This is a genomic window from Chryseobacterium sp. HNCC26DJ238 (genome assembly GCF_057180465.1).
In genome coordinates, this window is the sequence record NZ_JBXUGI010000013.1 from 57,672 (window position 1) to 115,342 (window position 57,671).

Genomic DNA, 57,671 nt, shown 5'->3' on the forward strand with positions numbered 1-57,671 from the left:
CAGCTGAAGGGGCAAAAACGATCTTTGGTCCGGATCAGAGAAGAGTATTCAATTCCACGGCCTATCCATGGCGCTGTGTCGGAAGAGTTGAGAGTCCTCTTGGAATTGCAAGCGGGGTGATGATTGGTCCGAGACATCTTCTGACCTGTGCTCATATTATCAACTGGAAACCGAATAACCAGACAGGATGGTTAAAGTTTACACCGATGTATTATAACGGAAGTGCACCTTATGGAAGTGCGTGGGGAATACAGACTTATTATAAGCATAAAGTTGCGGGTCCGACGATTGACGGTACAGAAGTGCAGTTTGACTATGTAGTTGTGGTTCTGGACCGCACTATCGGAAACAGTACCGGCTGGCTGGGATCAAAATCTTATTCCGATTCCTGGGACGGGCAGGCATCGTTCACTCATGCCGGTTATCCGGCAGATCTGACAGGTACTCAGAGGCCTACCTACCAGACTGGCATAGCCCTGGACGGTGATTTCTGGAGCGCAGATGACAATGAGAGTATTCAGCATAAAGCAGATATCTGGCCAGGACAGAGCGGTGGTCCTTTTTGGGCATACTGGAACGGTTCGCCTTATGCAGTAGCTACTCAAAGCGCACATAACCCGGATATTAACTTCGCAAGCGGAGGTTCAGATTTAGTAGGTCTCGTGACGAGAGCAAGAAACGAATATCCTTAAACATTATTCTCATTCATCAGTGGAGAGTCCGGTTTTTATAACGGGCTCTTTTTTTTTGTTGAATCGGCCTAAACAAAACAGCACCTTAAAAAAGTGCTGTTCAATAGTTGTATTATTTTCTAAACATCTCGGTGTGCGGAATGTTGTCTTCTAAATACTTTTTTCCGGTGTCTTCAAACCCAAAACCGGAATAAAATCTTAACAGGTAATCCTGTGCGGATATTCTGATCTGCGTTGTGTGAAACCGGTTTTCAATAGTTTCAACAGCGTACTGTATCAGCTGTTTCCCTAAGTTTTTTCCTCTTGCTCTTTCAGTCGTTAAAACTCTTCCGATGGAAGTTTCACCGTATTTTATTGCTTTATTGAAGATTCGGCAATAGGCTAAAACGGCGTTTTCCTGTTCTGCCCAGATGTGAATGGCCTTTTGATCATATCCGTCAAGATCAGGATACGGACAGTTCTGCTCTACAACAAAAACATCTACTCTTGCTTTGATAATCTCATAAAGTTCTGACGTTGTGATTTCGTCAAAGCTCTTTATTTTCCAGATAATATTACTCATTGAAAGTCACGCTGTTATTGGCTAAAAATTCATTGGTTTTATGAATGAAGCTTAAAATTTCATCGGTCCCCGTTTTCTTTTCGGCAGAGGTTACATAAATTTCGGGAAGGTCTTCCCAGGTTTTGTGAAGTTCAGTTTTATAATCTTCGACATTTTTTATGGTAATGTTCGGCTTCAGCTTATCTGCTTTGGTGAAAACAATTGAAAACGGTACTCCGCTTTCCCCACACCACTGGATAAATTCAAGATCGATCTTTTGAGGCGTATGACGGGAGTCGATCAGAACAAAAAGATTGACAAGGTTATTCCTGTTTAGTATATAATTGTTGATAAGCTTTTCAAAATCCCGTCTCATCACTTTTGAAACCTTGGCGTATCCGTATCCCGGTAAATCGGTAAGATACCAGCTTTCATTAATGATAAAATGGTTGATCAGCTGGGTTTTTCCCGGAGTTCCGGAAGTTTTTGCCAGATCCTTCCTGTTCAGCATTGCATTGATTAAGGATGATTTTCCTACGTTTGATCTTCCGATAAAAGCATATTCCGGCATGGTCCCTTCAGGGCATTCCTGCCATTTTCCGCTGCTTTTTACAAACTCCGCTGTTTTTATAACCATTTTCTTTTGATTTTATTTAGAAAAATAAACCATTAAGAAAGTCTTAATGGTTTACTGTTAATTTATATTTTATCCTTGACCCAGTTATACAGAATTTCGTTGAATTCGTCGGGTTTTTCCATCATCGCCGCATGTCCGCACTGATCAATCCAGAACAGGTCTGAATTGGGAATGAATTTGTGCATATCAATGGCAACTTCGGGAGGAGTTACATTATCCTGTTTTCCCCAGATCAGACAGGTTGGCCTTACGATCTTAGGAAGATCATTCAGCATGTTGTGTTTGATTGCACTCCTTGCAAGCATCACCGTTTTGATTCCTTTCATCCTGTCGTTCACCACGCTGAAAACTTCGTCAACCAAAGCTTCTGTAGCAACTGCGGGATCATAAAAAACCTCTTCTGCTTTCTTTCTTATATAGGAACGATCGTTTTTCCTCGGGAAACTGTCCCCGAACGCTCTTTCATATAAACCTGAACTTCCCGTAAGAACTAAATTTTTTACCACGTCAGGTCTTGCCAGCGTCAGAATAAGACCGACATGGCCGCCCATAGAATTTCCTACAATGGTGACTGGTTTTCCGATTTCGCTCTCAATAAATTTAATTACATATTTGGCGATCGTTGTCAGATTGGTATTGAGTACCGGCAAATCATAGATCGGAAGTTGAGGTACGTACACCTTAAATCCTTTCTCTGAAAAAAAATTCACCATCTTGTCAAAATTGCTCAACCCACCCATCAAACCGTGCAAAAGCACCAATGGATGTCCTTCCCCAGCTTCAATGAAGGTATATTTCTTATCTTTTTTTGTACTAAATATCATAAAATCGCTTTAATAAAGCATTGCAAAAATACAAATTATACACCAAAAAATTTTTGATATCTCTAATTTAAAATAAAAATAATATAAACCTACTTTTCTTGTAGGTTTTTTTAAAATTCTTTTTAGTATCCGCCGAATAGTAAGCTGTGTAAGTGTTTTCGTATCAATTGCTTAAACCTGTCTGGAAGGGTTTGATGTAAAACTTATTAACATTGAGTCAAAAAGTGGGAAAAAGTGGGAGCTTTTGGAAAAATTTGTATAATTTTGTCCCAAATGAGAAATTTCATTGGAACATATGAGTGCAAAATAGACGACAAGGGTCGCCTGAAAGTGCCTGCATCGCTGATCAAGCAGATGGAGAACTTTGAGGACAAAACCTTTGTGGTAAAGCGTTCTGTGTTTCAACCGTGTCTCGAAGTTTATCCTATGAAAGCATGGGATAAACTCATGGAAAAAATAAATAAGCTAAACAGATTCATTAAAAAGAATGCTGATTTCATCAGGATGTTTACTGCAGGGGTGAAAACTGTAGAATTAGACAGCGCCGGAAGACTGCAGATTTCAAAAGATCTTACACATTTCGCTGATCTTACGAAAGATATCGTGGTAACAAGTGCGGGTGAACTTTTCGAAATTTGGGATAAAGATGCCTATGAAAAGGTAATCGCAACGAACGAAGAAGATTTTGCAAGTCTGGCAGAAGATGTAATGGGCGCTTTTGACGAAGAATAAAACAACACTAATGAGCATATATCACAATCCCGTTTTATTGAAGCAAAGTGTGGATGATTTGGTGACGAATCCGGACGGAATATTTGTGGACTGCACATTTGGTGGTGGTGGTCATTCAAAAGAAATCTTAGACAGGCTTTCCGATAAAGGAAAGCTCTACGCATTTGACCAGGATCTTGATGCACTTAATAATGCAATCGATGATCCCAGGTTTACCCTGATCAATCAGAATTTCAGATTCCTGGAAAATTTCCTCATGATGCATGGTGCATCAAAGGTGGATGGCGTACTGGCAGACCTTGGAGTGTCATCTCACCAGTTCGATGAGGCGGCAAGAGGTTTTTCAACGAGAAACAATGCTCCGCTCGACATGAGAATGAATGTGATGCAGAGTCTCGATGCCAAAAAAGTGATCAACGAATATGAAGAGGAGGCACTGGCAGATATTTTCTTTTATTACGGTGAGCTGAGAGAAGCAAGAAAACTGGCAAGAGATATTGTGCGTCATAGAAAGATAAATGCGATCAATACAACGGAGGATCTGAAAAAACTTTTCAGCTTTCTTCCGCCGCATAAGGTGAATAAATTCTATGCACAGCTTTTCCAGGCAATAAGGATCGAGGTTAATCAGGAACTGGAAGTTCTTAAGGAAATGCTGGTACAGGCTTATAACGTTTTGAAACCCGGTGGAAGGCTGGTGGTCATTTCTTATCATTCGTTAGAGGACCGTCTCGTCAAGAGATTCCTGAAAAACGGAATGTTTGAAGGAGAGCCGCAACGGGATATCTACGGCAATTATGCAAAAGCATTCGAACTCGTAAAAATCAAAGCGATTATCCCTGATGATCAGGAGATTGAAGAAAACTCAAGAGCCAGAAGTGCTAAAATGAGAACAGGAATTAAATTATAAATAATGAGCAATGGGTAATGAGCAATGTATTAATATTTAAACATTACTGATTACCTGTCACTAATAAATAAATTGGCAAAGAAACCAACATACCGTCCTCAGAAAAGACTCACTTTTATAGATATAATAAAAGGGAATTTCCTCAACCGTGATGAGCTGACAACTCATTATAAATTTTTCCTGTTGATTTTTGTGCTGATGATGGGAATGATTTACTCTAATCACCTGGTGAACAAAAAAATTAAAATTGTAAACGCCTTAAAAGAAGAAACAGAAGAATATAAGTCTCGGAATGCCTACGCACAAAGTAAGCTGATCAAAGTAAAAATGGAATCTGAATTAGGGAAACAGGTTGCAGCAGACTCATTAATGACATTAGAAAGTCACCCTCACAAATTGTTAATAAAACTGGACAATACCGATGCAAAAGCAAAGTGAATACGATAACAAACGTAAGAAGACGTTGAGATGGGGCTACCTCTTTGCTGTGGGAGCTCTGTGCGTGTTTGTGCTATTCATAGGGAGAATCATTCTTCTGCAGAATACCAATGTTCAGGAGATCAAAGATGACTATATCAATAATAATTACCGGAATGCCACTTTAAAAGCAGCGCGTGGAAATCTTTATGCTTCTGACGGATCGATTCTGGCAACCACAGTGATGCGTTACGATGTCTTTCTTGATTTTAAAACAATGAAAGACACAGTGTATACCAACAACATTGGGGCGCTTACCGATTCTCTCAGTAAAATGTTTGGAAAACCGAGAGCTGATTTCAGAAAAAGATTTGACGAGCAGAGAAAAAAGAAAAACCAGTACTATTCCCTGGTAAAGGGATTGGACTTTGATGAATACGACAGGATCAGGAAGTTCCCGATCTTCAGGAGAGGTAAAAACAAAGGAGGCTTTATTGTCGACAGAAATTATAAAAGAGAACTGGCGACTTCCGAAATCGGAGCCGGAACAATAGGAATTGATAATGGAGTGGCCAAAGCAGGTCTTGAAGGGGCATTTTCAAAATATTTAACGGGAATTGACGGCAGCAGATATGAGCAGAGGGTAAATTCTTCCCAATGGAAACCCATCGACTTCTGGAAGGTAAATGAGCCTACGGACGGTCAGGATGTGTACACGACTTTAGATCTTAGAATTCAGGATATTGCACACTCGGCTCTAGAAAAGCAGCTGATCAATTTTGAAGCGAAACACGGCACAGTAATCGTAATGGAAGTGGAAACAGGAAAAGTTCGTGCCCTGGTGAATCTGAGAGAGACCGAACCTGGAGTTTATGAAGATGCGTACAATTATGCCCTCAAAGATAATATTGAGCCGGGTTCTACCTTTAAAACGATTTCACTGCTGGCAGCAATGGATGACGGATTTATCGATGAAAATACGACGGTCAATGTAGGAAACGGAGTATGGACTTACGCCAAACAGAGAATTTCTGACGGTCACGGTGGCGGAACCTACGAGATCAGTGATGTGCTGGCCAAATCAAGCAACGTAGGGACAGCCAAGCTGATCACTAAATATTATGCAGAAAAACCACAGATTTTCCTTGATCACCTGAGACGATGGAAATTGTTTGATAAAATGGATATCGAACTTCCAGGAATCACAAAACCGAGAATTCTAACTCCAAAAAGCAAATCCTGGAATGCAGCGACTTTAGCTTCGATTTCTTACGGATATGCAACGAATATTAATTTACTGCAGCTCACCACATTCTATAACGGAGTTGCCAATAACGGAAAAATGCTGAAACCCCTTTTCATTGATAAGATAATGAAAGACGGGAAAACTATATTTGAAGCGAAGGAAGAGGTGATCGTAAAGAAGATGGCATCAGACAAAGCCATTCAAATGATGACCAGCGCTCTGACAAAAGCTGTGGAAAAAGGAACAGGGAAAAGTATATTTACTCCTAACCTTAAAATGGCAGGAAAGACGGGAACCGCAAGATTTGAATACTGGTTGCCGGGACCGATGAAATACAGAGCTTCATTTGCGGGATTTTATCCGGCAGACAAACCTAAGTATACCTGCTATGTCATGATTAGTGAGCCGAATGTTTCAAAAGGATTTTATGGAGGGACGGTTTCTGCTCCCGTATTTAAAGAGATTGCAGGGAAAACTTTCCTGAAGACTCCTCAGAATGTTGAAAAAGAAATGCTTGTCGACAGAAAGGTCAACCTCAATAAAATGGTAGAACCTAATGTAAAAGTAGCGGTCAACAATAAACAGATGCCGGCTGTAGTCGGGCTGATCGGTAAAAACGTCATCCCTCAGCTGGAAAATTTGGGATATCGCGTAGATTTTAAAGGAGTGGGAAGAATCAAGGAACAGTTTCCACTTGAAGGGACTACGATAAGCAAAAATCAGAGAATTTATCTTTCTCTGCAGAATTAAAAAAATCCCGGAGGAATAAGCCGGGAGAAAACAGAATAAAATCCTGTGAAATTGAATATTCATCAGGAATTAAAATAAACGCATCAAAGACATGCAGTTAGTAGAATTATTAAACAGAATTCCGGTAGTAGAAATTCATGGTGATAACAGCCGTGAAGTTTCTGAATTGGTTTTTGACAGCAGAAAAGTTACAGAAGACTCATTGTATATCGCATTGAGAGGAACGGTTGCGGATGGTCATTCGTTTATCACATCTTCCATAGAAAAAGGGGCAAAAACTATAGTATGTGAAGAACTTCCTGAGCATTTGGAAGAAAGCATTACATATATTAAAGTAAAAGATTCCTCTAGAACCCTGGGACATCTGGCATCTAATTTTTATGGAAATCCTTCTGAAAAATTGAAACTGATCGGTGTTACCGGAACCAATGGAAAAACATCTGTATCGACTTTGCTTTTTGATGTCTTTAAAAATTTAGGCTACGATTCGGCTTTACTGTCGACCGTAGAAATCAGAATTGGGGAAGAAGTTATACCCGCAACACATACCACTCCGGATGTGATTACGGTTAATCAGATTCTGGCCAAAGCGGTTGATCAGGGTTGTGAATTTGCTTTCATGGAAGTCAGTTCACACGGAATTGCCCAAAACAGAATTGAAGGTCTTACTTTCAAAATTGCAGGGTTTACCAATCTTACCCACGATCATCTGGATTATCATAAAACCTTTGATGAATATCTGAAAATCAAGAAAAGATTTTTTGATGAACTGAATGAAAATGCGGTTGCCATCACCAATGTAGATGATAAAAACGGGAATGTGATGCTGCAGAACACCAGGGCTGCTAAAAGATCATATGCCTTAAAAACAATGGCAGATTATCATGGGAGAACTCTCGAAGTTGATTTTAACGGAATGCTGTTAAATTTCAACGGAAAAGAATTCTGGACGACCTTAACAGGGAAATTCAATGTCTACAACCTGCTTCTTGTTTTCGGGATCGTCTCTGAACTGGGTTTCCAACAGGATGAGATCCTTCAGGCAATCAGTACGCTGAAAAGAGTTTCAGGAAGATTTGAAACCTTTAGGTCCGACGGTGGAATTTTCTTCATCGTAGATTACGCCCACACTCCTGACGCCTTGGAAAATGTGTTAGACAGTATCAATGATATCAGAACAAAAAACGAAAGGCTGATTACCGTTTTTGGTTGCGGAGGCGACAGAGACCACTCAAAAAGACCTGAAATGGGGAAGATTGCTAGTAAAAAATCTACTCTTGCGATTATCACTTCAGATAATCCGAGAACGGAAGACCCGAATCAGATCATTAAAGAAATTGAAGCAGGTGTTGAACCACAGAACTTCAGCAAATACACATCAATCCCTGACAGAAGAGAAGCTATCAAAATGGCCATCAAATTCTCGGAGCCGAAAGATATCGTTCTCGTCGCCGGAAAAGGTCACGAAAACTACCAGGAAATCAATGGTATAAAACATCATTTTGACGATAAGAAGGTGATTAATGAGCTGTGGAAGCTGATGAGTAAATAGTATAATTATAAAAGATCATTGATAAATCATAATTGATGGATTTTAATCAAATTTTTGCTGCTAGAACAAAGCACTTGGCAGTATCAATTATAAATGAATTATCAGAATTACCGTATTCGGATAAAGTTTCGGTAATAAGAAAACAAATATTTAGATGTTCAAGTTCGGTCGCTGCGAATTATAGAGCAATGTGCAGAGCAAGATCAAACAAAGAAAAATATGCTAAACTATGTATTGTGGTTGAGGAAGCAGACGAGACAGTATTTTGGTTAGAAGTTATAGAAGAGGTTAAATTATGAAAAACGTAGAAGTATTGGATTCTTTTAAGATAGAAGCTGAGGAAATTTTAAAAGTAACATCAAGCTATAAGAAAAAAATAGGATCAGATTTATAGAATCAATTATCAACTATCAATCATCATTTATGCTATATTATCTATACGAATATTTAACAGGTCAGGGCATTCACATTCCGGGAATGGGATTGATGAGGTACATCTCTTTCCGTGCCGGGATGGCGGTATTACTGTCTTTGACCATCGCCCTTATTTACGGAAAAAGCATCATCAATTATCTGAGAGGAAAACAGATGGGCGAGTTGGTTCGTGATTTAGGGCTGGACGGACAAAAACAGAAGGAAGGTACTCCTACGATGGGAGGCTTCATCATTATCATAGCAACGTTGATACCTGTACTGCTATTTACGAGAATTACCAATATCTATATTGTCCTTCTGATAGTAACGGTGATATGGATGGGATCGATCGGTTTTTTAGATGATTATCTGAAAAAGATCAAGAAAAACAAAGATGGGTTAAGCGGAAAATTCAAGATTGTAGGACAGGTTGGTTTAGGATTAATTATCGGAGTTACCATGTATTTCCACCCTGATATTACTGTTAAAAGAAAATATGCGGATGCAAAAGTAGTCAACCGGAATAATGTAGAACAAAATTTCATGCCTACGGAGAAAATTACCGTTTCTACTGTCCCTTTTGCTAAAAATAACGAGTTTGATTACAGTGGAGTTTTATTTTGGATGAGTGATGAAGATGCTCACGAATGGGCGTGGATTGTTTTTATCCCGATTGTCATTTTCATCGTTACAGCCGTATCAAACGGAGCCAATATCACTGATGGAATTGACGGTCTTGCAGCCGGAACGAGTACCGTTATCTTACTGGCGCTGGCGTTTTTTACCTACGTTTCCGGGAACATCATCTTTGCGGATTATCTCAATATTATGTTCCTTCCCAATATGGGGGAGACAACGATTTTTGTCGTTGCGATGGTGGGAGCAGTCATCGGATTTTTCTGGTACAACACGTATCCCGCGCAGGTATTTATGGGGGATACCGGAAGTTTGATGCTGGGAGGCGTAATTGCTGTCCTGGCAGTTATTTTAAGAAAAGAATTGATGATCCCTGTACTTTGCGGAATTTTCTTAATAGAGAATGTTTCGGTGATGCTTCAGGTAATTGTTTTTAAATACAGAAAAAGAAAATTTGGGCTTGAATATGCCCAGAACAACAGATTGTTTAAAATGTCTCCTCTGCATCATCATTATCAGAAAGACGGTTTTCACGAGAGTAAAATCGTTAACAGGATGATTATTATCGGAGTGATGTTAGCAATTGTATGTCTCATCACATTGAAAATGAGATAGGATTAATTTAAAATTGAAAAATTAAAAGTAGGTAATCATTAATTTTTCAATCATTAAATCAAAACAGAATTATGAAAATAGTTGTTTTAGGAGGAGGGGAAAGCGGTTGTGGTGCTGCTTATCTGGCTAAGAAGAAGGGTCTGGAAGTATTTCTTTCAGATAAAGGAGCTATTAAAGATCACTACAAGCAGTTTCTTACGGAAAACGGAATTGATTTTGAAGAAGGAAACCACGATGAAGCAAGAATCTTAAACGCTGACTGGATTGTAAAAAGCCCGGGAATCCCGAAAAAGGCAGATATGATTCATAAAATTAATATGAAGGGAATAAGAGTTTCTTCGGAAATAGAATTTGCTTCAGAATTTACCAATGCCAAGATCATAGCCATCACCGGAAGCAACGGGAAAACAACGACCACTTCACTCATTTATTATATCCTGAAAAGTGACGGAATGAATGTAGGGCTGGGTGGAAACATCGGGTACAGTTTTGCAAAACAGGTGGCTGATGAAAATCACGAATACTATGTTCTGGAAGTAAGTTCTTTTCAGTTGGATGATATTCAGAATTTCAGACCTTATATTTCATTGTTGCTGAATCTGTCCAAAGATCATTTGGATCAGTATAATTATAATTATGAGGAATATGCTCTTGCTAAATTCAGAATAGCTGAAAATCAGGAGAATGATAATTTTTTCATCTACAATAAAGATGACGAGATGAGTAAAAATATTCTGGAAAAATTTGAAATCAAAGCGAAGATGATCCCTTTTTCTACAGCTGAAAAACTGACTGAAGGAGGATTTATTGATGATGATAAGCTAATCGTTAAACTGGAAGACAAATTTTCAATGAAGCTTGAAGAACTGTCTCTAATGGGAAACCATAATGTTGCCAACAGCTTAGCTGCATCAATCGCAGGTAAAATATTGGAGATCAGCAATGAAAGCATCAGGAATTCTTTGATGACTTTTCAGGCAGTTGAGCACAGGCTTGAGTTTGTATCTGAAATAGATGGGGTAAAATACATCAACGACAGCAAAGCAACAAACGTTAATGCAGCGTATTACGCATTGGAAAGCATGAAAACACCAACGGTATGGATTGTTGGCGGGCAGGACAAAGGAAATGACTACTCTGAAATTGAGAATCTGGTTAAAAGAAAAGTAAAAGCAATTGTTTGCTTAGGAATCGATAACCATAAAATTATAGATTTCTTTAAAGATAAAAAAGAATATATATATGATACTTCCAGTATGGAAGAAGCGGTAAAAATCTCAAAATCTTTAGCTCAGAACGGCGATACAGTTTTACTGTCACCGTGTTGTGCAAGTTTTGATCTATTCAAAAACTATGAAGACCGCGGCAATCAGTTTAAGGAACAGGTTTTAAAAAAATAAAAGACTCCATACTCCCTTTTCTTTGGAGAGGGTCGGGGTGAAGATATTATGAACGAACAATACACAGAAAGCAAATTTGAATATCTGAAGGGTGATAAAGTACTTTGGATGGTCATTATTGTGATCTCCATTTTCTCTATTTTTCCGGTGTATTCGGCAAGTTCAAATCTGGAATACATTGTTAATAACGGAACCACGACAGGACACGTTATGAAGCACATGTTTTTTGTGATCTTAGGATTGGTCATCATGAGGTTTGTCGGAGTGGTCAAATATGAATACATCGGCAAGCTGAGCAGTATCCTGCTTGGTTTAATGATTGTCCTGCTGATCATAACAATGTTTACCGGACAGACGATAGACGGGGCGAGTGCTTCCAGATGGCTGAAGATTCCGGGAACACCGATTTCATTCCAGCCTTCTTCATTTGCCTTTCTGATGCTGATTATTTACCTGTGCAGATATTTAACTAAAAAGATTACCAGGGAAAGAACTGTCGGAGAGAATGTAGGCTTTATTTTCGGGCCGATTTTACTGGTTTTTGTATTGGTTGCAAAAGATAACGGTTCTACGGCATTGATGATCTTAATGGTTTCGGTAATCGTTTTAATCATCGGACAGCTTCACTGGAAGTACATTGCAGGGTTTATTTCATCATCATTTGTGGCAATAGTCCTGTTTTTATTGGTCGCTTTAAATACCAATCTGATTGGTGGGAACCGGGTACATACATGGATGAGCCGTGTAGAAACATTTACCTCAAGCAAAGCGAAAAGTGCAGATGTAGATGATGAAAGTGTAAAGGCCAAAAATTATCAGGTTATGCAGGCAAAAGCTGCGATCGTTCATGGAGGAATTACAGGAATGGGACCGGGTAAAAGTGCTTTGAAACAAATGCTTCCGCAATCGGCATCTGATTTTATTTTCGCAGTTATTGTTGAAGAATATGGTGCAATAGGAGCAGTTTTTCTGATCAGTATGTATCTCATCATGATTATCAGAATAGTGATGATTGCAAGTAAGATGCCCGCATTTTTTGGTTCGTTGCTTGTGCTCAGTCTCGGGGTGATGATTTTTGTACAGCTGGCGGTTAATATTGCCGTTGCCGTTAATCTGATACCGGTGACCGGCCAGCCGCTGCCCCTGATAAGTTACGGTGGGACATCGATGTTGGTGACATATTTACAGTTAGGAATTATTTTAAACATAAGCTCAAGAATCCAGATCTATGATGAGGAAGGAATGGGCAAAAAACAAAGCATCGTCGAAATTAATGATATAGCATAAATATAAAATATAAATGATAATTTATAATTGATTTTCATATCGCTTATCAATCATCATTTATCTATAATAAAAAAATATGAACAAAAAACTAAAAATATTATTGAGCGGTGGCGGAACCGGAGGACACATCTTCCCGGCCATTGCTATTGCAGACGAGATCAGAAAAAGATTTCCTGATGCTGAATTTTTGTTCATTGGTGCCAACGGAAAAATGGAAATGGAAAAAGTTCCGCAGGCAGGATATCATATCGAAGGGATTGACATTGCCGGAATTGACAGAGGAAATATGCTGTCTAATTTGAGCCTGCCTTTCAAAATTTTAAAAAGTTTGTCTAAGTCCAGAAGGATAATCAAAAGTTTTGCTCCTGACTTAGCGATTGGGACTGGTGGTTTTGCAAGCGGACCTGCCTTATATGAAGCAGGCAAATTGGGAATTCCTATTTTTATCCAGGAGCAGAATGCACATGCAGGCGTTACAAATAAAATTTTAAGTAAAAAAGCAAAAGCTGTATTCACAGCCTACCCAAAAGTAGATGGTTTCCCACATGAAAAAATAAAATTTCTCGGAAATCCTATTCGTTCAGCGATCATTTCAGGAATGCAGGAAACTTCTCAGGCAAAAGAAAAAATGGGTTTAGATAAAAATAAACTCACTATTCTGTCAGTCGGAGGTTCTTTAGGTTCAAGAACATTAAACAATGGCTGGAAAGAGAATTTAGATAAATTAAAAGATAAAGATTATCAGTTAATCTGGCAGACAGGAAGGTTGGACTACAGTGAGTTAAGCAATGCATCTCAAATCTCAGATCTCAAATCTCAAATCCAAATCAATGAATTCATCAAAGATATGGAAACTGCCTATTCAGCAGCAGATGTCATTGTTTCCAGGGCAGGGGCGATTGCCATTTCAGAGCTGGCGGTAGCGCAGAAGCCTGTTTTGTTGGTTCCGTTCCCTTTCGCAGCAGAAGATCATCAAACCAAAAATGCGATGAATCTGGTTGAAAAAAATGCAGCACGCATGGTAAGAGATTCTGAAATGCAGGAAAAGTTCTGGAATACATTATCAGAAATCTGTGAAAATGAAAATGTAAGAAAAGAAATGTCTGACAATCTGAAATATTTCGCCAAACCCAATGCGGCAAAAGAGATTGTCGATGAGATTTTTAAAATAATTAAATAAAAAGGCTTCGGCAGGCTCAGCCTTAGTTATTAGGATAATAAAATGAACAGATTAGAAACATATCAGAATTTTTACTTCGTCGGGATCGGAGGTATAGGGATGAGTGCTTTGGCGCGTTATTTCCATGCTTCAGGCAAAAAAGTTTTGGGCTATGATAAAACCAAGACAAAACTGACGGCAGCTTTGATGAGCGAAGGAATTGATATTGTTTTTGAAGATATCACTGATGATAAGATCGCTTCACTGCAAATCGAAAATACGTTGGTCATCTATACTCCGGCAATCAAAAAACTGGGAATTTTAGATTACTTTAATGAGAAGAAGTTTGAAGTGATTAAACGCGCAAAAGTTTTAGGGCTTATAACCGAAAACACAAACTGTATTGCAGTTGCCGGAACTCATGGAAAGACAACTACATCGACTTTGGTTTCACATTTGTGCAAAGAAGCCGATTTGCCTTTTTCATGTTTTTTAGGGGGGATCTCAGAGAATTTTAAATCAAATTTTCTGTATAATGGTACACAGCTTTCTGTGGTGGAAGCCGATGAATATGACAGAAGTTTTCTCAGCCTCTCACCGGACTGGGCGGTAATTACTTCCACTGATGCAGATCATTTGGACATTTATGGAGACAGGAATACGATTGAAGAAGGTTTCAGGCAGTTTGCGGCGTTGGTTCCGGAAGATAAACAGCTTTTTGTAAGAAAAGGTATTGATATCGGAAGATCGCACAAAACCTATGCAGTTAATGAAGAAGCTGATTATTATTCAGATAATCTTCGGATGGATTATGATAAAATCTATTTTGATTTTCATACGCCAACTGAAACCGTCACTGATTTTGTATGGGACATTCCCGGAATTCACAATGTTGAAAATGCAACGGTGGCGTTGGCAATCCTTCATGAGTTAAGAGTTGATTTTGAAACTTTGAAGAAAGCAATTGCCGGCTTTAAAGGAATTAAAAGAAGATATACAAAGCATATTTATCCGGGAGGTAAAATATATATTGATGATTATGCACACCATCCTACAGAAATTAATGCGGTGGTGGGCTCTATCAAAACATTTTACCCGGATAAAAAACTTTTGGTGGTTTTTCAGCCGCATCTGTTCAGCAGAACGAGAGATTTTGCAGATGGATTTGCTGAAAGCTTGAGCAATTCTGAAGAGTTGATTTTGCTCGATATTTATCCTGCAAGAGAACTTCAGGAGAATTTTGAAGGGATTACTTCAGATTGGTTACTGGAGAAGGTGAATCTGGATAAAAAAGAAACTTCAAATCTATCTGAAGCATTTAATAAAATAAAAGAAAAAGAATTTGATATCTTACTGACGATTGGTGCGGGAAATATTGATACCCTGTACGACCCGGTTTGTGAGTGGTTACAAAGTGTTTAATTGAACACAGAGTGCGCAGAGATGCTTTTGAATGCGAATGAGGTTTCACAGAGCCGCTTCGCTTATAAAAGCAGATTTCTGAAAGTGACAGATTGATAAAACGGTTAATACCTCTTATTGGCAAGACAGCTTTGAAATAATAAATAAGAGGTATTATAAAAAATTTGAACTTCATGTTCAAAAATAATAGAATGAAAAACAAATACAGAATTTTAAAAATTGCCGTCACAGTGATCATCCTCGGATTCCTGCTGAGTTTCTCGTTAAAGAAATTCAGTGATCAGAAGATTACGGATAGTAAAATTTCTGTAAAGATGAATGAGAAAACACCGGTTTACTTCATTGATGAAAAAGATATTAAACAACTTGTCATCAAAGAAAATCCATCGGGGAAGGTGGGGAGCTTAAACATTCCTGAACTGGAAAAGATGATCAATGCTCTGCCGGCTGTTGACAGCGCAAATGTTTATTTAAATTTAAACGGAAAATTAAATTTGGATATCAGACAGCGGGTTCCTGTTTTCAGATTAAATTATGATGGAAAGGACTTTTATGTGGATGAAAAAGGAACTGAATTTCCTATTTCAAGAACCTATTCTCATCCATGCATGCTTGTGACGGGTGATGTCAAAAAAGATGAATATGAAAAACTGGCAGAATTGGTTGATAAGATTGACAAAGATGATTTCAGTAAAAAATATTTTATTGGAATTTCAAAATACAAGGACAGCTACAATCTTCTGACCAGTGAAGGCAATTATAAAGTAGAGATTGGAGATTTAGATAATATTGAGCTCAAAGTAAAAGGTTTCAAAACGTTTGTTGAGAAATACCTAGTGTTTCAGGATCCTCAGAAGTATAAAATGATTTCTGTAAAATATCAGAATCAGATTGTTACAACGCTGAATCCTAATTTTAAGGAAAATGACAGTATTCTGAAAGCCGGTCATAAAGATTTAGCTAAGACACCGGCTGTTGCGGCTCCGGTCAGAAAAGCTGAAGTTAACCTGAAACCATTGGTTAAAAAGGCGAATTCAGTTTCGTTAAAGCCAAAAGAAAGTGCAAAACCGAAAGCGGTGATCAAACAGAAGGAGAAGAAGAAAACTTCGGTTCAGACTCCGGCAGTAAAAAAGACCAAAGCAAAAGTCAAAATAGAGTAAAGCTGAAATTTTCAAGGCACAGATTAAAATATATAGGTGATGAACCTTTTAAAATAAATAAGTAATCAATCAAATCGATATAAAAACAATGGAAAATCAAGAGTATTCAGTAGGTCTTGACATCGGGACAACCAAGATTGTCGCCATTGTCGGAAGGAGGAATGCACACGGGAAAATAGAGATTCTCGGTGTTGGTAAGGCCAAAAGTCTTGGAGTTCATAAAGGTATTGTGAATAATATTTCACAGACCATCAACTCTATTAAGGCAGCAGTATCAGAAGCACAGTCGAGTGCAGGCGTTCCGATACACAAAGTTACTGTGGGTATTGCTGGAAAGCACATCCGTTCTCTGCAGCATTCAGATTACATCATGCGTGAGAATCCGGACAGGTTCATCACAGATGATGATATCGAAGCACTGAAAGACCAGGTTAAAAAACTGGTTATGTTACCGGGCGAAGAAATTATTCATGTTCTTCCACAGGAATACAAGGTGGATTCTGAAGGGGAAATTCAGGAACCTGTAGGAATGCACGGAAAACGTCTGGAAGCTAATTTCCATGTGGTCGTTGGCCAGATGGGAAGTATCAGAAACATCGCACGATGTGTGAGAGAAGCAGGTTTGGAAATGGAGGCTCTTACCCTGGAACCTTTAGCATCTTCTGAAGCTGTTTTAACCAAAGAAGAAAAAGAAGCAGGAGTAGCCATTGTAGATATCGGTGGCGGTACTACAGATATTGCTATTTTTAAAGATAATATCATCCGACATACCTGCGTCATCCCTTACGGAGGGGGAATTATTACAGAAGATATCAAAGAAGGCTGTTCAATTATAGAAAAACATGCCGAGCAGCTGAAGGTTAAATTTGGTTCAGCCGTACCTGAACTGGAAAAGGACAGCACATTTGTAACAATTCCGGGACTTCATGGAAGACCTGATAAGGAAATTTCACTTAAAACTTTAGCGCAGATCATCAATGCCAGGGTTGAAGAAATTCTGGAAATGGTGAATACTGAATTAAAGGCATACGGAGCATTTGAACAAAAGAAAAAACTGATAGCAGGAATCGTTCTGACAGGAGGTGGATCTAATCTGAAGCATCTGCGTCAGCTGGCAAATTATACGACGGGATTCGACAGTAGAATTGGTTTCGCAAATGAATACATTGCAAACGATAAAAACCAGTATCTTAAAGGACCGGAATTTGCAACATCAATCGGTTTACTGATGGAAAGTCTGAAAATAAGAGATAAAAAAACGGTTGCTGCAGAAGAAGAAACAGAAATAGAGGTTGAGGCTAAAGTTGAGCAAAACCAACTGCAGACCAATGTTTCTGAATCTCAGGCTCCGGAAGTACAGCAGGCAGAAGAAGAGTTCAAAGCTCCTGTAAAAACAGCAAGACCTCAAAAGCCTACTTTTGGACAGTCTCTGATGGAAAAAGTGAAAAAATTCTTTGAAGAAGTAGAATAATCATAAAGGATAAAAGATTAATGATAAAAGATAATTGGGGGAGCAAACCATCGATTACGAGTCATTCATCAATTATCAATTATCATTCATAATCAATTATTAAAAAAATAAGTATGGAAAATATAGGCACACAGGGATTTTCATTTGATCTGCCAAAAGGAAACTCTTCGATCATCAAGGTTATCGGTGTTGGTGGCGGTGGAAACAACGCACTGAAGCACATGTACGAAAAAGGAATTCACGGAGTAGATTTCGTGATCTGTAATACGGATGCCCAGACTCTGGATAATAATCCGGTTTCAAACAAAGTTCAGTTGGGAATTACCATTACTGAAGGTCTTGGAGCAGGTGCAGATCCTGAAGTAGGTGAAAAAGCGGCAATAGAAAGTATTGAAGACATCAAAGCAGCCATGGGACAAAATACCAAGATGGTATTTATTACTGCGGGAATGGGTGGTGGTACCGGAACCGGTGCAGCACCTGTTATAGCTAAAGTTGCTAAAGATATGGGGATTCTTACCGTTGGGATCGTTACAGTTCCTTTCAGCTTTGAAGGGAAAAGAAGATTGGACCAGGCAGAATTGGGACTGGACAAATTAAGAAATAATGTTGATTCGTTAATTGTAATCAATAATGATAAATTAAGACAGCAATTCGGAAATCTTGGTTTCAAACAGGGCTTCTCTAAAGCTGATGAGGTTTTAACCAACGCCGCAAAAGGTATGGCAGAGGTAATTACCGGTTATTTTGATGTAAATATTGACTTTAGAGATGCTAAATCAGTGCTTCAGAATTCCGGTACGGCATTGATGTCTACCGGTACTGCTTCAGGTGAAAATAAAGCCGAAGAAGCGGTAAGAAAAGCGTTGGATTCTCCGTTGTTGAACGACAACAAAATTACCGGTGCAAGAAACGTGTTATTGTTGATCAGAAGTGGTGTAGAAGAAGCTACAATGGACGAGATAGGAATCATTATGGATTATATCCAAAAAGAGGCAGGCCACACCGCAGATATTATTTTCGGGGTGGGTGCTGATGAAGAATTGGGAGATGCTGTGAGCGTTCTGGTTATTGCTACCGGTTTTTCCAATGACAACCAGAAATTTTCTGGACCTACGGAAAAAATAAGAATAGGTTTAAACGACGCACTGGAAACGCCTAAGTCTTCTCCTTTTAAAACAAGGGATGAAAGAGAATCTTCTCCTGAACAGGGTTATGATTTTGGAGGGAAAAATCTTTTCAGATTAGATGACGAAGACCAGGATACACCACAGTTCAAAAGGTCTGTTTCTGAAAAAAAAATGATTATTGAGGATGAGGAAGTAAAAACTGAAATAAAATTCTCTGACAGAGAGGAAGATAGTACAGACAGTCCTATTCTCAGCTGGAGAAATGACGATTCAGGCAATGATGCTGCTGCCCACTTATTTTCTTTTGATGATGACCCGAATGATCTGGAAATTCAGTCTTTCTCTTTTGATTTTGAAAATAAAAAGGAAGAACAGAAAGAAAATTCTATTAGTAAAAATTATTCAGATGAAAAAGCGGTAGAGTTTAACTTTACGGTCAATGAACCGATTGTTGAGCCTAAATATGATTTTGGACAGCCAAAAAATGAGGTTAAATCTTCCACAGTAATTGAGAAAAAAACTGAAGAGACAATTACTCATAAAGTAGAAACTTTCTATCAGGGTTCGGAGCAGCAAAAAGTTGAGGAAAAACCAACTTTTCAGCACAGATCAGAAGTTGAAACTTCCAGACAGACAGAATCTGAATTTACTTTTGTGAATAAGCCTGCAGATCAGGAAAGAGCTTCAGAAAGAAGAAACAAACTGAAAGAATTCAATTCGCGATATCAGAATTTTGATCATGCTAATGAATTTGAATCTGTTCCTGCTTTCAAAAGAAAAAATATCTCTATCGACGGTTCCAATGCTTCAGAGCAGAATATCAACACGTATCTGTCTGATAACAACGGAAACATGCAGATCAGAGAAAACAGATTTTTAAATAAAGACGTGGATTAAATAATGTAACAATTTTTTAATGTAACAATATAACAATGAAATAATGTACCAATTAAATAATGTAACAATGTACCAATGTAGTACTTTAGTGCATTTAAGTTATTGATACATTTTAGACATTGATATATTGTTACATTTTATACATTGTCAAATTGTTACATTATTGATAAAATTTTAAGAAAATGAGTTTAGAACTAACTATAAGCGAAGCGATAAAAATAGCAATGAGAGCTAAAGACAGAGTTGCTCTGGATTCTCTCCGCGCTGTAAAATCCCAGATATTATTACTTAAAACCGAAGCTTTAGGAGCTGAGGTTTCCTCTGAACAGGAAATTGCAATTTTGCAGAGAATGATCAAGCAGCGTAAAGACTCTTATGAGCAGTTTACCGCTCAGGGAAGAAATGATCTGGCAGAAGTGGAAGAGGCTCAGATGAAAGTCATAGAGAAGTTTTTGCCTGCACAGTTATCTTCTGAAGAGCTGGAAGCTGAAATCAGGAAGATAATTTCTGAAACCGGTGCTGAATCAATCAAAGATTTAGGTAAAGTAATGGGAACTGCTTCAAAAAACTTAGCCGGAAAATCTGACGGTAAAAGTATTTCCGAGATGGCTAAGAAATTACTTTCCTAGTATATAATTGATGAGAAATAAATGTTGTGTAATCATCATATATTCCATTATTCATCTATAGATTATTTATTCAGGATATTCAACCTTTGCATATCGATTTGATTAACGAAGCCCGAAACATTATGGATCGGGCTTCATTTTTAAATAAATATACTTTTAAATTACCCTATTCTAAAAACTGCAGGTAATAGTAAAAGTTGGGGAACTGATTACATATCAAAATGAACTGACATGTCTAAATAAAGTTTTTTCACGGATGTTAGTTTTTAGAATTGATTTCAAAATTAATAAAAATAATTTATAATTTGGCATAAATTGTTATTAATATACAGTTTATTGTATGTTATAAATATGTAATATTAGCTTTTCATTTTGTTTTGCGAATTAATCAATAGTTTTTATAAATTGACCAGTCTTTTAGAATGTCGTAAATTTGTAAATAATTAAAATTATAAAAAATGTATCCATCAGATTTAGTATTGCCGATGAAGGCTGAACTTACAGATAAAGGTTTTCAGGATTTAGCAACTTCTTCGCAGGTAGAAGATGCTTTGAAACAGTCAGGAACAACTCTCTTAGTAATCAATTCTGTTTGCGGATGTGCTGCGGGAGCTGCAAGACCGGGAGTAGTTTATTCTTTGACGGGAGAGAAAAAACCAGATCATCTGACAACTGTTTTTGCAGGTTTTGATAAAGATGCGGTTGACACAGCAAGAAAACATTTAGCACCATTTCCTCCAAGCTCACCTTGTGTAGCTCTTTTTAAAGATGGAGAATTGGTTCATATGTTGGAAAGACATCATATTGAGGGAAATCCTGCAGGAGCAATCGCTGCAAACCTTCAGGCTGCTTACGACGAATATTGTTAATATTGAGTATTTAAATACTTTATATCGAAACCGTTGCAAAATTTGTGACGGTTTTTTTATTTTAAGGCTAAATAAATTCAATTATTATTATATTTGTTGAAATGGCAACGAAAGCACTTTTCAATACTGTAGTCAATTGGTTTATCCGCCAGAGGATAGATCAGATACAGAATTTTATGGATCATCCTATCGAAACACAGAACGGCATCCTGTTCTCCCAGTTGTTCCATGCAGAAGATACGGAGTATGGAAAGCGATATGGTTTTAATACGATCTCAAGCTATCAGGACTTCAAAAATAAAGTACCGGTAGTAACCTATGAGGACTTTGAGCCTTATATTGAAAGGGCAAGACAGGGGCACAAAGACGTCAGCTGGCCCGGGTATATCAAGCATTTTGCAAAGTCTTCCGGAACGACGAATGCCAGAAGCAAATTTATCCCCATTTCAGCAGAAAGCCTGGAATACTGCCACATGAAGGCCGGTAAGGATATGGTCTCAATCTATGCCAACAATCATCCGGAAAATCAACTGTTTACTAATAAGAATTTGCGCCTCGGAGGAAGTTCTGAGCTGTATGCAGATTTCAATACTAAATTTGGCGATCTTTCAGCAATTCTAATCGATAATCTTCCTTTCTGGGTAGAGATTACCACGACACCCAGTAAAAAGGTTTCACTGATGGGAGAGTGGGAAAGTAAACTTAAAGCCATTACTTCTGAAGTGAAAAATGAAGATGTAGGAAGTATTCTTGGTGTTCCAAGTTGGATGATGGTACTTCTGCAGAGGGTTTTGAAAGAAACGGATGTTAAAAATATTTCAGAATTATGGCCTAATCTGGAAGTGTTTTTTCACGGCGGAATCAGTTTCAAACCTTATAAGGATCAGTATAAACAGATTATAGGAAAAAACATCAACTACTACGAGATTTACAATGCCTCTGAAGGGTTCTTTGGCATTCAGGACCGGCCGAACAGTGATGAGATGTTACTGATGCTCGATTACGGTATTTTCTACGAATTTATTCCTATGGACCAGTTTCATTTATCAAACCCGAAGGTTATCAGTTTGGAACATGTTGAAATTGGTAAAAATTATGCGATGGTGATTACCACCAATGGTGGATTGTGGAGATATCTAATAGGTGATACGGTTGTATTTACTTCAATAAGTCCTTTCAGAATAAAAATTACCGGGAGAACGAAGCATTACATCAATGCATTTGGTGAAGAGCTGATGATTACCAATGTAGAATCCGCATTAACGCGCGCTTGCGAAGTGACGAAATCTTCTGTGACAGATTTTACAGGAGCTCCGATATTTATGAAAGAAAATGAGAGCGGTGCACACGAATGGATTTTTGAATTCAGTGAAAAGCCTCAAAACTTAGAAGAATTCACGGATGTTTTTGATCAGCATCTCAAATCTATCAATTCTGATTACGAAGCCAAACGATATAATAATATCACTTTAAAAAAGCCGGTCATCCATATCGCCAGACCTAACCTGTTTTATTGTTGGCTGGAATCCAAGGGAAAGCTTGGCGGACAGAATAAAGTTCCCCGTTTAAGCAATGACAGGGAGTATATCGATCCGCTATTGGAAATGAACCAAATATAAAAAACCGCAGATATTTCTGCGGTTTATGTTGTAAGGGGATCTCTCTAAAAATTAAATAGATCCGGGACAAGCAAAGACAGAGCATCTGCCAAATGCATTTCTGCACATATTCCACGCGCACCCGTCCTCTTCTTCTTTTGGAACATAGCCTCCTTGTACTTTTTTCAGAGTTTCTCTTGTCAGCTTATTAGCTTTTAATGCAATTAACTTTTTCATAATAATTTGTTTTGGTTGATTGTTTTGGAATTCTAATGTACTGCAAATTTTATAAATAATGTTAATTTTTCCCTGAAAAATAATTAAATATTTATCTTTTAAGGTCTTCTTTAAGTTTTTTCGCACCCTCTTCTACCTTCTGGGCTCCTTTAGCTGCTGCATTCTTTACATCTTTTCCTACCTCCTGAGCTCCGGACTTGATATCCTGACCTACTTTATGGGCTTCACTTTTAATATCCTTTCCTGCTTCATTGATTTTTTCGCCGGTCTTATTTACTGTAGTTTTTACATCAGATTTTGCTTTATCTATTTTTGTAGTATCTACAAAGCCTGTCTGACTTTCTGTAGTTGTGACCGTAGTAACAGAGCCGTCAGGATTTTCAACTGTTTCAGTTTTTGATGTCGATTGTGTACAGCTTATCACGAAAGCTGAAACAGCTAATGCTGCTAAGATTTGTTTTTTCATTGTGTATAATTTTAAATTTGTTTACTCTGTTTTGGTTGGTGAACCTGTGGGGCTCTCTGTATTCTTAAGTTTCTTTTCTGCTTCTGCCTTCCGTTTGTTTTCTTTTTCAAGTTCTTCTGTAATCTTTTTCTCCTCTATTTCTAATTTTATAGCTTCTTTCAGAGAATCCTGATAATGTTGGGAAGACATTCTGATTTGACGTACGATGTCTACCGATGTTGCTCCTGCAGAAAAAGAATCAACAGCTGTTGTGTCATAATGAGGCTGTACCGACTGAATATCCTCATTACTTGCAGGGGCGGGCTTTGAACAGGCCATCAAAAAAAAAGAAATAAGGACACCAGTTGCTAATACTTTTTTCATGGAACTAATTTAATAGAAATTCGGCAATTACAGGATAGTGATCCGATAATTTTACAGAATAATCAACTTTATAATTTAGGGGTTTTATACTTTCTGACGTAAAAATATAATCAATTCTCAGAGGGAATTTATAATCGTGAAAACTGGTTGCGCTTCCGTTTCCCGTTTTTACAAAAGCATCATTAAGACCTTTTCCTAAATGATAATATTCCCATGAATTAGGAACAGCATTGAAGTCACCGGCCAAAATCACCGGATAGGGAGACTGATCAATTGCTTTCCTGATTTTTTTTATCTGCTCTTCATGGATTTTAAAGGTGGGAAACAAATGTGAAAAAAGAGTGGTCAGTTTGTTTTCCTCTTTTCCTGCGGAATATTCATCCTTCATCCCCAACATATTTTTATTGAGTTTAAAAGGTTCTAAATAGACATTAACGATCCGGATGATCTTTCCATTTACATCAACATCTGCGTAAAACGAATTGCCTTTTGAATCATCATTGATCAGGTCTGCCTGATGTAAAATTTTATGTCTTGTTTTTAAAATAACAGAAGGATATTTTATCAGGTCTTTTCTTAACGCTGAGACCGTATCCTTTTCCTGTACAAGAATGATGTCTGCATTCTGATCGGTGATGTATTTTTTTACCGTTGGCCAGCCTGAGCTTCCATATTTTACATTAAAGGTCAGAACTTTAATAACATTCTCAGAATTTTGTGGAGTCTGTTGTGGCGTAAAATTAACCCATCGTCTCACCGGATTAAAGAAAATTAATGTTGATAATAAAAAAGCAGCAGCAATTTTCTTATGTTTAAAAAACCAGATGAATGTAAAAACGATGTGAAGAAGAATAAGATATGGAAAACCCAGAGAAAGCAGATTAAGACTGCTGAAACAGGTCGGTGAAATATAGGCGTTGGCAAAAGTACAGAGAAGTAATATAAGTAAAAACAGATGAAAAACTAAAAATACATGTACACGCTTCATGGAAAACTCTGATATGTTTTTTGCTTTGCAAAAATGCTGCCAGGAAATTGATTCAGATCATAAAATTAATAGAGGTTATTGTATATTAAAAGTGGCAACTACGGGAAAATGATCTGAAAGCTTTACTGAGCGGTCTACGTGATAAGTAACAGCTTTTATAGAAGGCGAAGTAAAAATAAAATCGATTCTGATAGGGAATTTATAATCATGGAAACTGGTTCCGCTCCCTCTTCCTGCTTCAAAAAAAGCATCTTTTAAACCATTTCCTAAATAATAATATTCGTAAGAATTTGGAACAGAATTTAAATCTCCGGCTAAAATCACAGGATAAGGGGACTCATCAATATTTTTTCGAATGATCTCGGCCTGTTCCTGGTGCATTTTGAAAGTAGGCATAAGTCGCTTAACGATATCTTTTATTTTTTGCTCATCCTCTTTACTGTTTCCATTGAGTTTGACCATACTTTTTTCAAATTTAAAAGGCTGAAGATATGTATTAATGATACGGTAGGTTCTACCTTTGATTTCAATATCGCTCAATTCACAGTAAGCATTAAATTCCTCATTATACATACCTTCAAACAATTCTTTATGGAATCTTATTTTGTATTTTGAGTACGTGGAAACGATAGGTGAAGAATGGTCTTTTTTAAGATTTTTAAAATGATATTGATAATTGTAATCTTCCTGCAGTAATATAATATCTGCATCTTGCTGATTAATATATCTCTCAATATTTTCAGCGCCGAATTTACCGCCCTTTATATTGAACGTGACAATTTTTAGATTGGCAGTTTCTTTTTTTTCGGCAGAAAAATTAACCCACCTTCTGACAGGATTTAATAGAAATAATCCTAAAAACATAAAAACAAATGCTCTTTTTTTCCATGAAAAAATCCAGAAGAATGTAAGTAAAACATATCCGATGATGAATACTGGAAATCCTAATGACAGAAGGTTAAACCAGGCAAATACTTTGGGAGGAACGTAAGCGTTCAGTAAAGTGCCCAGCAACAGGAATAAGATGCCTATGTGAAAAATGATCAGGATAAAACGAAATATTTTCACGATATACTAATTAAATCTATATAAATGCTTTCTCCAGATTCTTGCTAAAATATAGCCTGTTATAGCTCCACCAACGTGGGCAAGATGAGCAATACCTCCGCCATTTCCTGTAAGACCCAAATAAATTGAACCAATGATAACAACTGGCAGTACATATTTAACTTTAACAGGTATCGGAATAAACATGATCCCTATTTTAGCTTCAGGATATAATGTTGCAAAAGCTGCAATAACTCCAAAGATAGCTCCGGAAGCACCCAGCATAGGTGATCTTAGATCAGTAAAAAGCTTCTCAGATAATTGAAAGCTCTCCGGAGTACTATTATTAAAAAGTATTTTTCCCGTGTAATTTATATCAGCTTGTCTGTATATTTCAGATGGGTCAATTCCTAAATTTTGCAAACTTGTGGCAATTTGCTGAATTTCAATAAAATTCCATAAATTAAAAAGAAAAAAAGCTCCTAAACCGCTCAAAAAGTATAGAATCAAATATTTCTTATCACCCAGAGATTGCTCTAAAATAGGTCCAAAACTATATAAGGTAAACATATTAAAAAGGATGTGCATAATGCCTATTCCGCCCTCAAGTGGAGCGTGCATAAACATATGTGTTACAATCTGCCAAGACTTAAAATTGGGTGATAAAGGATAATATGCAGCTAAAAAATTATATAACTCTTGGTTTTGTAGTGCATAGAGAAAGAAATTACTGATTACATAAACAACCACATTAATAATAATCAGGTTTCTTGTAATCGGTGGTATATTATTAAACATGTACTTAAAATTTATTTTTAAAATCATTAAACGGAACTTCGTAAAAACATCTTTTTCCGTTTGGTAAAAATTCCGGGAATCCTAATGCGGTGAAGTCTTTAATGAGTTGCTCAGCATCCGCTTTGTAGATAAAATCAAACCTTGATTTTGACTGCATTTTTGCCCATTGATTATGATAAAACTGCATAAATTCTTCTTCAGTTTTATATTCAAGAACATCAAAAAGGTTTTCAAGAAACTTCATAACCTGGGTTTCTTTTAATCCTTCAGGCACCGTATCAATTCTTAAGACATTTTCATGAGCAATTTTCATGTCAAACCCCAGTTCCGGCAGAAATTTTTTAATTGATTTATATTTATTCTTTTCAATTTCGTTCATGTGATACTCCAGGGAGAACAGTAGAGCGTGGCTCACACTCCCTTTTTTGATCGATTTGTTATTTTCTGCAACGAGAAGCCGGTGCATTCTTCCCAAATCTAACATTAAAGTCCGGTCTCCTTTATTAAACAGCCAGTATCCGTTGGGTAAGCGCATGATGTCTTCATCAAAATCTTCATCTTCAAAAAGATTGATCTTCGAAGGTTCAGCAGAGATATTCTGATGATACATCTCTGTGAGGTTCTGTATTTCAGTTTTTGTTACTCCCTTTTCTTCTAAAAAAGGATTGTAATCCCGGTCTACAATGATTTCCGGCATTTTAAAACTTCCTCCGGTATTGCTTTTGCTCGGAAAACTTTTCTGCATCATCTCGTCCAGCTGCGGATCTCTTTCAAAATCAAGACTGGGTGCAATATTGTAAATTCCTAAAGACCTTTTAATTGTTGAACGGATCAAAGCAAAAATCAGATGTTCATCTTCAAATTTTACCTCCGTTTTTTGCGGATGAATGTTAACATCTATTTTTTCAGGATCTAATTCCAGATAAAGAAAAAATGTCGGAATATATCCCGGTAAAAGAAGCCCTTCAAAAGCTTCCTGAACGGCTTTGTTAAAATAAGGACTTTTAAAGAATCTTCCGTTTACAAAAAGAAACTGTTCACCACGTGTTTTTTTTGCGCCTTCAGGTTTTGCAACAAACCCATGGAGTTTACACCAGAGAATATCTTCTTTAATAGGAATCAGCTGTGGGTGTAATTTTCTTCCGAAAACATCTACTATTCTTTGCATCTGTGTTCCTTTTCTCAGTCTGAACACAGGATCGTCATCATGGAACATAGAAAATTCTAAATTCTCATGAGCTAAAGCGACACGCTGAAATTCATCAATAACGTGTCTGAATTCTATATTGTTGTTTTTCAGAAACTTTCTTCTTGCCGGAACGTTGTAGAAAAGATTTTTAACTAAAAAGTTCGATCCTTCTGCCGTCTGCACCGGATCCTGAAACTGAAAGATTCCTCCTTCAATGTAAATATTTGTTCCTAAAGGAGATTCAGCCTGCCTGGTTTTCAGTTCTACCTGAGAAACTGCTGCAATAGAAGCTAATGCTTCTCCTCGAAAACCTTTCGTTGCAATTTTAAATATATCATCTGTCGCTCTTATTTTTGACGTAGCATGTCTTTCAAATGCCATTCGGGCATCAGTTTCTGACATCCCTTTGCCATCATCAACAACCTGAATAAGATTTTTGCCTGCATCTCTTATGATCAGTTCAATTTTTGAGGCTCCGGCATCAATGGCATTTTCCAAAAGTTCTTTCACAATGGAAGCAGGACGTTGCACCACTTCACCTGCTGCAATTTGGTTGGCTACATGATCCGGTAAAAGCTGAATAATATCTGACATAGAATAATAATGAACGTACAAAAATAGTCAAAGCAAATAAGAATTAAAATAATTAGGCAATGAATTAAAAATTAACTTATTTCCTGCCATAGTATAGAGGACAAAAAACTTACTCTATAAATTGATTCTGTTATTTTTCTAACGCAAAGTTTTATTTAAATAACGCATCATTAAAGGAGTAAAGAAAGAAATCAATGAAATTGATTTTATTAAGCGAGCTTCATCAGCGGCTTGGCCGCCACTCTTTGCTCCTTAAAACTAAGCAGCTTGCATCATAAAACTTTGCGTTTAAAAAACAGTCCAACAAGTTTCGCAGATCATTAAGACTAACTACCAATTTATTCAGACGAAAACTTTATATAATACGTCAATTTTTGTCGCAACGCCTTTTTATGTTTGCAATCCATATTAAGTTTGGATGAAATATTCCCACAACTCCTGTTTTATCCGGTAAAAAAAAGTTAAAATTAAAGGTAATTGGTTTTGTAAAACAGGCCGTTCGCAAACTCAGGTATATTTAAAGAGGATAAAAAGCCCCTGCTTGCAAAACAGGCAGAGGCTACAAAACTAAGTATATACAATTTGTGTTTTTATATTTTGTACAATGACTTTTATGTCATTTTTTCTTCTAAGACAAGTTTGGATTTTTCTTTCTTGTCTTCTTTAGCTTCGCCCGGTCCATGTATTTTTTCGTACATAAATGCCATAAAGTTGGGTTTGTTATAAATTTTTGCATACCTGTAATTGGTCTTAAAATGTCTCAGGTTGATCTTGTAAAAATCATAGCCTATTACGACAAGCAGACATACACTGATTACATAAAACACGCTGAATTCCAGATAATAATAGGTGAAACCTGAAAAAACAGCTCCTAATACATAAGAAAACATAATACTTGATAAAAGCTTAGCTCTTGCAATTAGCTCAGGATTTTTCCTGTATTTTTTGTGGGTAAACATAGACATCAGGATTCCTAAGTCGGTTGTTGTACCTGTAAGGTGGGTTGTTTTTACTAAAAAGTTAGATATACTTGCAGTAAGACCATTCTGTAAACCTGTCGCAAAGAGCATTAATGCCACCAGATATTCTGCTTCCTCAAGGGTTTTCTGATAATAGAACTGACCGTAAATTCCCACCGCCAACAGACATATAATCTCTAATACAATTGGCATCGCATGGGCAAAGTATTTACTTTTTTTATTAAAGTTGATTACGAAAAAATTGGCCGTAAAACTTCCGAAGAAGAACAGAAATATCCAGGCACCAACTACAGCAACCTGTGACCAGTTTCCTTTACTGATCTCAGCGGCAAATACGGCATAGTGTCCTGTTACGTTTGAGGTGAACGAAAGAAATATTAACAGAGATGCAATGTTTATAGTTCCTGCTGTAAAAGCAGTCAGCGTCCCCAGTCTTATATTGTCTCCTAATGTCCTGCTGTTACTATAATTTCTTAACATTTTTCACTTTTTTAATTGGTTAATTAACTTCAACAAAAACTTCTGCAAGCTTTCCTCTTTCAGGCATGAATTCCGGAACATCAACCGTAATTTCACGTACTATAATGTCTTTCGCCTTCTTCAGGTATGGAACCAGATCAAATTTTCCTTTTGTATTTTTATCTTTTAAAGTACTGGTATAGTATGCTTCCTCAACATTTTTTGCTGTAAGATAATTTGTGAAAGCCCTCTGGAAACTTCCTGTAAATACATCACAGACAATCTTATGAACCAGATGAGGATATTTATTTTTAATGATGCTGTATGCATCACAAAATTCTTTTGACCTGATTTTGTTGAAAACAGTTCCTTTGGTATTGAATAAGAGATCTCTGATCGAATCTCCCATATCGTAACCTGATACTAACAGAATGTTGTATTGAGTATCTTCTTCCCGAGCGTTTTTCTCTTTTAATACTTTCTTTAATATATTTAAAGATTCAAGAGAATAGTCCGTTGCAATTAAAATGGTCCTGATCATATCTTTAGATTTAGTGATTGCCTATTTTGATAATACAAAACTATATCTGTCAGATTAAAAGATCTTTGGAATGGAATTAAAATGTAATTAAAGAGATTAAAATGAGATTAGAATTTCATTTTAAAAAATGCTTCTGTCTGAAGCTAAGATTGTTTTTCTGTCTGCTGAGTGGCGTAGACCGTTGGAAAACGAAGTTGTACGGTAGTTCCCTGGTTTTCAAACGAACTTACGATCAGTTCACCATTATGCATTCTTACTATATTCCGGGCAAGTGGCAGTCCAATGCCATAGCCTTCATAATTTTTGGTATTGGAAGCTCTGAAGAAAGGATCATAGATTTTATTCATTTCAGATTCAGGAATACCGATTCCGGTATCCTTAATGATAATATAAACATCAGTATCAGTGGCTCCAAGGGAAACTTTCACCTGATTGAAATTAGAGTATTTGCATCCATTATTGACAATATTGGCAACGGCAAGATGCAGCAGCTGTTCATTTCCCTGAACTTTAAGTTTTGCAGGATTATCGGGCAACATGCTGATATCCAGGTAGATATTGTTTCTTGAGTCTATTTTTCTGATGGTTTCTATTACATCCCAGAGGAGCTGATCAATTCTTACTTTGTCAATTTTCTGAATTTTTCCGTCAAAACCGGTTTGAGCAATAATCAGTAAAGCTTTTATTTTTTTATCTAATTTTTCCGCTTCATCAAGTATAATTTCTAAGGTTTCTTTGTATTCATCAGCCGTTCTGTTCATGGAAAGGGCAACATCAGCTTCACCCATTATCGAAGTGAGCGGGGTTCTGAGCTCATGAGAGACATTTCCAATCAGGTGATTCTGAGTTTCAAATGAAGTTTCAATTCTTGTAAGCATCGTGTTGAAGGTATCAATCAACTCATTAAGTTCTTTATTATCAGGTTGTGGTTCCAATCGTAAATGGAGATTTTCAGAACTGATTTCTTTTACTTTTCCTGTAATTTTAAGAATAGGCTTAAATAAAGTTTTGGATAAATAAAAGGAAAATATCATACTGAAGAAGATTGAGAGCACCATACAGGTAATCAGGGTTCTCTTCAGAAATCCGAGGTAGTAAACGACATAATGGTTTTTCGCAGAAGCAATAGCAATATATTCTCTGTTATTGGATTTGAAAGACTGACCGATATAATAAAACTCACTGTCGTTATAATTGGCTTCTCCTTTTCGAATGATATTTTTGAAGAATGTATCAGGGATGTGTACTTCCTTAGAGATGTTTTTAAAATTTGAATCTGCGGGGACTGCAAAAACATAGTCTTTTTCCATTGGGAGTTCTTCATCATTCAGGCTGTTGAGAATGTGATTCTCAGGAAGGTCGAGATGTTCTTTTCCTTTTTCGATCTGTACAATAGTGGTGGTACGGATTTTCAGTAACTCATAAAATCGCTGATGCGAGAAATTAACGATGGAAAAATAGACCAAACCTCCGAAGATGGAAATGACAGTTGTAAAAACAACCATCAGAAGTACCATCGTTTTGGTCTGATTTGTCATCATTTTGTTCGGCATATCTTATGGTTTTTTCAGCACGTAACCCATCCCAATCACGGTATGAATAAGCTTTTTATCATCGTGATTATCTATTTTTTTCCTTAAATAATTAACGTAGACATCGACAACATTGGTTCCCATCTCATAATTCACCCCCCAGACTGCATCCAGAATTTCAGCTCTTGAAATTACTTTTTCGGGATTGTTAAGGAAATACATCAGGAGTTTATATTCTGTTGAGGTCAATGAAATTTCTTCTCCTCCACGCTTTACTTTTTTTGTATAATCATTTACTGTGAGATCAGAAAAACTGAACAGGTATTCATTGAATGATTCATCTTCCGTGACTTCGGGTGTTGTAATAGGTACACTTCTGCGCAGCAATGATTTTACGCGGGCAACCAGTTCAATAAACTTAAACGGCTTCACCAGATAATCATCTCCACCGCTTTCCAATCCGAGAACGATATTTTCTGAGCTTCCCAATGCCGTTAAAAAGAGAATAGGGACATGTTTGTTGGTTTTTCTGATTTCTTTACAGACTTCCAATCCGTTCATTCCGGGAAGCATAATGTCTAAAATAACAAGATCAAAGTCATTTTCCTGTACAAGACTTACTCCTGTCAGTCCGTCAAATGCTACGGAAATTTCATAACCTTTTTCCTGCAGTCCTTTTTTAATAAAAGAAACAACACTGGTTTCATCCTCAATCAGAACAATTTTTTTCATAATACAACGAATATTACAAAAATAGGGAAAAGATTATTAATGATCGATGGAGTTATTGGGTTGGAAATTTGATATTTTTATAAACAAACGTTCAAGTGTTTCAAACGCAGAAAGTATGAATAGCGGATCATCAAACAAAAAGGCGGAAATTTCTTTCCGCCTATCAATATAATGTAGTGTTTTTAGTTTTTACCCGCTATTGCTTTTAAAATGATCGGTTCAAGATTGGATGGCAGATCTGCCGATTTTATCTGATATTTTTTGATCTTCATTTCTTTGAACCAGTTTTGCCAATATTCTTTGATGACATCGGCCTCGAAGGGGTTTCCTTTTGCTGCGTTTATTCCTAAAACAACAACTTCAAGATTATCAAGATCTTCATTCGCTTTTACAAAACCTAAACCTTTATCCTGAATTTTATTTTTGAAGTCCGAAGAATTTAGTTTTAAAGATTTTACGAGTTCCGGAGTGAGATAAGATGTTTTTTGACCTTCGGAAAATTTAGAATCTTTGTGATAAATATAACCGTCAGTTAAAATGAAAAGTACATTTCTGTGATCATCTTTGATGCAGTAATCTTCGACTTTGTTTTTGAAAAACTCCCAAATATCAGATCCGACATATTTTTTATCTTTTATCGCTGACTCATAAATCTGCAATGGCAACGAAGAATATTTTTTTTCAACTAAATTGATGTTCTCTTTCGTCGTGTTTTTGTCAAAGGATACTTTTAATTCCTTTGTGAGTTGGTTCATCTTCGGATCTGAAGGTTCAGGATTGAAGAAAACCTGCATCTGATCATTGAGCTGAATTACTTTTTTGCTTTTGATATAATCTAAAAATCCTTTCTGAATCGCTTTAATGTATTCCGTGTCTCTCTGGAAATATTCCATCGTCGGATTTGGATTTTTTTCGGGATCAATTCTGTCTGAAAGATCAATCAAAATACTTACATTCAGATTTTTCGCAGAATTATTTGTCTGAACTGAATTTTCTGAAACTTTTTCTTTCGGCTTTCCACACTGAATGAAAAATGCAGAAGCAATGATGAAGTAAAATATTTTTTTCATAATTAATTTTTATAAAACAGACATATAAACAGAGTTCTGACTATCAGAATTTGCTCCTACTTTATTCAGATTGTAATTATATTGCTTCTTACATTCTTCTATCATTTCCTGTTTTACTGATTGAGAAACAGCTAATTTTTCACTCATAAATGTAATCCAGCCCTGCATATATTCTGAAGCGTAGAGTTTGTAATCTTTGGTAGGAATAATCACCCCGTCAATAATATTCTGAAGTTCTTCAATTCTGCCTTTCGCTTTGGCAATCAGTTCTTTGATACTCCCAATGCTGTTTCTGATCTCTTCTTTCTGTTTCTCGAAATCAACAATTCTCTCCTGATGAACCAGAATGTCTTTTTGTCTTCTGATCTGTTCGTTTTTGATCTTGTCTTTTTCTTTATGTTCTTTCATGACAAAGTCGAAAACCAGTCCCCAAATAATATATACTATAAATCCGGCGAAAATAATTCCCCAAAATTGATTTTTGGTAAAAGCTATTTTGAGATCGAATGGGAGAGACTCAAAAGTTTTGTTAAGTTCATACAATTTAGATTCAATTTCATAAGCCAAAATGGCATCAAACACAAACGTGATGACAAATAACAAAGCGACTTTAGAATAGTTGACAAAGCTTTTATTTTCACCAAACATGTGAATCAAATAACCCAAACCTAAAAAAACAAACGGAATCAAAGTAACAAAAGCACCTTCGAGAGGTCCTTCAGCCCAAGCTTTGTTGAAAGCCTGCGCATCAAGAACACTTTGAATGATATTTCCATTCGCATCAAAACTTTTGAAAAAAGCAGAATAGGAAGTCGAAATATAAAAAGCGAAAAGGTATAAGCTTATCGGAACCAAAAGAATCAAACCAATCCAGAATTTCGTAGAGGCACCTTTTGTTGCTTTTACGCTGTACGCTTCAGGATTTCTCGGAATATCATTGATTTCAAATTTCAAACCTTCAATTTTATCCTGAACGTTTTTAATATCTTTATCAATGTTGTTAAGCTTATCTTCCTTGTTGTCTAAAGAAACGGTAAGTCCTTTGATCTCGGTTTCCTTATTTTTCTGTTCGTTGAGATAGGGCTCTTTTAATTTACTTTGCTTTTCGACGAGTTGCTTTTCTTCGTTTTGAAATTTAGAGTAAATAGCGTCAAGGCAAATTGAAAGAGCAGTATGATTTCCGCTATTTCTGGTTCCGTCTCTATAACCGGATTCATGATACGTTCTTTTGCGACTTTCTTCTGTAGTTTCTTCGTCTGAAGATTCTGTCTGTGAAATCTGACTTTGATTTTCATCAATTGGACCAGTCTTTAATCTGAAAAGATTTTGAATATTTGAGGTAATGGCATTCATAGTGATCAGTGTTTTAGGTCATTGAGAATATTCGTTTTTGTTTTTCCATTCTTTACTGCTTCGATAAAGTAATCTGCAATATCTTGTATGTTTTCTTCTAAGAATCTGAACATTCCTACGTATTTTTTGAGGGCAGAATATTCGTTTTCCGAAACAGTTCCGTCTGCCCAGATCATTACTGTGAGATCATAGAGATATTCTACTTTTTCTTCAATAGTTTCGGGGATCAGAGATTTTGAGTTAATTGGATTCAGAAGAATTTCATCTAAATTTTTTGAAGAAATGCCTCTGTCTTCGGCTGATTTGTAAAGTATTTTAAGCTCTAACGGACTAAAATCTTCGTCGCAAATCGCCATTTGATATAATCTTAAAAAATGAGCTTTAAGATTTTCGGGTATTTGTATAGTTTCCATAGTTTTTATTTGATTATTCGGTCTCTTGTTCGTGGAATTTCTTCATTTTTTACCTTTGTAGCTTTTTGCTCTTTTACTTTCTTCAGGGGATTTAAACTGATGAGGTAGAAAAGTAATAAAAGCCCGACGATAATATCTATTACAATCCATACAGGTTTCGAATGAAAGTAAACCGGAACAACAGGATTGAAAATAATAAGGATCAGGAAAAAAACAATAAACCAGAATCTTTGCCTACTGTTGTACTCATTAACAATAATTACCAGTGCCATTACAGATACTATTATTCTGAGAAAAGTGTAGTAACCAATCGGTAAATTTAAAACACCAAAAAAACAGCTGAGTGCGGCAATAATGATAATATATTTCATGGTTTTTTAAGTTTTACCGCCTCAATTTTTTTAATTAAATAATTGGGAAATCCTTTGTCATATGGACTTGAATATCTAAAGCTCCTACTGATTTTTTCTTTACTGATGCTCCATCCATAATTTGATACTAAGTCTAAAGCATCTTGAGGAGTTAAATTATTTTTATTGAAAGAATGATTTACATCATCGAATGCCCAATTATCAATTGTTTTCTTTGTGATTGGACAAATATCTATAACTTTATTATTGTAATAGAGAACTGATAAATAAATTACATTACCATCCTCTGTTTCAAAATTAGAGTTTTGAATAGATATTAAATTCGATTTCTCAATTCGATCTCCATTATAATCAGATGTAAAAGTTAAATATTGATTAGAAATAGTTTTCTTGGATTCAGAGTAACTTTCTGCAGAACCCGATGAATAAGGTGATGAGTTTTGAGAACCACTAAATGAATAACTACGTCCGTAATTATAGCTTCTTGTATGTGGTCTTACATGTGTTCCATCTTTTTTTGTATATCCTTTTACACTAGTACTCCTTCTTTGTGCCTCAATTTGAGCCAAAAAAGAAAAAAAGAAAATTATTAAAAGTGAAAATTTGAGTTTCATGATTATTATTTTTATTAGTTACAGCTTGAACAATATGATCTGTCTACGTATTCTTTGCTATTTCTTGCGATATAATAGCAACCGCCTTTTTTCCCAACATACAGAGTATGTCCATCATAAGTACAACTTCGATTTGCAGTTGATCTCGATTTTCTAGTTTTTCTTTTTTTCTTTTTTTTTCCTTTAACAAAAGAAACTTCGGTCATAGAAGTTGTGTTATATGTTGAAGCAAAAGTATTTGTTGGTAATAATAAGCCTAAACCTAAAAGACTTGTAAGAAGTAGTTTTTTCATAGAAGTAATTGTTTATTAACTTTTTTTAAAAACCCAGTGACTATTCAAAATAACCACTGGGGAATTTTTAAGCGTATTGGATTAATTCCCAAGTAACCGCATTTCCATTGTAAGGAGGCATCCTGTTTCCTTTTGAGATTGGAGCTGTTGTAGATGGACTACCTATAACTTTCCAAACTCCTGATTCAGGACAGTCTTCACCTGTCTTCGCTTTCGTACCTAATGGTTTTTTCATAATAAAATTTTTTAATTGTTTAACACTCCAAAAGTATAAACCTTTCAAAATCAATCCTTACGGGAAACCGTAAAACGAAAGAAACCTTTCAAAAAAAATGAAAGGTTTGATAAATGTTTTAATAAAAATGGGATTAAATAATTCCCCAATCTTTGCAAAGAGCAATCAGTTGTTCGTTATTGCCGACTCCTAAAGATTCTTTCATATTATTGAGACATTTTTCCACACTGCTCAAGCTGGATGGTTTTATGTTGTTTTCTTTTAAATACTCAGGGATGTTTTTCTGCATCATACCTTCTGAAAGTAATTTCACAAGAATAATTTCAAATCTTGTAAAATCATAAGAGTTTTTCGTCTTTATCGAATTTTTGATATTAGTTGAAATATATTTTTGATTACTAAAGACAGCTTTTACTGCTTGTTTTAATTCTTTAAGATCTTCCCGACCTTTGGAAACGAAACCATTGATTTCGTGAGTTTTGAATAGATCATCAACAATTTCGGCTCTGTCTTCTATTGAGAAAGAGATAATCTTAATAGTTGGAGATTCATTTTTGATAATATTTATTAAATCTCGGCCATTCGTTATCTGTTGTTCTCTGTGATCACGTACAAACGAAAGATCGGTAATAAGTAAATCATAAGGATTTTTTTCACGAATGCTTTTTTTGATCTTCATTAAGGCATCATCGCAATACTGAACATTATCTATTGTTTCAATTTTTAATTCTTCGAGAGCTTTTTGTACAGAAGAATTGTAGCTCTCGAAATCTTCGGCTATCAGTGCTTTTTTAAACATAATTATTAATTTTTGCTGGAAATGAAAGGTTTATTTTTAAACCACTTTCTGTTTTCGTGTCAAAATTAATCGTTCCGCCAATAGAATTTATACGGGATTCCGTATTCTGTAAACCATTTTTAGGAGAATGTATTGAAATTCCTATACCATTATCAGAATATGAAATATTAATCAGTCCATTTTCCCGTGAAAAATCAAGAAGAACTTTATCTGCCTCGCTGTGTTTTTTCATATTGATCATGAGTTCCTGTAAAATATAGAAAATTTCAACTTTAGAATTGTCCGGAATATCTTCCCACAAAGATTCTTCATTGCCTATAATGGGCACTTTAATTGTTTCTGAGGAGTAAGATTTTAGCATTTGAGATAAATGCTGTGAGAAATTATGCTCAATATCTGCATCGTTTTTTTCATAAGATATATCGCGTGAAATCTGATAAATTCCATCAAGTTTATAAAGTAAAACTTCTTTATTCATATCTACCGTATTTTCCACTTCAGACATTACATGATAAACCTTATTGGCTACTTTGTCATGTACTTTTTTGGAATATCTAAGTTCTGTATTTTTTACTTCGAGTTCTTTTTCTTTTTCTTTTTCTTGCCTAATATGTTTTTTTCTTTTTTCGTTCCAAAAGTATCCTAAGATCAAGATCAATATTAAAATTCCTAATCCAAAACTCAGATAAATTATATTAATTTTACTTTCAACATTTTTAAGCTTTAAATCTTTATTCTCAATATCTTTCTTTTCTACATCATACCTTATTACGGCAAATTGTTTTTTGGCTTTGTTTCTGGCAGTTTGTGTGCTGTCATTTATTGCTGTTAATCTTTGAAAGTTTTTCAAATAATTTGGTTGATCAAGAGCAATAATTCTTTGTAATGCATTTATTTGATCTTCAGGTATTTTTGTTTTCTCTGCGGTCTCTAAAAGTTTATATGCATATAATAAAGATTTTTCAGGCTCCTTATAAAAATAATAATCTGCTAATGTCGAAAAACTTGAATTTTGTCCTTCTAAATTTTTTTTATTTTGTCTGATTTTTAAAGCTTTATGTAATTCTAGTAATGGATCATAATTTTGATTTTCAAGAAACTTAGCTCTAGCAAGATTATTAAGTGCCTTTGCATAAATTAAACTGTCTTTTGTTAAAGTCGCTAATTCCAAATGCTTTTTAGCTTCTCTGTATTTGCCTAAAAGTATAAGTGCATCACTAATATTATTATTATATACATATCTATTCTTATCATCATTTGAAAGTTGTAAAGCTTTTTTGTAAAAAGAAACAGATTCTTCATAATTTTTTAAAAAAGTTGATGAAATTGCCATACTATTGTAATTGGCAGCTAAAGTACTTTTTACAATACTATCATTCTCATCCCGTAATAATTTATTAGCTTCTAATGAAGTTTCTATACTTCCGTAAAAATCTCCGTTATTAGATTGAATAATTGCCATATTTACCAATGATTTCCCCGATCCAATTGAATCGTTAATTTTGAGATAATCATTTTTTGCAAGATTAAAGTAATAAAATGCAGAATCTGAAGTATTTTCACTTGCAAATTTTTTAGCTTTTTCGTAATTTTTTTTGGAATATACTTCATCTCTTGTTTTTACTTTGTTACAAGAATAGAAGATTAATAATATCACAAATATATAATTTGGTCTCATAAATTAGTTTTTATGCAAATTAACAAAAAAGGACAGATAAAAATCTGTCCTTCAATAAATGTTAAGGTCTAGGAGGCGGAGTTTGCCCAGTATTTCCAGTTACCGGTCCACCCGTTCCACCATCATCACCGGTTCCCGTTCCCGGATTAAATCCTGTTCCGCCTCCAGAATCTTGGGTTGTTACTGTTCCTCCGTTATTATCATTGCAATTTGCATTTCCGTTATTGTTTCCGAATGCTAAGCCAAGTAGCACTAAAAGTAGTTGAATCATTTTGTCAAAAAATTTATTGTTAAAGCATTCGTGTTCTTCCCTGCGAAACAGATCGCAGACAGTGTTACACGTTTAAAAAAAATTGAAGCGCTTCTAAATTTTTTGGGAAGTGAACCTTCAAAAACGGAAGAGAAACATCTGCTTCCCAAGCCGGAGTTTTCTTCCGTTTTATCAGGTGATTTTGAAATCAGTTTTGTACATTTGTTTTTTGTAATGTTTTGTTTGTCACTGATTTCTATGGCAAAGTAACAATGAAATGAGGGGTGAGGGTTAGAGAGTTTTTGGAAAGTTTTTGGAAAGTTATTTTTGTGCGGGATTATGGTAAACCGTAATGTTTTTCTGAAGAAATGTTTTAATTTCCCCGATAATATCCATGCGTATGTCAAAATTTTTACCCGAGCGAAAAAAATTATTAGAAGAGGTGTATGAGAAAGCCTCAGGAGAGACACCGGAAACATCCTTCAGTGGAATTGCCAAGTATCTGGAGAGAGTTCTTTTTGATGATTATCAGATTACATTGAGCTATAAATCCTTTGAAACTTATTACAAATCAATTGTTGATAATGAAGAGGATTATAATATTAAGACCATCATATTAGATGATTTAAGCAGGTATTTGGGATATGACAGTTTCAGGGACTATCATTCAGGATGGAAAAGTTTCGAGCATAAAGTCAATCAGGCGATTTCTAAGATTGTTATTACTGTTATCAATAAACCTCTTCTGGCAATGCCGGAATTCATGACAAAGAAAAGCAGCATTGGAATTGCTGGCGTACTGGTTATGATGATTTTTTTTACAGGAAATAGTCTCTTGTCAAATGAAAAAGGAGAAGAGGGAAGTAGAAATGTAAGTCTGGGATTTTTTGGTTCTGCTAAAGAAGAAAAGAAGAAAGAATGTATGTATTGGGGAGGTGACGAATACAAGTTAACCTACTGTGATGATAAGGATCCTAAAAACAGTGATCTTAAGCCGATTGATACGGTTTTACTGAGACATTTTAAAAGAATCACCAGGCCGGATACCCTCACCGTAGAAAATGCAATGGGAATAGTATGGTACGATAAAAGCGATAATAACGTTGAGTTTTTTAACAATTATGGGAGACATCCCGAAAATGGGAAAGCATTAAAAGATGTGACTCCAAGGATTTTGGACAATTATGCGGGAATAGAGAGTGAATAAAACAGCAACAAAAAAGCGAAGATTTCTCTCCGCTTTAGTTTTACTCTGAATCTGCCTCAAGCATACCCAGTTCTCCGAAATGTTTTTTGAATTTCTGAATTTTAGGACCTACTACTGCGCTGCAGTAAGGTTGATTGGGATTGACGTGGTAATATCCCTGGTGATACTGTTCTGCCGGCCAGAATTTTTCAAAATTCGTCACCTCAGTTACATATTGTCCGGGCCATTTTCCTGATGCTTCTGATTTTTTAATCGCTGCTTCAGCATTTTCCTTTTCTGTTTCATCTTTAAAGTAAATCACGGAACGGTATTGTGTTCCGATGTCATTACCCTGCCTGTTAAGCTGTGTAGGATCATGAAGAAAGAAAAATACATCCATCAACTGATCATATGAAATAACTGACGGATCATAAGTGATCTGTACCACCTCAGCGTGTCCTGTTGTTCCTGTACAGATTTCTTCGTAAGTCGGATTGGCAGTATGTCCTCCCGAATATCCTGAAATTGCAGATTCCACCCCTTTTAGCATATTAAAACAGCTTTCTACACACCAGAAACATCCGCCTCCAAAAGTGATTTGCTGTAGATTATTTGTATCCATATAGATTTATTGTTGTTTTTAAATATTTCGTTTGATAAACTCTGTAAGTCTGAAAACGAAATCAAAATTATGAAAAACTTTTCCATTGGCAGAGGGTTTCGGTCTTTAAGAATAAATTACAGCAATAGATTTCACAAATCACCAAACTTAAAATTAAAATAGATCGATCTTTACGAAAAACGATGTCTCTTAATACATAAACATGATGAGAAGATAAAAGCGTATGGGTTGATTTACAGGAATTATAGAAGCAAAAAAGCATTCCCTAAAAAGAGAATGCTCAATATTTTTATTTGTTTCGGATTATTTTTCCCAGACCAAAGCACTTGCGCCTAATATAGCTGCGTCAGCCTCATCCAGTTCACTGAAAACAAGTCTTACTTTATTTCTGAAAATCGGAAGAAGGTTTCTCTCCATATGAAGTTTTGCAGGATTTAAGATAAAATCGCCTGCTTTGATGACCCCTCCGAATAATAAAATGGCTTCAGGGGATGAAAACATCACAAAATTAGCTAATGCCTCACCCAGTTTCTGTCCTGTATATCTGAAGACTTCAATCGCAACAGGATCTCCTTTCAAAGCACATTCATGAACAGTCTTGGAATTGATGGTATCTTCAGGATATTGGTTCAGCATTGATTCCGGGAACTCTGCTCTCATCTTTTTTGCAGTAATCGCAATCCCTGTTGCAGATGCATACGATTCAAGACTTCCTTCAGAACCTGTACTCCAGTGTTTTCTTCCGCCGGGTTTAACGATAGTGTGACCCAGTTCTCCGGCAAAACCGTCATGACCGTAGATCAGATGTCCGCTGGAAACAATACCGCTTCCTACACCGGTTCCCAAAGTGATCATGATAAAATCTTTCATACCTCTTGCAGCACCGTACATCATTTCACCCAAAGCTGCAGCATTGGCATCATTGGTCATTTTGCAGGGCTGTCCGAACTGTTCGGTCATTAAATCTGCAAAACGGATCACACCTTTCCATGGAAGATTGGGAGCCTGCTCGATAGTACCTCTGTAGTAGTTAGCGTTTGGGGCGCCTACACCGATTCCTTCAATCATTTTTTCTACGCCATGCTCATCGATGAGCGGCTGGATCTTTTCATGCAATGCATCAATGAATGCTTCCGGAGTAGCATACTCATCCGTGGGTAAAGACCCTTTTGCTAAAATCTGGCCTCTGTGATTTACTAAACCAAATTTAGTATTGGTTCCACCGATATCGATACCTAATGCAACCTGTTTTGACAAATCTACTACTGACATTTTCTTATTGTATAATTTCGAGGCAATAAATTTATAAAAAAGATTGTATTAATAATGATTAAACAGATATTTATTTAGAGTCACACTGCTTTTTTTGTCTTCTTGCGTCTTCCCCACCAAATCATAAAGCCTGTAACGGGAAGGGAAGCACAAATCAGGCTGACAATAAAAGCGATGATTTTAGTTGGCAATCCCAGAATAGAGCCGACATGGATGTCGTAATTGGCACCCACGGTTTTTTCACCAAAATTTTTATCTTTCATATCATGGGTATGAAGAAGCTCCCCTGAATTTTCATCAAAAATCAGGCTGCTGCTTTTGTGATATGAGTAAGACAGATGTTTTACATATACCTCAAAATTCGGATGCTCATGGTCATCCATGTGAGGATGTCCAAGGTCGATGGAGAAGCCGTAAGAGTTTGGATATTTTGCTTTTACGGTATTGCTGATCTTATCCAGGGTTTCCTCTGTTCTTAACTCTGTCGGAGCCTTCGTTTTGATAGATGAAAAGTCAGGATATTGAGTGCTTCCACCCGAGAAAATGAAATAAAATGCTGCCTGAACCACAAAAAACGCATAGAACAGACCGGTCAGTGAAAAGATTAAAGCAAATATAGATGTGTAAAATCCAAGGACATTATGAAGGTCATAGTTTTTTCTTTTCCAGCTTTTTACGTTTTGCCATTTGAAAGAGAATCGCTGTTTTCTTGCAGCTTTGTTTTTAGGCCACCACAGGATAATCCCTGAGATCAGCATAATTACAAATATGATCACAGGAATTCCAACCACATAAGTTCCCCATTCCTGCTTTAATAAATAGCTCCAGTGGATCATTTTTACGATCTGGAAAAAACCGTTTTTTTCGTCATACGTTTGCAGAACTTTCCCGTTGTAAGGATTGACGTAAGCCACTTTGTAAATAGGGAACTCATCGAAATAGTTCCATCCTTTCGGGTCGTGTTCGTACCAGTAAAAAAGGTAAGACATCTTTTTATCAATGGGAATATTAACCCAGTGTACAGGGTATTTCTCTTTTACCTGTGCAACCACTGATTTTTCCAGAACCCTGATCGGCAGGATCTCTTTCTGATCAATATTCTGCTCATTATGGTAAATAACATCTTTCCGGGTGAAATTTTCAACTTCATCTTTAAACACATACAGAGCTCCCGTAATTGAGATAATAAAAATCAGGAACCCGATTCCCAATCCGAACCACAAATGCAGTTTTCCCGTCCATTTTTTAAATGCGCTCGGCTTTTTCTTATGATGTCTTTTCTTCATACTGTATCAAAAGTTCTGCAAATATATGCTTTACTTTTTATTTAGATTAATTAAAATTTATATTCAATCATCAATGTTCCCCGCATACCTAAAGCGTTGGTAAAGTCGGAGTCTCTCGCCGCCCACCAGGCGATTGCAGGTTGATAAAGCCGGTTAAAAAGGTTTTCTACTCCTACAGCGATTTTCCAGTTCTTATCGATGTCATAGCTTGACCGGAAATTGAAGACAGTATACGACGGTACTCTCCCTTCACCATAAACATACAATCCTGTTTTTGCATTCGGGCTGAATCTGTCCTGTTCAAACGCATGAAGCATATCTAATCCTGCGGACAAATGACCGGTAGGTCTTACCTGAATATAGGCCAAAACTTTCGGGGCGGAAATCCTGCTGTTGTTGATCTTTGTAGAATAATCACTGTCGTCTTTCGGGGAGGTAATTCCTTCTATCCAGCTATAGCTTCCTCCGAAAGAGATCCACTGTACCGGGCTGAAATGTAAAAACCCTTCCACACCATACACCACCTCAGGAGCCCTCTGAATCATCAGCGCCCGGTCCGGACTCTGTATAAAAGTTGCCCCCAGTTTTGAAGTACTGACATAAGATGTAATTTCGTAATTCAGCCATTTTGTGATCTGCCCTGTTGTTCCAAGCTCATAATTATTGACGATGATAGGCTTTGTTTCCAAGTTGTTGATGGTCTCAGATGTTGATGTTCTGAGAATCCTTCCCAGCTCATTGATGGAATAAGACTGTGAAAAGCTTCCGAAAAGGTTGATCTGAGGATTGATATTATAACGGAATCCTATGTTTCCCACTAATGCATTATACTCAAGGTCACCTCCTTTTACAAAAATGCTTTTGGTGAAAGTTCCGTCGTTTTTAATGGACGATAGGGTGTTGAAGTCACCTACCCTGACTTTTATGTTTTCATAGCGCAGACCTCCTTTCAGGATCAGCTTTTTAAATAAATCGATTTTCACGAGCATGAAAGGAGCAATGTTGGTCATTTCCATATCCGGTGTCCAGTATCTTCCGTCTTCCAGTTTCTGAACGGTTTTGTCATTTAAGATATCGGCTCCGTAAAGAACTTCCCCTTGAGAATTCCCGGTATTCCAAAGTTCGGTGTCAAAATTGAATCTCGCCCCTTTCTTTTTAGAAATAACATTGGACTGCCCACCGTTTAGGAATGTATCACTGTATCCGTAAACGGTTCTGAAGTCCTGAAGATATAGATTGATATTTAAAGAGGTACCTCTCCAGAGATTGCTGTTATCATAGCTGATCTTGAAATTGTGATTTCTCGGAGTTCCCTGTGGCGTAGTCTCCTGATTTTTAGCCGACCCTTCGCCAATTGTCGGCGTTATACCGTATTTTCCGGTTTTAAGACCGAGATCAAGATCGGATTTTGAAGCATACCCGATGTAAGAGGCTTCTATATGCTGTTTTTCATTTATGGTATAACCCAGTTTCAGCATTCCGTTATAGTTATTCATACGGGCCGGGCTGGAAGTAGGGCTGAGGCTGATCCCGTCGGCATCTTTCATATATCCGGTCTTTTCATACGCCATGGAGGCCGTATAGTCCAGCTTTGAAGTTACTCTTCCGGAAAGCAGCTGACTTGCACGGAAACCCAGCGTTCCTCCATAAAGCTGACCGGTAATTCCAATCTGCGACTGTCCTGAAACAATACGGCCGCTGCCCGCTTTTTTAGTGATGTAATTGATAATCCCTCCGTCGGATCCGTTCCCATAGATTGATGTGGCGCCCTTGATGACTTCAATCCTTTCGATCACCGAAGGATCGATCGATCTGATGTCCCTGGAACCATTTCTCAATGGAGTTGATTGCGGAATTCCGTCAATGAGTACCAGGACCTGCCTTCCTCTCAGGGTCTGTCCGCTGTTGGTGGTCATCCCCGAGCTGGTCGCAAGACTGGGAACGGTGTATTGCAGAATATTGGTAATGTCAGAATTTACGGTAAGTTGAGATTGGATCTGTTTTTGGTTCACAACCGTAACAGAACCCGGGACTTCTTTGATATTTTCCCTTTTTCTGGAAGCGGTAAGAACAACTTCATCAACGTCTTTGACCTGTTGTAGAGAATCTTTTTGCTGTGCTGTAATGATAGTGGCAGCTAAAGTAGCTGCGGATAAAATAATCTTCTTCATGCTGTTTTTTTAATTCCTTTTTTTTTTCTTTTTTCCGATCCATACTAAAAATCCGGTCACGGGCAATGAAGTACAGACAAGTCCCGCCAGAAACCAAATAGTTTTTCCGATGATCCCGAAATAAGACCCTGTGTGGATATCGTAATTGGCATGAGCGTATTTTTCTGCGGTGCTAATTTGCTGATGGGATTTGTTGAGTAATAATCTTCCTGAATACTGATCAAATACCAACTGATTTCTTATGGCAAATCTCCCTTCTTCTCCGTACACGGTTACAGGGAGGTTCTGTAATTCTTTTCCTTTTTTGTTTTTTCCGTTCAGCGGGATCCTGAAACTTGATGAAGCCGGATATAATTTTTGCGTTTCCTGTGAGGTAATATCAAAAACGGCATTGTTTTTCCCGGCTGACGAATCAGGGGATTTGATTTCCTTTTCTTTTGGAAGTTCAGGAGAAGAGGAAAGCGTAATGTTAAAAGCATTTTTAACCCAGGGATAGGCAAAATAAATTCCTGAAAGGCTCATTATTAAAGCGATGAATGAAGCATAAAATCCTAAGATGTTATGAAGATCATAGTTTTTTCTTTTCCATGTTTTTACGTTTTTCCAGTTGAATGAAAAACGTCCTTTTCTCATTTTTTTATTTTTGGGCCACCAGAGAACGATTCCGGTTATGAGCATGATGATAAATAAAACAACAGGAATTCCTACAACATATTTTCCCCAGTCTGCTTTTAGCAGCAGACTCCAGTGGATTGATTTTAAAATAGGGAAGAGGTCGTATTTTTCATTATAAATTCCTAAAATCTGACCTGTGTAAGGATTAACATACACTGATTTGTTGATCTTTATTTCATCAAAATAATTCCATGCTTTTTTATCCTTTTCGTAATAGAGAAATTCGTATGATCTGTTTCTATCCAGATGAATTTCAACGGAGCTTATCTGAGTTTTTTCATTAATTTCCTGTGAAACTTTTTTGCGAAGCAGCTCAACAGACAGTGTTTTCTGAGTAATTGTTTCAGGTTTTACATACATGACATCTTTTCTGAGCAGATGCTGAATTTCGTTTTTGAAAACATATATTGTACCCGTTAAAGAAACAATGAATACAATAAAACCAACGGATAAGCCGAACCACAAATGCAGTTTGGCTGACCATTTTTTTGTAAATGATGGTTTATTTTTATGATGATTTTTTTTATTCATAAAAAAAAGCTAGCCATTGGCTAGCTTTTAATATTTAAAATTTATATCCTATTGATAATCTGAAGTTTCTTGGAGCTTCTGCCTGATAATAATAGTAACTGCCATATGGTGATCCTGAGTACAGGAATCTGTTAAATACATTAAATATATTCAACCCTACTCTGAATTTTGAGTTTTCCCAGGAAGCACCGGTATCAAATTTCACATAATCATTCATATCCTGTTGAGTTCCTGTATTTGCCCATGACCACGTGCTCCTGTCGGCGAGGTACGTTCCTCCGAAAGAAAGTCCGAATCCTTCTAAAGCTCCTCCGGTAAATGTGTAGTTTAGCCATCCGTTTGCTGTATGTTTAGCATATCCGGGAACTCTCATTCCTACTGGATTACCAATCGGATCGTTTGATTCAGTTACTTTATTTTCTGTAAAAGCATAATTAAAAATTGCATTGAAACCTCTGGCAATTTCTCCTTTCAGATCAAATTCTACCCCCTGAACTCGTGTTTTTCCCAGTAAGATTGAAAACTGCTCAATAGGGCTGTTCGTAGGATCGCTTACAGTTGCATTATTTTTTATAATGTTATATGCTGAAATTGTTGTATTCCATTTTCCTCCCAGCCAGTCTTTCTTTACCCCTATTTCCATATTGTTTCCGGTAATAGGTCTCACAGTACTTCCATCTCTGAAAATTGCAGCCTGTGGAACAAAGGACTGATCATATAAACCATAAACAGATGTGCTTTCATCGATAGAATAGCTAATCCCAATACGTGGAGTTATTTTATCTGCCTCGGATTTTGTTCCATAACTGTTTTCTTTAACATTTGTATAACGTGCTGCAAGAGTTAGTCTCAGTTTATCATCAAGAAAACCTAATTCATCCTGTAAATATAAGCCTGTATAATTCTGGTCAAGTGTACTTCCCGAACCTGCTCTTACTGAAAGTGGTTTTGTTTTATCAAATGGCAGATAAGCAGTCGTGTTATTTGGTCCGCTATAGGCACCTGCTCCATTAATATCATAATTATTGGTATTTAAATTATACCAGTAACTGTAATCAGCTGGTAGAGAGTAATTATCGGTCTGATTATATTTATCAAGATTGTAACCTTGAGACCAGTCTGCCATATATTTTTTACTTCCTAAATCTAACCCTGCTAATATTTTATGTGAAACGATTCCTGTTTTTGCATAACCATTTAAAAAAACTTGTCCGAATTTCATAGTGTTGTCAGCTTCCCAATATCCCAAACGGCGGATCATGTAGTTGCCTTCAAAATTACTTGGCCATAGGTTACTTCCCATGGTATATTCATTAATATAGGTTAATTGAGAAGTTAATTTCCAATTTTCATTAAATTTATGCTGTAGATTTACATTAACGGTATTATTATCCACTTTAGTAGGATCGATGCTGGGATCTGTAGCTGTGTATTCTACAGGTCTTGTTGCATAACCTTCATAACTAAATACATAAGCAGAACCTACCTCTGACATTTTTGCCTTCTGATAAATATATTCTGCTGTTAAAGTGGTTTTATCGGAAAGATTTACTTTAAGTGATGGATTGATTATATATCTGTCATTAAATTCATAATCTCTGAAACTATTTTTGTTCTGGGCCATTAGATTCAACCTGAAAGCTACTTTGTCTGTAATTTTAGTGTCAATATCCGTCTCGCCTCTATACATATTAAAACTTCCCAAGGTTACTCTTGCGCTTCCGTTTAAGGGATTTCCGGTTGGCTTTTTAGTAACAATATTATAAATACCACTTGGCTCTCCATTTGACATTAGAAATCCTGAAGGACCCTTGATAAATTCAATATGATCTACAAAAGACATATCTTCACTTAGCGGCCCCCAGTTTGAAGTTACATTTACTCCGTTCATAAAAGCGGCAGCTCTGGAGCCTCTCATATTTACTCTAGTATACATGTCTCCCCAATGCTCTAGCCTCTGAGCTCCTGCAACATTTCTAAGAACACCGTCGCTCATGGTAGTTACCTGCTGATCTTCTAATGCTCTGTTTGTTATTATTGAAATGTTCTGAGGAATTTTAATAAGTTCTTCATCTAGCCTTATGGAAGAAGAGCCTTCTTTTTCTACATATTTCTTGTAGTATTTTCCATTAACTACAACTTCTTCAATGTCATTAGATTTTATTGTATCCTTTTCCTGTGCGAATGTTATCATAGAACCTAACAGCGATGCGCAGACCAATATTTTTTTCATGAAGCTTATTTTTTTGCAAATATATAGTTTTTAATTATTCTAAATAAAACAAAAAATTGATATTTATCATGTTCATTTATATTGTGTTATTCTGTAGATAACAAAAAAACCGCTTCCAAAGAAGCGGTTTTTTATGATATTTGTAATGTATCTCTTAAGCGGGAATTTCCCCTCTGTATAAGAATGAAATAATTTCCTTGTTCATTTTGTCAACCATTTCACTGAATAAATGGAAAGATTCCTGTTTGTAAATTACCAAAGGATCTTTCTGTTCGTACACCGCTCCCTGAGAAGATTTTCTCAGATCATCCATTTCACGAAGGTGAAGTTTCCAGTTTTCATCAATGATGGAAAGCGTAATGTTTTTTTCAAAGTCGTTGATCAGACTGTCACACTGTGAATCATAAGCCTCTTTCAAATCGGTAACAATCGTTAATGTTTTCACTCCATCAGAGAAAGGAACCTGGATCATCTTGAACATTGAACCCTGATTCTGATATACATTCTCAATAATAGGGAATGATTTTTCTTTCAGAAGATTAAGCTTCATGTCATAATCAGCCTGAGCTGCTTTGAAAAGAAGGTCAGTCAGTTCAGGAATCTGTTTTGATTTAAAATCATTTTCAGAAACCGGAGATTCCATAGTGAAGTTTTTAATTACTTCAAACTCAAAATCTTTAAAGTTTCCGGTTGCTTTACCTTTAGCAACGATAGAGTTGGAAACATCAAATATCATGTTTGTAATATCGTATTTCAGGTGATCTCCAAATAATGCGTTCTTTCTCCTTTTGTAGATAACGTCACGCTGCTTATTCATGACATCATCGTATTCAAGAAGTCTTTTTCTCGTACCGAAGTTGTTTTCTTCAACTTTTTTCTGAGCTCTTTCGATTGATTTAGAAATCATAGAGTGCTGAATAACTTCACCATCTTTATGACCCATTCTGTCCATCATCTTAGCAATTCTTTCAGAACCGAATAAACGCATCAGGTTATCTTCCAGTGACACATAGAACTGAGAGCTTCCAGGATCTCCCTGACGTCCCGCTCTACCTCTCAACTGTCTGTCAACACGTCTTGAATCGTGTCTTTCTGTCCCGATAATCGCTAAACCTCCGGATTCTTTCACTTCTTTTGAAAGCTTAATATCGGTACCACGACCTGCCATGTTGGTAGCAATGGTTACCACTCCCGGCTGTCCTGCTCCGGCAACGATTTCTGCTTCTTTTTTGTGAAGTTTTGCATTCAGTACCTGGTGCTGAATTTTTCTTAACTGAAGTGCTTTTGAAAGCAGCTGTGAAATCTCAACAGAAGTTGTTCCTACCAATACCGGTCTGCCGGCTGATGTAAGGTTCTCAATCTCTTCAATTACTGCGTTATATTTTTCTCTGTTGGTTTTGAAAACCAGATCCTGTCTGTCATTTCTCTGAATCGGACGGTTGGTAGGAATCACCACAACGTCTAATTTATAAATCTGCCAAAGTTCTCCAGCTTCAGTTTCTGCTGTACCGGTCATCCCCGCAAGTTTGTTGTACATACGGAAATAGTTCTGAAGCGTCACGGTGGCAAAGGTCTGGGTAGCGGCTTCGATTTTTACACTTTCTTTCGCTTCGATCGCCTGGTGAAGACCGTCGGAATAACGTCTTCCTTCCATGATACGACCGGTCTGCTCATCAACGATTTTTACTTCACCGTCAATTACAACATACTCATCATCTTTTTCAAACAATGTATATGCCTTCAACAATTGGCTCATCGTGTGAACACGCTCAGACTTTTCAGCGAAATCAGAGAACAGTTTTTCTTTAGCTTCAAATTCTTCTTCTTTAGATAAATTTTTAGCTTCCACTTCAGCGATCTCTGTTCCGATGTCCGGAAGAACGAAGAAGTTGTTGTCTGAGTTCCCCTGAGACATATATTCTACTCCTTTATCTGTAAGATCAACCTGGTTGTTTTTCTCTTCGATAACGAAATACAGATCTTTATCAACAATCGGCATATCGCGGTTGTTGTCCTGCATATACTGAGCTTCTACTTTTTGAAGCAGTGCTCTGTTTCCGCTTTCAGATAAAAACTTGATCAGCTGTCTGTTCTTAGGAAGACCTCTGTAAGCCTGAAGCAATTTGAAGCCACCTTCTTTGGTGTTTCCTGCAGCGATTAATTTTTTAGCTTCATTGAAAATTGCAGAAACGGTCTTTTTCTGAACTTCAACAATTCTGTCAATAGAAGGTTTCAGAACATCAAATTCCTGTCTGTCTCCCTGAGGAACCGGACCGGAAATAATCAAAGGTGTTCTTGCATCATCTACCAATACAGAGTCAACCTCATCCACAATAGCAAAGTTCAGTTCTCTCTGTACCAACTCTGTCGGTGAAGCCACCATGTTATCTCTCAGGTAATCAAAACCGAATTCATTATTGGTTCCGTACGTAATATCTGAATTGTATGCTTTTCTTCTTCCGTCTGAGTTTGGCTGATGATTATCAATACAGTCAATAGACATTCCGTGGAATTGGTACAATGGTCCCATCCATGCGGAGTCTCTTTTTGCAAGGTAGTCATTCACGGTAACTACGTGAACCCCTCTTTCAGGAAGAGCATTAAGGTAGATCGGTAAAGTTCCTACCAAAGTTTTACCTTCACCGGTTGCCATTTCGGCAATTTTACCGCTGTGAAGAATAACACCACCGATAAACTGGGTGTCATAATGAACCATATCCCATAAAATAGGAGTTCCGGCTGCATTCCATGAGTTTTTCCATACTGCCTGATCACCGTGTATTTCAACGAAATCTTTAGTTGAAGCAAGTTCTCTGTCCCAATCTGTTGCCGTTACACGGATTTCTCCGTTTTGAGCCCATCTTTTTGAAGTTTCTTTGATCAGCGCAAAAGCTTCGGGAAGAACCTGTAGAAGAACTTTTTCTTCAATCTCATAAGAATCTTTTTTCAAAGCTTCTATTTTAGAGAAAAGAGCTTCTTTTTCATCAACGTTTTTTGAGTTTTTGATCTGCTCTTTGATTTCTTCTATCTGAGTTGTAATCGTATTGGTAGCTGATTTTATTTTAGATTTAAATTCCGCCGTTTTCTCTCTCAGACCATCATCAGATAATTCACCGATTCCAGATTCGACAGATTTGATTTTTGTTACAACTTTTTTTACTTCTTTCAGGTCCTGCGCTTTTTTGTCTCCCAAAAACCCTTTAAGAACTTTATTTAAAAAACTCATAGTTTGCTATTTGCGATTTGCCTTTAGCTTTAGCCAAATGCGTCATCTATTTAAAAAAAATTGGCAAAAGGCCAAGTGCCCAAAGCCAAATGCTCATTAATATTCGTCTTCGTTCCAAAGATAATCTTCGTCCGTAGGATAGTCGCTCCAGATCTCATCAATTGCGTCATAAACCTCTCCTTCATCTTCAATCGCCTGAAGGTTTTCTACTACTTCCATCGGTGCACCAGTTCTGATGGCGTAGTCGATAAGTTCTGCCTTTGTCATCGGCCAGGGTGCGTCGCTTAGGTATGAAGCTAATTCTAATGTCCAGTACATAATTGTTTATTTTTTGCAAAAGTATAAAAATAGGTTATATTATAAACTTTTTTTATGACTTGATTTTCAATTCTTTTATTAAATTTTGTCTATATTTTGCTGCAGATGCTGTTATAAGCGTGATTGCAACAGTTTGATGTCATTTTCTCAAAAACCATTCCACAAATTTTTTTGTGCCATTTTGGAATGTTGTGGTTGGTTGGTAGCCGATCAGATTTCGTGCTTTTGTAATGTCAGCGCTGGTTTTCTTTACATCACCGGGCTGCATTGGCAGTATTTTTTTTATGGCAGTTTTGTCAAGATTCTGCTCAATATGTGACAGCATTTCAGAAAGAGTGATGACTTCGCTTTCTCCAAGGTTTAAAATTTCATATACTTTTAAATGGTTTTCCAGATACGCAACAGACTTTATAATTCCACTGATAATATCATCAATATAAGTATAGTCGCGGGCTGTATTTCCATCACCGTAAAACGGTATTTCTTTATCTTCTGAAATGAGCCGTGTGAATTTATGTATAGCCAGATCAGGCCGTTGTCTCGGACCGTAGACGGTAAAAAACCTTAACTGAATCATGTTGATCTGATGCAGATCGTGATAGACGTGGCCTAATACCTCAATGCATTTCTTGGTGGCAGCGTAAGGCGAAATGGGGCGGTCTACATTGTCTGATTCTGAAAAGGGAGTCTTCTCATTATTTCCATAGACGCTGGAAGATGAAGCGCAGATAAAATTTTTAATTCCATACTGAGTACACAGTTCCCAGAGATTCATTGTTCCGCGGACATTTACTTGCTCGTATTCTAATGGTCTTTCAATGGATGGCCGTACTCCCGCAAGCGCGGCTAAATGGATAATTAAATCAATCTTGTGACTTTTAAATATTTCCTCCAGTCCTTCTTTATCTCTGATATCCTGACAGTATAAGGTATAATGTTCTGATTTTGAAATTGAAATCAGATTCTCAATGTCATTCTGCTTTACGGAAAATCTAAAATCAATATCTTTTTCAATAGAATCCAAAGTATTTTTAATTTTTACTCTGTAATCATAGAAATCATCGAAATTGTCAATGTTTATGACAGAATGTCCGTGTTTCAATAATTTTTCTACCAAATGAGAACCGATAAATCCGCTTCCTCCTGTGACAAGATAGGTCATCGACGTTTTTTTATGAATACAAAAGTATTAATTTAAGATTTGAAATCGTCATAATTTATAATTGTAGACTCTCAAGAATTTGATGATCCCTGTAATCAGATAAAAAACTGGACGATCGTTAATGCATGAAATTATTATTTGAGTACATTTACTTCATAAAAGTAATACAGTTATATCCATGCAGTTTCAGGGGCAAATTTTAAAAATGACGAGTTTCGATGCTCAACCTATTCAATATTATCTCAACCTTTCCGGTGACCTCATTCATATGAATGAATTATTGGGAAAAGAATTAACGATCAGGCATACAGGTTTTCAATGTGTACATTGTGGAAGAGACCGTCCGGTTTACAGGATGGGTTTCTGTAAGAATTGTTTTTTCGAAAGTCCATATGCCAGTGATACTATTATACGTCCTGAGCTTTCTACGGCACATTTGGGAATCGGTGAACGGGACCTTGATATCGAGAAACAAATCCAATTGCAGCCACATACCGTATATCTTGCATATACCGGTGATGTCAAAGTCGGGGTTACCCGAAATACTCAGATTCCTACAAGATGGATCGATCAGGGTGCAACATTTGCTTTACCGATTGCGAGGACAGAAAACCGCTATGAAGCAGGAATGATAGAAGTAGCCTTGAAAGAACATCTTGCTGACAAAACAAACTGGAGAAAAATGCTTCAGGATGATTTTGAAGATGAGGTAGACCTTGCTGATTTCCAACGGAAAATAAAAGAATATTTTCCTGATGATTTTCAGAAATTTTATTCTGAAGGTGAAAATATGTGGAAGTTTGATTACCCTTTTTCAAAGCCTGAAAAAGTAACCTCTTTTACATTGGATAAAAAACCTGAATTTACAGGAAAGCTTACAGGAATTAAAGGTCAGTATTTAGGTTTTGACGGCGGTCTGTTTATGAATGTGAGAGGTCATGAAGGATATGTGGTTGATCTGTTAATAAGGAATTAAAATAAATATATAGAAAATCATGAAAAAGTCTTGGGTTAAAAAGCTTTTAATAGGTCTTGGAATTTTTTTCGGACTTATTATGATTGTGAATCTGGCAATCAATATCTGGCTGAAAACCCAGCTTCCTGATTATATTAAAAAAAATACCGATTATAAAATTTCCTATACCTCTTTAGGAGTCGATCTGGGGACAGGAAATATTTTCGCTACCGGAATTACGGTGAATAATAAAAATCCTCAAAATGTAAGTGTTATTGGTTTTCAGGGAACAGTTGACACCCTTAAAATAAGCAGGTTCGGAATTTATAATGCGGTTGTCAATAAAAAAATCAGTTCATCAGATATTTACCTCGGAAAGCCGGTCCTGAATATCATTTTACCTAAACCTGCTGATAAGAAAAGAAAAAAAAATACAACGCCCCTTGATTTTGAAAACATACGGATCGGCAACGGAAAGATTCAGGTATTCAAATATACAGGGCATAAATTTCTGGCGGTGAATGATTTGGATTTAATGATCGAAAACCTGCAGATGACCGAAGAGTCTGTAAAGGATAAGCTGCCTTTTATTTTTGACCGGTACAGCATTACAGGAACCGGTTTTTTTTTCCAGCCAGATGAAATTTATTCGGTGAAAATCAATAAAATAACAACAAAGGACGGACAGGTCTCCTTGGATAATTTTCAGCTTGCTCCGATCATTGATTTTGCTGATTTCACGAAAAGATTTCCAAAGCAGAAGCAACTGATATCAGCGAAAATCAGAAAAATTGATTTTAAAGATATTGTTTTAAAAGATAATAAAGTTTCACTTTCCCATGCTGCTTTTCAGAATCCTGATGTTTTGGTCAATACCACCAATGCACTTCCGGACAAAGTGAAAAAAGTAAATGATTTTGAATTGGAGATCGGTGATTTTAAATTCAAGAATGCGCATATTCAGATGAATAAGCCTGACGGAACTCAGCTTCTTTTTGTCAGAGAAGCGAATCTGGAAATCAGGAATATTGAATTCAGCAAAGAAACTTCAGAAGAAATGATTCCTTTAAGGTATAAGGATTTTACTTTTTCAGGAAAAGATATTCAGTTTTTCAATCATCAGAATATAAGTATTCAGAGTATTGCTCTCAGCCCGAAAAAAGGAGATATCAGAAATGTTTCTGTAATTCCAAATAATTCGGTGTCTGATAAAGCGGCCATGGATCTGAAAATAAATCAGATCGCATTTACTATTAATAAATGGGAAATTGTCAATAAAAAACTCAATCTTGATGTCAGGGACATTCTGGTAGACCGCTTGAATGGAATCATCAGGGCAGGCACGGAAAAGCAGGATAAAAAACCGAATTTCACTGGAATTCAATTTCCGGTTATTATCAGAAATGTCAATCTGAAAAATTCAGATATCACATACGATAAGGCTAATCAGCCAATTTCTTTAAAAGACCTGAACCTATCCGTAAGAGATATTGAATTGGGGGAGAAATCCAAAAAAGGAGGATTGGCTGTTACAGTTAAAGATTATGTACTGACTTCTAAAAACTTCGCCTACAAAACGAAATTTTACCATATGACTGTTGCTGCTTTGAAGTTCGATAAAAACAGGATGAAACTTGATCGGTTTGCCATGAAACCAATGGTATCAAGAGCTCAGTTCATCAGAATGATTCCTGTTGAAAAAGATCTTTATGATCTGAAGGCTGATCAGGTAAATGCCGTCGGTGAATGGGACTTTTTTTCTGAAAATAAATTCATTCATGCTACAGATGTTACTGTTTTGTCTGCAGATGCAAATATCTTCAGAAGCAAACTTCCGGCTGATGATCCCAAAGAAAAACTGCTCTACTCAAAACTTTTGAGAGATATTAAGATCCCGATGTTTATAGATCGGTTTCAACTGAAGAATTCGGTTTTAGAATATGAAGAAGATACGCCAAAGAGCAGCGGTCCGGGAAAACTGACATTTACCGGATTTAATATGACTGTAAAAAACCTTAATTCTGCCAAGATGAAAGGGAAACCT

54 protein-coding genes (2 of these 54 cut by a window edge) are annotated in these 57,671 nt (G+C 36.6%); 21 read left to right on the forward strand and 33 right to left on the reverse strand.

What is annotated here, in order from left to right; genetic code table 11:
• On the forward strand, positions 1-692 hold the 3' portion of the coding sequence (locus tag AC2A07_RS13240) for a trypsin-like serine peptidase (RefSeq protein WP_484050810.1). Its footprint begins 316 nt before the window's first position; 692 of the gene's 1,008 nt are visible here — the last part of the coding sequence; its start codon lies beyond the left edge, outside the window; it ends in the stop codon at positions 690-692.
• 112 nt (positions 693-804) lie between these two features.
• Here the strand turns inward: AC2A07_RS13240 and AC2A07_RS13245 are convergent, their stop codons facing one another.
• The 3 genes from AC2A07_RS13245 to AC2A07_RS13255 all read right to left on the reverse strand — a co-directional run bounded on the left by AC2A07_RS13245 (position 805) and on the right by AC2A07_RS13255 (position 2,694).
• Entirely contained in the window at positions 805-1,254 is a 450-nt protein-coding gene (locus tag AC2A07_RS13245; protein ID WP_484050811.1) for a GNAT family N-acetyltransferase, read from the reverse strand.
• Positions 1,247-1,870 (reverse strand): ribosome biogenesis GTP-binding protein YihA/YsxC, encoded by a 624-nt coding sequence (gene yihA / locus AC2A07_RS13250; protein WP_484050812.1) that lies wholly within the window; start codon positions 1,868-1,870, stop codon positions 1,247-1,249. Before yihA ends, AC2A07_RS13245 begins: the two co-directional genes overlap by 8 nt.
• Positions 1,871-1,932: 62 nt before the next feature.
• The gene (locus AC2A07_RS13255) at positions 1,933-2,694 is read right to left on the reverse strand and encodes an alpha/beta fold hydrolase (RefSeq protein WP_314494680.1); all 762 of its coding nucleotides are present in this window, start codon (positions 2,692-2,694) and stop codon (positions 1,933-1,935) included.
• A gap of 273 nt (positions 2,695-2,967) precedes the next feature.
• On the opposite strand from AC2A07_RS13255, the gene mraZ reads away from it, so the two are divergent.
• The 17 genes from mraZ to AC2A07_RS13340 all read left to right on the forward strand — a co-directional run bounded on the left by mraZ (position 2,968) and on the right by AC2A07_RS13340 (position 23,009).
• Entirely contained in the window at positions 2,968-3,426 is a 459-nt protein-coding gene (gene mraZ, locus AC2A07_RS13260; RefSeq protein WP_484050813.1) for a division/cell wall cluster transcriptional repressor MraZ, read from the forward strand.
• Between the two features lie 16 nt (positions 3,427-3,442).
• On the forward strand, positions 3,443-4,336 hold the full coding sequence (rsmH, locus tag AC2A07_RS13265) for a 16S rRNA (cytosine(1402)-N(4))-methyltransferase RsmH (RefSeq protein WP_484050884.1): 894 nt from the start codon (positions 3,443-3,445) through the stop codon (positions 4,334-4,336).
• 72 nt (positions 4,337-4,408) lie between these two features.
• A complete protein-coding gene (locus AC2A07_RS13270; protein ID WP_314494685.1) occupies positions 4,409-4,774 on the forward strand; it encodes an FtsL-like putative cell division protein in 366 nt (121 codons plus the stop codon).
• Positions 4,758-6,749, forward strand: a complete 1,992-nt coding sequence (locus AC2A07_RS13275) for a penicillin-binding transpeptidase domain-containing protein (RefSeq protein ID WP_484050814.1) — start codon at positions 4,758-4,760, stop codon at positions 6,747-6,749. The genes AC2A07_RS13270 and AC2A07_RS13275 overlap by 17 nt, the downstream gene beginning before the upstream one ends.
• Before the next feature lie 91 nt (positions 6,750-6,840).
• On the forward strand, positions 6,841-8,301 hold the full coding sequence (locus AC2A07_RS13280) for a UDP-N-acetylmuramoyl-L-alanyl-D-glutamate--2,6-diaminopimelate ligase (protein WP_484050815.1): 1,461 nt from the start codon (positions 6,841-6,843) through the stop codon (positions 8,299-8,301).
• A gap of 35 nt (positions 8,302-8,336) precedes the next feature.
• Positions 8,337-8,600: a four helix bundle protein gene (locus AC2A07_RS13285; RefSeq protein ID WP_484050816.1), complete on the forward strand. Its 264-nt coding sequence runs from the start codon at positions 8,337-8,339 to the stop codon at positions 8,598-8,600.
• A gap of 124 nt (positions 8,601-8,724) precedes the next feature.
• Positions 8,725-9,966, forward strand: coding sequence for a phospho-N-acetylmuramoyl-pentapeptide-transferase (mraY, locus tag AC2A07_RS13290; RefSeq protein WP_314494693.1), 1,242 nt, complete (start codon positions 8,725-8,727; stop codon positions 9,964-9,966).
• Positions 9,967-10,037: 71 nt separating this feature from the next.
• Entirely contained in the window at positions 10,038-11,366 is a 1,329-nt protein-coding gene (gene murD, locus AC2A07_RS13295; protein WP_484050817.1) for a UDP-N-acetylmuramoyl-L-alanine--D-glutamate ligase, read from the forward strand.
• A gap of 48 nt (positions 11,367-11,414) precedes the next feature.
• Positions 11,415-12,653 (forward strand): FtsW/RodA/SpoVE family cell cycle protein, encoded by a 1,239-nt coding sequence (locus AC2A07_RS13300; RefSeq protein ID WP_314494696.1) that lies wholly within the window; start codon positions 11,415-11,417, stop codon positions 12,651-12,653.
• Positions 12,654-12,729: 76 nt separating this feature from the next.
• Complete coding sequence (gene murG / locus AC2A07_RS13305; protein WP_484050818.1) at positions 12,730-13,833, forward strand: undecaprenyldiphospho-muramoylpentapeptide beta-N-acetylglucosaminyltransferase; 1,104 nt, start codon at positions 12,730-12,732, stop codon at positions 13,831-13,833.
• A gap of 42 nt (positions 13,834-13,875) precedes the next feature.
• Entirely contained in the window at positions 13,876-15,234 is a 1,359-nt protein-coding gene (gene murC / locus AC2A07_RS13310; protein WP_484050819.1) for a UDP-N-acetylmuramate--L-alanine ligase, read from the forward strand.
• 191 nt (positions 15,235-15,425) lie between these two features.
• Positions 15,426-16,394: a cell division protein FtsQ/DivIB gene (locus tag AC2A07_RS13315; protein ID WP_484050820.1), complete on the forward strand. Its 969-nt coding sequence runs from the start codon at positions 15,426-15,428 to the stop codon at positions 16,392-16,394.
• Positions 16,395-16,482: 88 nt separating this feature from the next.
• On the forward strand, positions 16,483-17,865 hold the full coding sequence (gene ftsA / locus AC2A07_RS13320) for a cell division protein FtsA (RefSeq protein ID WP_484050821.1): 1,383 nt from the start codon (positions 16,483-16,485) through the stop codon (positions 17,863-17,865).
• Positions 17,866-17,978: 113 nt separating this feature from the next.
• On the forward strand, positions 17,979-19,892 hold the full coding sequence (gene ftsZ, locus AC2A07_RS13325; RefSeq protein WP_484050822.1) for a cell division protein FtsZ: 1,914 nt from the start codon (positions 17,979-17,981) through the stop codon (positions 19,890-19,892).
• 182 nt (positions 19,893-20,074) lie between these two features.
• Positions 20,075-20,521 carry a GatB/YqeY domain-containing protein gene (locus AC2A07_RS13330; protein WP_484050823.1) on the forward strand — a complete coding sequence of 149 codons (447 nt, stop codon included), beginning with the start codon at positions 20,075-20,077 and terminating at the stop codon, positions 20,519-20,521.
• Between the two features lie 458 nt (positions 20,522-20,979).
• Positions 20,980-21,390, forward strand: a complete 411-nt coding sequence (locus tag AC2A07_RS13335) for a BrxA/BrxB family bacilliredoxin (protein ID WP_314494703.1) — start codon at positions 20,980-20,982, stop codon at positions 21,388-21,390.
• A 101-nt stretch (positions 21,391-21,491) separates the two neighbouring features.
• Positions 21,492-23,009 (forward strand): GH3 auxin-responsive promoter family protein, encoded by a 1,518-nt coding sequence (locus AC2A07_RS13340; RefSeq protein WP_484050824.1) that lies wholly within the window; start codon positions 21,492-21,494, stop codon positions 23,007-23,009.
• 51 nt (positions 23,010-23,060) lie between these two features.
• Here the strand turns inward: AC2A07_RS13340 and AC2A07_RS13345 are convergent, their stop codons facing one another.
• The 21 genes from AC2A07_RS13345 to AC2A07_RS13445 all read right to left on the reverse strand — a co-directional run bounded on the left by AC2A07_RS13345 (position 23,061) and on the right by AC2A07_RS13445 (position 40,011).
• The gene (locus tag AC2A07_RS13345; protein WP_314494706.1) at positions 23,061-23,225 is read right to left on the reverse strand and encodes a hypothetical protein; all 165 of its coding nucleotides are present in this window, start codon (positions 23,223-23,225) and stop codon (positions 23,061-23,063) included.
• A 91-nt stretch (positions 23,226-23,316) separates the two neighbouring features.
• Positions 23,317-23,691, reverse strand: a complete 375-nt coding sequence (locus AC2A07_RS13350; RefSeq protein WP_484050825.1) for a hypothetical protein — start codon at positions 23,689-23,691, stop codon at positions 23,317-23,319.
• 21 nt (positions 23,692-23,712) lie between these two features.
• On the reverse strand, positions 23,713-24,054 hold the full coding sequence (locus AC2A07_RS13355; RefSeq protein ID WP_484050826.1) for a hypothetical protein: 342 nt from the start codon (positions 24,052-24,054) through the stop codon (positions 23,713-23,715).
• Between the two features lie 4 nt (positions 24,055-24,058).
• Positions 24,059-25,042: an endonuclease/exonuclease/phosphatase family protein gene (locus tag AC2A07_RS13360; protein ID WP_484050827.1), complete on the reverse strand. Its 984-nt coding sequence runs from the start codon at positions 25,040-25,042 to the stop codon at positions 24,059-24,061.
• Positions 25,043-25,117: 75 nt separating this feature from the next.
• The gene (locus AC2A07_RS13365) at positions 25,118-26,110 is read right to left on the reverse strand and encodes an endonuclease/exonuclease/phosphatase family protein (protein WP_484050828.1); all 993 of its coding nucleotides are present in this window, start codon (positions 26,108-26,110) and stop codon (positions 25,118-25,120) included.
• Positions 26,111-26,116: 6 nt separating this feature from the next.
• Positions 26,117-26,887, reverse strand: a complete 771-nt coding sequence (locus AC2A07_RS13370) for a rhomboid family intramembrane serine protease (RefSeq protein WP_484050829.1) — start codon at positions 26,885-26,887, stop codon at positions 26,117-26,119.
• A 4-nt stretch (positions 26,888-26,891) separates the two neighbouring features.
• Positions 26,892-28,670, reverse strand: coding sequence for a DNA mismatch repair endonuclease MutL (mutL, locus tag AC2A07_RS13375; RefSeq protein WP_314494717.1), 1,779 nt, complete (start codon positions 28,668-28,670; stop codon positions 26,892-26,894).
• Between the two features lie 611 nt (positions 28,671-29,281).
• Positions 29,282-30,130 (reverse strand): YoaK family protein, encoded by an 849-nt coding sequence (locus AC2A07_RS13380; RefSeq protein WP_484050830.1) that lies wholly within the window; start codon positions 30,128-30,130, stop codon positions 29,282-29,284.
• A gap of 19 nt (positions 30,131-30,149) precedes the next feature.
• The gene (locus AC2A07_RS13385) at positions 30,150-30,650 is read right to left on the reverse strand and encodes a hypothetical protein (protein WP_484050831.1); all 501 of its coding nucleotides are present in this window, start codon (positions 30,648-30,650) and stop codon (positions 30,150-30,152) included.
• Between the two features lie 143 nt (positions 30,651-30,793).
• Positions 30,794-32,203 carry an ATP-binding protein gene (locus tag AC2A07_RS13390; RefSeq protein WP_314494722.1) on the reverse strand — a complete coding sequence of 470 codons (1,410 nt, stop codon included), beginning with the start codon at positions 32,201-32,203 and terminating at the stop codon, positions 30,794-30,796.
• 3 nt (positions 32,204-32,206) lie between these two features.
• Positions 32,207-32,914 carry a response regulator gene (locus AC2A07_RS13395; RefSeq protein WP_314494724.1) on the reverse strand — a complete coding sequence of 236 codons (708 nt, stop codon included), beginning with the start codon at positions 32,912-32,914 and terminating at the stop codon, positions 32,207-32,209.
• Positions 32,915-33,096: 182 nt separating this feature from the next.
• Complete coding sequence (locus AC2A07_RS13400) at positions 33,097-33,984, reverse strand: hypothetical protein (RefSeq protein ID WP_484050832.1); 888 nt, start codon at positions 33,982-33,984, stop codon at positions 33,097-33,099.
• A gap of 9 nt (positions 33,985-33,993) precedes the next feature.
• Positions 33,994-35,337 carry a beta-carotene 15,15'-monooxygenase gene (locus tag AC2A07_RS13405; protein ID WP_484050833.1) on the reverse strand — a complete coding sequence of 448 codons (1,344 nt, stop codon included), beginning with the start codon at positions 35,335-35,337 and terminating at the stop codon, positions 33,994-33,996.
• 5 nt (positions 35,338-35,342) lie between these two features.
• Positions 35,343-35,750, reverse strand: a complete 408-nt coding sequence (locus AC2A07_RS13410) for a hypothetical protein (protein ID WP_484050834.1) — start codon at positions 35,748-35,750, stop codon at positions 35,343-35,345.
• A 5-nt stretch (positions 35,751-35,755) separates the two neighbouring features.
• Positions 35,756-36,121 carry a DUF6804 family protein gene (locus AC2A07_RS13415; RefSeq protein ID WP_484050835.1) on the reverse strand — a complete coding sequence of 122 codons (366 nt, stop codon included), beginning with the start codon at positions 36,119-36,121 and terminating at the stop codon, positions 35,756-35,758.
• Entirely contained in the window at positions 36,118-36,735 is a 618-nt protein-coding gene (locus AC2A07_RS13420; RefSeq protein ID WP_484050836.1) for a hypothetical protein, read from the reverse strand. The genes AC2A07_RS13415 and AC2A07_RS13420 overlap by 4 nt, the downstream gene beginning before the upstream one ends.
• Before the next feature lie 14 nt (positions 36,736-36,749).
• Positions 36,750-37,028: a hypothetical protein gene (locus AC2A07_RS13425; protein ID WP_484050837.1), complete on the reverse strand. Its 279-nt coding sequence runs from the start codon at positions 37,026-37,028 to the stop codon at positions 36,750-36,752.
• A gap of 67 nt (positions 37,029-37,095) precedes the next feature.
• Positions 37,096-37,263 carry a hypothetical protein gene (locus tag AC2A07_RS13430; RefSeq protein WP_484050838.1) on the reverse strand — a complete coding sequence of 56 codons (168 nt, stop codon included), beginning with the start codon at positions 37,261-37,263 and terminating at the stop codon, positions 37,096-37,098.
• A 133-nt stretch (positions 37,264-37,396) separates the two neighbouring features.
• On the reverse strand, positions 37,397-38,062 hold the full coding sequence (locus tag AC2A07_RS13435) for a response regulator (protein WP_484050839.1): 666 nt from the start codon (positions 38,060-38,062) through the stop codon (positions 37,397-37,399).
• The gene (locus AC2A07_RS13440) at positions 38,055-39,740 is read right to left on the reverse strand and encodes a tetratricopeptide repeat-containing sensor histidine kinase (protein WP_484050840.1); all 1,686 of its coding nucleotides are present in this window, start codon (positions 39,738-39,740) and stop codon (positions 38,055-38,057) included. The genes AC2A07_RS13435 and AC2A07_RS13440 overlap by 8 nt, the downstream gene beginning before the upstream one ends.
• A 61-nt stretch (positions 39,741-39,801) precedes the next feature.
• Positions 39,802-40,011, reverse strand: coding sequence for a hypothetical protein (locus AC2A07_RS13445; protein ID WP_314494739.1), 210 nt, complete (start codon positions 40,009-40,011; stop codon positions 39,802-39,804).
• A gap of 379 nt (positions 40,012-40,390) precedes the next feature.
• Between AC2A07_RS13445 and AC2A07_RS13450 the strand changes: the two genes are divergently transcribed.
• Positions 40,391-41,197: a hypothetical protein gene (locus tag AC2A07_RS13450; protein ID WP_484050841.1), complete on the forward strand. Its 807-nt coding sequence runs from the start codon at positions 40,391-40,393 to the stop codon at positions 41,195-41,197.
• Between the two features lie 40 nt (positions 41,198-41,237).
• Here the strand turns inward: AC2A07_RS13450 and msrA are convergent, their stop codons facing one another.
• The 9 genes from msrA to AC2A07_RS13495 form a co-directional block, all read right to left on the reverse strand.
• The gene (msrA, locus tag AC2A07_RS13455) at positions 41,238-41,798 is read right to left on the reverse strand and encodes a peptide-methionine (S)-S-oxide reductase MsrA (RefSeq protein ID WP_484050842.1); all 561 of its coding nucleotides are present in this window, start codon (positions 41,796-41,798) and stop codon (positions 41,238-41,240) included.
• 303 nt (positions 41,799-42,101) lie between these two features.
• Positions 42,102-43,070 carry an ROK family protein gene (locus AC2A07_RS13460; RefSeq protein WP_314494745.1) on the reverse strand — a complete coding sequence of 323 codons (969 nt, stop codon included), beginning with the start codon at positions 43,068-43,070 and terminating at the stop codon, positions 42,102-42,104.
• Between the two features lie 80 nt (positions 43,071-43,150).
• Positions 43,151-44,356: a PepSY-associated TM helix domain-containing protein gene (locus tag AC2A07_RS13465; RefSeq protein WP_484050843.1), complete on the reverse strand. Its 1,206-nt coding sequence runs from the start codon at positions 44,354-44,356 to the stop codon at positions 43,151-43,153.
• A 50-nt stretch (positions 44,357-44,406) separates the two neighbouring features.
• Positions 44,407-46,527, reverse strand: coding sequence for a TonB-dependent receptor (locus AC2A07_RS13470; protein WP_484050844.1), 2,121 nt, complete (start codon positions 46,525-46,527; stop codon positions 44,407-44,409).
• A 9-nt stretch (positions 46,528-46,536) separates the two neighbouring features.
• Complete coding sequence (locus AC2A07_RS13475) at positions 46,537-47,733, reverse strand: PepSY-associated TM helix domain-containing protein (protein ID WP_484050845.1); 1,197 nt, start codon at positions 47,731-47,733, stop codon at positions 46,537-46,539.
• A 34-nt stretch (positions 47,734-47,767) separates the two neighbouring features.
• The gene (locus tag AC2A07_RS13480) at positions 47,768-49,966 is read right to left on the reverse strand and encodes a TonB-dependent siderophore receptor (protein ID WP_484050846.1); all 2,199 of its coding nucleotides are present in this window, start codon (positions 49,964-49,966) and stop codon (positions 47,768-47,770) included.
• A gap of 154 nt (positions 49,967-50,120) precedes the next feature.
• Positions 50,121-53,192: a preprotein translocase subunit SecA gene (gene secA, locus AC2A07_RS13485; protein WP_484050847.1), complete on the reverse strand. Its 3,072-nt coding sequence runs from the start codon at positions 53,190-53,192 to the stop codon at positions 50,121-50,123.
• A gap of 96 nt (positions 53,193-53,288) precedes the next feature.
• The gene (locus tag AC2A07_RS13490; RefSeq protein WP_034709134.1) at positions 53,289-53,510 is read right to left on the reverse strand and encodes a DUF2795 domain-containing protein; all 222 of its coding nucleotides are present in this window, start codon (positions 53,508-53,510) and stop codon (positions 53,289-53,291) included.
• Positions 53,511-53,649: 139 nt separating this feature from the next.
• The gene (locus AC2A07_RS13495) at positions 53,650-54,672 is read right to left on the reverse strand and encodes a GDP-mannose 4,6-dehydratase (protein ID WP_484050848.1); all 1,023 of its coding nucleotides are present in this window, start codon (positions 54,670-54,672) and stop codon (positions 53,650-53,652) included.
• A 178-nt stretch (positions 54,673-54,850) separates the two neighbouring features.
• Between AC2A07_RS13495 and AC2A07_RS13500 the strand changes: the two genes are divergently transcribed.
• Both AC2A07_RS13500 and AC2A07_RS13505 read left to right on the forward strand, forming a co-directional pair.
• Positions 54,851-55,648, forward strand: coding sequence for a DUF2797 domain-containing protein (locus tag AC2A07_RS13500; RefSeq protein ID WP_484050849.1), 798 nt, complete (start codon positions 54,851-54,853; stop codon positions 55,646-55,648).
• 19 nt (positions 55,649-55,667) lie between these two features.
• Positions 55,668-57,671: the 5' portion of a hypothetical protein gene (locus AC2A07_RS13505; protein WP_484050850.1), read on the forward strand. Its footprint extends 681 nt past the window's final position; the window shows 2,004 of its 2,685 coding nt (coding positions 1-2,004); its start codon is at positions 55,668-55,670; its stop codon lies beyond the right edge, outside the window.

Excerpts from the sequence above, each read along its gene's own strand:
- AC2A07_RS13245 (WP_484050811.1), bottom strand. The coding sequence starts at position 1,254 with ATGAGTAATATTATCTGGAAAATAAAGAGCTTTGACGAAATCACAACG.
- yihA (WP_484050812.1), bottom strand. The coding sequence starts at position 1,870 with ATGGTTATAAAAACAGCGGAGTTTGTAAAAAGCAGCGGAAAATGGCAG.
- AC2A07_RS13255 (WP_314494680.1), bottom strand. The coding sequence starts at position 2,694 with ATGATATTTAGTACAAAAAAAGATAAGAAATATACCTTCATTGAAGCT.
- mraZ (WP_484050813.1), top strand. The coding sequence starts at position 2,968 with ATGAGAAATTTCATTGGAACATATGAGTGCAAAATAGACGACAAGGGT.
- AC2A07_RS13275 (WP_484050814.1), top strand. The coding sequence starts at position 4,758 with ATGCAAAAGCAAAGTGAATACGATAACAAACGTAAGAAGACGTTGAGA.
- AC2A07_RS13280 (WP_484050815.1), top strand. The coding sequence starts at position 6,841 with ATGCAGTTAGTAGAATTATTAAACAGAATTCCGGTAGTAGAAATTCAT.
- AC2A07_RS13285 (WP_484050816.1), top strand. The coding sequence starts at position 8,337 with ATGGATTTTAATCAAATTTTTGCTGCTAGAACAAAGCACTTGGCAGTA.
- mraY (WP_314494693.1), top strand. The coding sequence starts at position 8,725 with ATGCTATATTATCTATACGAATATTTAACAGGTCAGGGCATTCACATT.
- murD (WP_484050817.1), top strand. The coding sequence starts at position 10,038 with ATGAAAATAGTTGTTTTAGGAGGAGGGGAAAGCGGTTGTGGTGCTGCT.
- AC2A07_RS13300 (WP_314494696.1), top strand. The coding sequence starts at position 11,415 with ATGAACGAACAATACACAGAAAGCAAATTTGAATATCTGAAGGGTGAT.
- murG (WP_484050818.1), top strand. The coding sequence starts at position 12,730 with ATGAACAAAAAACTAAAAATATTATTGAGCGGTGGCGGAACCGGAGGA.
- murC (WP_484050819.1), top strand. The coding sequence starts at position 13,876 with ATGAACAGATTAGAAACATATCAGAATTTTTACTTCGTCGGGATCGGA.
- AC2A07_RS13315 (WP_484050820.1), top strand. The coding sequence starts at position 15,426 with ATGAAAAACAAATACAGAATTTTAAAAATTGCCGTCACAGTGATCATC.
- ftsA (WP_484050821.1), top strand. The coding sequence starts at position 16,483 with ATGGAAAATCAAGAGTATTCAGTAGGTCTTGACATCGGGACAACCAAG.
- ftsZ (WP_484050822.1), top strand. The coding sequence starts at position 17,979 with ATGGAAAATATAGGCACACAGGGATTTTCATTTGATCTGCCAAAAGGA.
- AC2A07_RS13330 (WP_484050823.1), top strand. The coding sequence starts at position 20,075 with ATGAGTTTAGAACTAACTATAAGCGAAGCGATAAAAATAGCAATGAGA.
- AC2A07_RS13335 (WP_314494703.1), top strand. The coding sequence starts at position 20,980 with ATGTATCCATCAGATTTAGTATTGCCGATGAAGGCTGAACTTACAGAT.
- AC2A07_RS13340 (WP_484050824.1), top strand. The coding sequence starts at position 21,492 with ATGGCAACGAAAGCACTTTTCAATACTGTAGTCAATTGGTTTATCCGC.
- AC2A07_RS13345 (WP_314494706.1), bottom strand. The coding sequence starts at position 23,225 with ATGAAAAAGTTAATTGCATTAAAAGCTAATAAGCTGACAAGAGAAACT.
- AC2A07_RS13350 (WP_484050825.1), bottom strand. The coding sequence starts at position 23,691 with ATGAAAAAACAAATCTTAGCAGCATTAGCTGTTTCAGCTTTCGTGATA.
- AC2A07_RS13355 (WP_484050826.1), bottom strand. The coding sequence starts at position 24,054 with ATGAAAAAAGTATTAGCAACTGGTGTCCTTATTTCTTTTTTTTTGATG.
- AC2A07_RS13360 (WP_484050827.1), bottom strand. The coding sequence starts at position 25,042 with ATGAAGCGTGTACATGTATTTTTAGTTTTTCATCTGTTTTTACTTATA.
- AC2A07_RS13370 (WP_484050829.1), bottom strand. The coding sequence starts at position 26,887 with ATGTTTAATAATATACCACCGATTACAAGAAACCTGATTATTATTAAT.
- mutL (WP_314494717.1), bottom strand. The coding sequence starts at position 28,670 with ATGTCAGATATTATTCAGCTTTTACCGGATCATGTAGCCAACCAAATT.
- AC2A07_RS13380 (WP_484050830.1), bottom strand. The coding sequence starts at position 30,130 with ATGTTAAGAAATTATAGTAACAGCAGGACATTAGGAGACAATATAAGA.
- AC2A07_RS13385 (WP_484050831.1), bottom strand. The coding sequence starts at position 30,650 with ATGATCAGGACCATTTTAATTGCAACGGACTATTCTCTTGAATCTTTA.
- AC2A07_RS13390 (WP_314494722.1), bottom strand. The coding sequence starts at position 32,203 with ATGCCGAACAAAATGATGACAAATCAGACCAAAACGATGGTACTTCTG.
- AC2A07_RS13395 (WP_314494724.1), bottom strand. The coding sequence starts at position 32,914 with ATGAAAAAAATTGTTCTGATTGAGGATGAAACCAGTGTTGTTTCTTTT.
- AC2A07_RS13400 (WP_484050832.1), bottom strand. The coding sequence starts at position 33,984 with ATGAAAAAAATATTTTACTTCATCATTGCTTCTGCATTTTTCATTCAG.
- AC2A07_RS13405 (WP_484050833.1), bottom strand. The coding sequence starts at position 35,337 with ATGAATGCCATTACCTCAAATATTCAAAATCTTTTCAGATTAAAGACT.
- AC2A07_RS13410 (WP_484050834.1), bottom strand. The coding sequence starts at position 35,750 with ATGGAAACTATACAAATACCCGAAAATCTTAAAGCTCATTTTTTAAGA.
- AC2A07_RS13415 (WP_484050835.1), bottom strand. The coding sequence starts at position 36,121 with ATGAAATATATTATCATTATTGCCGCACTCAGCTGTTTTTTTGGTGTT.
- AC2A07_RS13420 (WP_484050836.1), bottom strand. The coding sequence starts at position 36,735 with ATGAAACTCAAATTTTCACTTTTAATAATTTTCTTTTTTTCTTTTTTG.
- AC2A07_RS13425 (WP_484050837.1), bottom strand. The coding sequence starts at position 37,028 with ATGAAAAAACTACTTCTTACAAGTCTTTTAGGTTTAGGCTTATTATTA.
- AC2A07_RS13430 (WP_484050838.1), bottom strand. The coding sequence starts at position 37,263 with ATGAAAAAACCATTAGGTACGAAAGCGAAGACAGGTGAAGACTGTCCT.
- AC2A07_RS13435 (WP_484050839.1), bottom strand. The coding sequence starts at position 38,062 with ATGTTTAAAAAAGCACTGATAGCCGAAGATTTCGAGAGCTACAATTCT.
- AC2A07_RS13440 (WP_484050840.1), bottom strand. The coding sequence starts at position 39,740 with ATGAGACCAAATTATATATTTGTGATATTATTAATCTTCTATTCTTGT.
- AC2A07_RS13445 (WP_314494739.1), bottom strand. The coding sequence starts at position 40,011 with ATGATTCAACTACTTTTAGTGCTACTTGGCTTAGCATTCGGAAACAAT.
- AC2A07_RS13450 (WP_484050841.1), top strand. The coding sequence starts at position 40,391 with ATGTCAAAATTTTTACCCGAGCGAAAAAAATTATTAGAAGAGGTGTAT.
- msrA (WP_484050842.1), bottom strand. The coding sequence starts at position 41,798 with ATGGATACAAATAATCTACAGCAAATCACTTTTGGAGGCGGATGTTTC.
- AC2A07_RS13460 (WP_314494745.1), bottom strand. The coding sequence starts at position 43,070 with ATGTCAGTAGTAGATTTGTCAAAACAGGTTGCATTAGGTATCGATATC.
- AC2A07_RS13465 (WP_484050843.1), bottom strand. The coding sequence starts at position 44,356 with ATGAAGAAAAGACATCATAAGAAAAAGCCGAGCGCATTTAAAAAATGG.
- AC2A07_RS13470 (WP_484050844.1), bottom strand. The coding sequence starts at position 46,527 with ATGAAGAAGATTATTTTATCCGCAGCTACTTTAGCTGCCACTATCATT.
- AC2A07_RS13475 (WP_484050845.1), bottom strand. The coding sequence starts at position 47,733 with ATGAATAAAAAAAATCATCATAAAAATAAACCATCATTTACAAAAAAA.
- AC2A07_RS13480 (WP_484050846.1), bottom strand. The coding sequence starts at position 49,966 with ATGAAAAAAATATTGGTCTGCGCATCGCTGTTAGGTTCTATGATAACA.
- secA (WP_484050847.1), bottom strand. The coding sequence starts at position 53,192 with ATGAGTTTTTTAAATAAAGTTCTTAAAGGGTTTTTGGGAGACAAAAAA.
- AC2A07_RS13490 (WP_034709134.1), bottom strand. The coding sequence starts at position 53,510 with ATGTACTGGACATTAGAATTAGCTTCATACCTAAGCGACGCACCCTGG.
- AC2A07_RS13495 (WP_484050848.1), bottom strand. The coding sequence starts at position 54,672 with ATGACCTATCTTGTCACAGGAGGAAGCGGATTTATCGGTTCTCATTTG.
- AC2A07_RS13500 (WP_484050849.1), top strand. The coding sequence starts at position 54,851 with ATGCAGTTTCAGGGGCAAATTTTAAAAATGACGAGTTTCGATGCTCAA.